The organism is Micromonospora sp. CNZ286, from assembly GCF_014207755.1.
On sequence record NZ_JACHIZ010000001.1, the window covers coordinates 6,603,847 to 6,661,517 of the forward strand.

At 70.7% G+C, this 57,671-nt stretch carries 51 protein-coding genes and 3 pseudogenes (2 of these 54 only partly in view); 14 read left to right on the forward strand and 40 right to left on the reverse strand.

Annotated features, from left to right (window positions below):
* From FHX31_RS29725 to FHX31_RS29760, 8 genes are all read right to left on the reverse strand, one after another.
* Positions 1-1,270, reverse strand: the 5' portion of a protein-coding gene (locus FHX31_RS29725) for an ATP-binding protein (protein WP_184977545.1). The gene continues 1,268 nt to the left of window position 1, outside the view; 1,270 of the gene's 2,538 nt are visible here — the first part of the coding sequence; the start codon lies at positions 1,268-1,270; its stop codon lies off the left edge, out of view.
* Between the two features lie 100 nt (positions 1,271-1,370).
* Entirely contained in the window at positions 1,371-2,519 is a 1,149-nt protein-coding gene (locus FHX31_RS29730) for an acyl-CoA dehydrogenase family protein (RefSeq protein WP_013283288.1), read from the reverse strand.
* A 118-nt stretch (positions 2,520-2,637) separates the two neighbouring features.
* On the reverse strand, positions 2,638-4,170 hold the full coding sequence (locus tag FHX31_RS29735; protein WP_047892903.1) for an acyl-CoA carboxylase subunit beta: 1,533 nt from the start codon (positions 4,168-4,170) through the stop codon (positions 2,638-2,640).
* A 219-nt stretch (positions 4,171-4,389) separates the two neighbouring features.
* Positions 4,390-5,310 carry a hydroxymethylglutaryl-CoA lyase gene (locus FHX31_RS29740; protein ID WP_030269624.1) on the reverse strand — a complete coding sequence of 307 codons (921 nt, stop codon included), beginning with the start codon at positions 5,308-5,310 and terminating at the stop codon, positions 4,390-4,392.
* A gap of 25 nt (positions 5,311-5,335) precedes the next feature.
* Positions 5,336-6,673 carry an acetyl-CoA carboxylase biotin carboxylase subunit gene (locus FHX31_RS29745; RefSeq protein WP_184977872.1) on the reverse strand — a complete coding sequence of 446 codons (1,338 nt, stop codon included), beginning with the start codon at positions 6,671-6,673 and terminating at the stop codon, positions 5,336-5,338.
* A gap of 77 nt (positions 6,674-6,750) precedes the next feature.
* A complete protein-coding gene (locus FHX31_RS29750; protein ID WP_013283284.1) occupies positions 6,751-7,365 on the reverse strand; it encodes a TetR/AcrR family transcriptional regulator in 615 nt (204 codons plus the stop codon).
* Positions 7,366-7,436: 71 nt separating this feature from the next.
* Positions 7,437-10,280 (reverse strand): hypothetical protein, encoded by a 2,844-nt coding sequence (locus tag FHX31_RS29755; protein ID WP_184977546.1) that lies wholly within the window; start codon positions 10,278-10,280, stop codon positions 7,437-7,439.
* Positions 10,273-12,066, reverse strand: coding sequence for an HSP90 family protein (locus tag FHX31_RS29760; protein WP_184977547.1), 1,794 nt, complete (start codon positions 12,064-12,066; stop codon positions 10,273-10,275). Before FHX31_RS29760 ends, FHX31_RS29755 begins: the two co-directional genes overlap by 8 nt.
* A gap of 118 nt (positions 12,067-12,184) precedes the next feature.
* Here FHX31_RS29760 and FHX31_RS29765 point away from each other — a divergent pair, with 118 nt between their 5' ends.
* Positions 12,185-13,456 carry an MFS transporter gene (locus tag FHX31_RS29765; RefSeq protein WP_184977548.1) on the forward strand — a complete coding sequence of 424 codons (1,272 nt, stop codon included), beginning with the start codon at positions 12,185-12,187 and terminating at the stop codon, positions 13,454-13,456.
* Between the two features lie 17 nt (positions 13,457-13,473).
* On the opposite strand, the gene FHX31_RS29770 is transcribed toward FHX31_RS29765, so the two are convergent.
* Entirely contained in the window at positions 13,474-14,619 is a 1,146-nt protein-coding gene (locus FHX31_RS29770) for an FAD-dependent monooxygenase (protein ID WP_184977549.1), read from the reverse strand.
* A 91-nt stretch (positions 14,620-14,710) separates the two neighbouring features.
* Between FHX31_RS29770 and FHX31_RS29775 the strand changes: the two genes are divergently transcribed.
* From FHX31_RS29775 to FHX31_RS29785, 3 genes are read left to right on the forward strand one after another with little or no spacing between them, the layout of a single operon-like run.
* Entirely contained in the window at positions 14,711-15,310 is a 600-nt protein-coding gene (locus FHX31_RS29775; protein WP_013473344.1) for a TetR/AcrR family transcriptional regulator, read from the forward strand.
* Positions 15,311-15,326: 16 nt separating this feature from the next.
* Positions 15,327-15,857, forward strand: coding sequence for a SigE family RNA polymerase sigma factor (locus FHX31_RS29780; RefSeq protein WP_184977550.1), 531 nt, complete (start codon positions 15,327-15,329; stop codon positions 15,855-15,857).
* Entirely contained in the window at positions 15,854-17,047 is a 1,194-nt protein-coding gene (locus FHX31_RS29785; protein WP_184977551.1) for a hypothetical protein, read from the forward strand. Before FHX31_RS29780 ends, FHX31_RS29785 begins: the two co-directional genes overlap by 4 nt.
* 82 nt (positions 17,048-17,129) lie before the next feature.
* Here FHX31_RS29785 and FHX31_RS29790 read toward each other — a convergent pair whose 3' ends face one another.
* From FHX31_RS29790 to FHX31_RS29800, 3 genes are read right to left on the reverse strand one after another with little or no spacing between them, the layout of a single operon-like run.
* Entirely contained in the window at positions 17,130-18,032 is a 903-nt protein-coding gene (locus FHX31_RS29790) for a sulfurtransferase (protein WP_184977552.1), read from the reverse strand.
* A gap of 40 nt (positions 18,033-18,072) precedes the next feature.
* A complete protein-coding gene (locus FHX31_RS29795) occupies positions 18,073-18,519 on the reverse strand; it encodes a hypothetical protein (RefSeq protein ID WP_013283275.1) in 447 nt (148 codons plus the stop codon).
* Positions 18,520-18,521: 2 nt separating this feature from the next.
* On the reverse strand, positions 18,522-19,292 hold the full coding sequence (locus FHX31_RS29800) for an SGNH/GDSL hydrolase family protein (protein ID WP_013473339.1): 771 nt from the start codon (positions 19,290-19,292) through the stop codon (positions 18,522-18,524).
* 255 nt (positions 19,293-19,547) lie between these two features.
* Here FHX31_RS29800 and FHX31_RS29805 point away from each other — a divergent pair, with 255 nt between their 5' ends.
* On the forward strand, positions 19,548-21,029 hold the full coding sequence (locus FHX31_RS29805) for a hypothetical protein (RefSeq protein ID WP_184977553.1): 1,482 nt from the start codon (positions 19,548-19,550) through the stop codon (positions 21,027-21,029).
* Positions 21,030-21,048: 19 nt separating this feature from the next.
* The gene (locus FHX31_RS29810) at positions 21,049-22,446 is read left to right on the forward strand and encodes a PQQ-like beta-propeller repeat protein (RefSeq protein ID WP_184977554.1); all 1,398 of its coding nucleotides are present in this window, start codon (positions 21,049-21,051) and stop codon (positions 22,444-22,446) included.
* 50 nt (positions 22,447-22,496) lie between these two features.
* On the opposite strand, the gene FHX31_RS29815 is transcribed toward FHX31_RS29810, so the two are convergent.
* From FHX31_RS29815 to FHX31_RS29825, 3 genes and pseudogenes are all read right to left on the reverse strand, one after another.
* Positions 22,497-23,579, reverse strand: a complete 1,083-nt coding sequence (locus FHX31_RS29815) for a hypothetical protein (RefSeq protein WP_184977555.1) — start codon at positions 23,577-23,579, stop codon at positions 22,497-22,499.
* Positions 23,580-23,681: 102 nt separating this feature from the next.
* Positions 23,682-24,788: a hypothetical protein gene (locus FHX31_RS29820; protein ID WP_184977556.1), complete on the reverse strand. Its 1,107-nt coding sequence runs from the start codon at positions 24,786-24,788 to the stop codon at positions 23,682-23,684.
* Positions 24,785-24,883 (reverse strand): annotated as a pseudogene (locus tag FHX31_RS29825) (SigE family RNA polymerase sigma factor); the annotation flags it as partial. The pseudogene FHX31_RS29825 and the gene FHX31_RS29820, both read right to left, overlap by 4 nt.
* Positions 24,884-25,230: 347 nt before the next feature.
* On the opposite strand from FHX31_RS29825, the gene FHX31_RS29830 reads away from it, so the two are divergent.
* Both FHX31_RS29830 and FHX31_RS29835 read left to right on the forward strand, forming a co-directional pair.
* Positions 25,231-26,943 (forward strand): hypothetical protein, encoded by a 1,713-nt coding sequence (locus FHX31_RS29830; protein WP_184977557.1) that lies wholly within the window; start codon positions 25,231-25,233, stop codon positions 26,941-26,943.
* A 40-nt stretch (positions 26,944-26,983) separates the two neighbouring features.
* On the forward strand, positions 26,984-27,808 hold the full coding sequence (locus FHX31_RS29835; protein ID WP_184977558.1) for a hypothetical protein: 825 nt from the start codon (positions 26,984-26,986) through the stop codon (positions 27,806-27,808).
* Between the two features lie 173 nt (positions 27,809-27,981).
* On the opposite strand, the gene FHX31_RS29840 is transcribed toward FHX31_RS29835, so the two are convergent.
* From FHX31_RS29840 to FHX31_RS29850, 3 genes are all read right to left on the reverse strand, one after another.
* Complete coding sequence (locus FHX31_RS29840; RefSeq protein ID WP_184977559.1) at positions 27,982-28,410, reverse strand: hypothetical protein; 429 nt, start codon at positions 28,408-28,410, stop codon at positions 27,982-27,984.
* 91 nt (positions 28,411-28,501) lie between these two features.
* Positions 28,502-29,182 (reverse strand): hypothetical protein, encoded by a 681-nt coding sequence (locus tag FHX31_RS29845; protein WP_184977560.1) that lies wholly within the window; start codon positions 29,180-29,182, stop codon positions 28,502-28,504.
* Positions 29,183-29,372: 190 nt separating this feature from the next.
* A complete protein-coding gene (locus tag FHX31_RS29850) occupies positions 29,373-30,407 on the reverse strand; it encodes a hypothetical protein (RefSeq protein ID WP_184977561.1) in 1,035 nt (344 codons plus the stop codon).
* A gap of 139 nt (positions 30,408-30,546) precedes the next feature.
* On the opposite strand from FHX31_RS29850, the gene FHX31_RS29855 reads away from it, so the two are divergent.
* Together FHX31_RS29855 and FHX31_RS29860 are read left to right on the forward strand one after the other, a co-directional pair.
* Positions 30,547-31,440, forward strand: a complete 894-nt coding sequence (locus FHX31_RS29855; protein ID WP_047894821.1) for an IS5 family transposase — start codon at positions 30,547-30,549, stop codon at positions 31,438-31,440.
* A gap of 87 nt (positions 31,441-31,527) precedes the next feature.
* Positions 31,528-32,241 (forward strand): DUF4145 domain-containing protein, encoded by a 714-nt coding sequence (locus FHX31_RS29860; protein WP_486481710.1) that lies wholly within the window; start codon positions 31,528-31,530, stop codon positions 32,239-32,241.
* 257 nt (positions 32,242-32,498) lie between these two features.
* Here FHX31_RS29860 and FHX31_RS29865 read toward each other — a convergent pair whose 3' ends face one another.
* From FHX31_RS29865 to FHX31_RS29880, 4 genes and pseudogenes are all read right to left on the reverse strand, one after another.
* Positions 32,499-33,161 carry a hypothetical protein gene (locus tag FHX31_RS29865; RefSeq protein ID WP_184977562.1) on the reverse strand — a complete coding sequence of 221 codons (663 nt, stop codon included), beginning with the start codon at positions 33,159-33,161 and terminating at the stop codon, positions 32,499-32,501.
* 84 nt (positions 33,162-33,245) lie between these two features.
* Positions 33,246-33,743, reverse strand: a complete 498-nt coding sequence (locus tag FHX31_RS29870) for a Pycsar system effector family protein (protein ID WP_184977563.1) — start codon at positions 33,741-33,743, stop codon at positions 33,246-33,248.
* Positions 33,740-34,468, reverse strand: coding sequence for an adenylate/guanylate cyclase domain-containing protein (locus FHX31_RS29875; RefSeq protein ID WP_184977564.1), 729 nt, complete (start codon positions 34,466-34,468; stop codon positions 33,740-33,742). The genes FHX31_RS29870 and FHX31_RS29875 overlap by 4 nt, the downstream gene beginning before the upstream one ends.
* A gap of 97 nt (positions 34,469-34,565) precedes the next feature.
* Positions 34,566-35,336, reverse strand: a pseudogene (locus FHX31_RS29880) (phosphotransferase family protein); the annotation flags it as partial.
* Here FHX31_RS29880 and FHX31_RS32905 point away from each other — a divergent pair.
* Positions 35,253-35,426, forward strand: a pseudogene (locus FHX31_RS32905) (hypothetical protein); the annotation flags it as partial. The pseudogenes FHX31_RS29880 and FHX31_RS32905 sit on opposite strands and share 84 nt — an antisense overlap.
* On the opposite strand, the gene FHX31_RS29885 reads toward FHX31_RS32905, so the two are convergent.
* The 11 genes from FHX31_RS29885 to FHX31_RS29935 form a co-directional block, all read right to left on the reverse strand.
* Positions 35,405-35,884, reverse strand: a complete 480-nt coding sequence (locus FHX31_RS29885) for an NUDIX domain-containing protein (RefSeq protein WP_184977566.1) — start codon at positions 35,882-35,884, stop codon at positions 35,405-35,407. The pseudogene FHX31_RS32905 and the gene FHX31_RS29885 sit on opposite strands and share 22 nt — an antisense overlap.
* A 40-nt stretch (positions 35,885-35,924) precedes the next feature.
* Complete coding sequence (locus FHX31_RS29890) at positions 35,925-37,502, reverse strand: hypothetical protein (RefSeq protein ID WP_184977567.1); 1,578 nt, start codon at positions 37,500-37,502, stop codon at positions 35,925-35,927.
* Entirely contained in the window at positions 37,499-38,515 is a 1,017-nt protein-coding gene (locus tag FHX31_RS29895; protein WP_184977568.1) for a glycosyltransferase, read from the reverse strand. Before FHX31_RS29895 ends, FHX31_RS29890 begins: the two co-directional genes overlap by 4 nt.
* A 3-nt stretch (positions 38,516-38,518) precedes the next feature.
* On the reverse strand, positions 38,519-39,037 hold the full coding sequence (locus FHX31_RS29900; RefSeq protein WP_221488169.1) for a P-loop NTPase family protein: 519 nt from the start codon (positions 39,035-39,037) through the stop codon (positions 38,519-38,521).
* Between the two features lie 29 nt (positions 39,038-39,066).
* Positions 39,067-40,155: a hypothetical protein gene (locus FHX31_RS29905; RefSeq protein ID WP_184977570.1), complete on the reverse strand. Its 1,089-nt coding sequence runs from the start codon at positions 40,153-40,155 to the stop codon at positions 39,067-39,069.
* Positions 40,152-41,627, reverse strand: a complete 1,476-nt coding sequence (locus FHX31_RS29910) for a protoporphyrinogen/coproporphyrinogen oxidase (RefSeq protein ID WP_486481711.1) — start codon at positions 41,625-41,627, stop codon at positions 40,152-40,154. The genes FHX31_RS29905 and FHX31_RS29910 overlap by 4 nt, the downstream gene beginning before the upstream one ends.
* Before the next feature lie 163 nt (positions 41,628-41,790).
* The gene (locus tag FHX31_RS29915) at positions 41,791-42,879 is read right to left on the reverse strand and encodes a hypothetical protein (protein WP_184977571.1); all 1,089 of its coding nucleotides are present in this window, start codon (positions 42,877-42,879) and stop codon (positions 41,791-41,793) included.
* A gap of 59 nt (positions 42,880-42,938) precedes the next feature.
* Positions 42,939-43,592 (reverse strand): GNAT family N-acetyltransferase, encoded by a 654-nt coding sequence (locus FHX31_RS29920; RefSeq protein WP_184977572.1) that lies wholly within the window; start codon positions 43,590-43,592, stop codon positions 42,939-42,941.
* A gap of 24 nt (positions 43,593-43,616) precedes the next feature.
* Positions 43,617-44,297, reverse strand: coding sequence for a GOLPH3/VPS74 family protein (locus FHX31_RS29925; RefSeq protein ID WP_184977573.1), 681 nt, complete (start codon positions 44,295-44,297; stop codon positions 43,617-43,619).
* A gap of 11 nt (positions 44,298-44,308) precedes the next feature.
* Entirely contained in the window at positions 44,309-45,319 is a 1,011-nt protein-coding gene (locus FHX31_RS29930) for an acetamidase/formamidase family protein (protein WP_184977574.1), read from the reverse strand.
* Complete coding sequence (locus tag FHX31_RS29935) at positions 45,316-46,722, reverse strand: APC family permease (RefSeq protein ID WP_184977575.1); 1,407 nt, start codon at positions 46,720-46,722, stop codon at positions 45,316-45,318. The genes FHX31_RS29930 and FHX31_RS29935 overlap by 4 nt, the downstream gene beginning before the upstream one ends.
* 375 nt (positions 46,723-47,097) lie before the next feature.
* Between FHX31_RS29935 and FHX31_RS29940 the strand changes: the two genes are divergently transcribed.
* Both FHX31_RS29940 and FHX31_RS29945 read left to right on the forward strand, forming a co-directional pair.
* Positions 47,098-48,567 carry a helix-turn-helix domain-containing protein gene (locus FHX31_RS29940; RefSeq protein ID WP_184977576.1) on the forward strand — a complete coding sequence of 490 codons (1,470 nt, stop codon included), beginning with the start codon at positions 47,098-47,100 and terminating at the stop codon, positions 48,565-48,567.
* A 14-nt stretch (positions 48,568-48,581) separates the two neighbouring features.
* A complete protein-coding gene (locus FHX31_RS29945) occupies positions 48,582-49,214 on the forward strand; it encodes a 2'-5' RNA ligase family protein (protein WP_184977577.1) in 633 nt (210 codons plus the stop codon).
* A 179-nt stretch (positions 49,215-49,393) separates the two neighbouring features.
* Here the strand turns inward: FHX31_RS29945 and FHX31_RS29950 are convergent, their stop codons facing one another.
* From FHX31_RS29950 to FHX31_RS29975, 7 genes are all read right to left on the reverse strand, one after another.
* On the reverse strand, positions 49,394-49,975 hold the full coding sequence (locus FHX31_RS29950; protein ID WP_184977578.1) for a hypothetical protein: 582 nt from the start codon (positions 49,973-49,975) through the stop codon (positions 49,394-49,396).
* Positions 49,972-50,457 (reverse strand): GNAT family N-acetyltransferase, encoded by a 486-nt coding sequence (locus FHX31_RS29955; protein WP_184977579.1) that lies wholly within the window; start codon positions 50,455-50,457, stop codon positions 49,972-49,974. The genes FHX31_RS29950 and FHX31_RS29955 overlap by 4 nt, the downstream gene beginning before the upstream one ends.
* A 6-nt stretch (positions 50,458-50,463) precedes the next feature.
* Positions 50,464-51,393 carry a hypothetical protein gene (locus tag FHX31_RS29960; RefSeq protein WP_184977580.1) on the reverse strand — a complete coding sequence of 310 codons (930 nt, stop codon included), beginning with the start codon at positions 51,391-51,393 and terminating at the stop codon, positions 50,464-50,466.
* 89 nt (positions 51,394-51,482) lie between these two features.
* Positions 51,483-53,669, reverse strand: coding sequence for a cyclophane-forming radical SAM/SPASM peptide maturase YhhB (gene yhhB / locus FHX31_RS29965; RefSeq protein WP_184977581.1), 2,187 nt, complete (start codon positions 53,667-53,669; stop codon positions 51,483-51,485).
* Between the two features lie 22 nt (positions 53,670-53,691).
* Positions 53,692-53,982 (reverse strand): YhhA family cyclophane-containing RiPP, encoded by a 291-nt coding sequence (gene yhhA, locus FHX31_RS32910; protein ID WP_486481725.1) that lies wholly within the window; start codon positions 53,980-53,982, stop codon positions 53,692-53,694.
* 85 nt (positions 53,983-54,067) lie between these two features.
* Entirely contained in the window at positions 54,068-54,415 is a 348-nt protein-coding gene (locus FHX31_RS29970) for an STAS domain-containing protein (RefSeq protein ID WP_184977582.1), read from the reverse strand.
* The gene (locus FHX31_RS29975) at positions 54,412-54,936 is read right to left on the reverse strand and encodes an ATP-binding protein (RefSeq protein WP_486481712.1); all 525 of its coding nucleotides are present in this window, start codon (positions 54,934-54,936) and stop codon (positions 54,412-54,414) included. Before FHX31_RS29975 ends, FHX31_RS29970 begins: the two co-directional genes overlap by 4 nt.
* A gap of 750 nt (positions 54,937-55,686) precedes the next feature.
* Between FHX31_RS29975 and FHX31_RS29980 the strand changes: the two genes are divergently transcribed.
* Positions 55,687-57,671: the 5' end (the start) of a sacsin N-terminal ATP-binding-like domain-containing protein gene (locus tag FHX31_RS29980; protein ID WP_184977583.1), read on the forward strand. Its footprint extends 3,280 nt past the window's final position; only the first 1,985 of its 5,265 coding nucleotides appear in the window; the start codon lies at positions 55,687-55,689; its stop codon lies beyond the right edge, outside the window.

Below are 57,671 nucleotides of genomic sequence, written 5' to 3' on the forward strand. Positions count from 1 at the left end.
GACGGAACCGGAACGGGCCGGTGCCCCTGACACTCAGCAGGCCCAGCTCGCGCAGCCGGTCCAGCATCGGCGCGGCGTCCCACCGCCGGCCGCCGTCGGCGAGCAGATCCTCGGCCAGCTCGACCGACCAGCGGTTACGGAACGCGGACAGCCGCCGCAGCGCCGCCCGGTCGGCGTTGGCGAGCAGGTGATAGCTGGTCGCCACGGCGTCGCGCAGCGTCACAGTGCCGGCGGACGGGTCGGCGGGCTCCCAGCCGGGGCGTACGCCGGTCAGGTCCAGGACGCGGTCGCCGTAGCGGTCGAGCAGCTCGGTGACGTCGAGGATGCGTCCCCGTGCCGCCATCAGCTCGATGGCGAGCGGCAGTCCGCCGAGCCGGCGCACGAGCGCGGCGAGCGCCGGCAACTCGGCCGGGGTCGGTGGTTCCCGGCGGGCCTGGGCGAAGCGGGCGGCGAACAGCGCCGCCGCCGGCCAGCGGTCCAGGTCGGCCCGGTCGGCGGTTTCGGTGCCGGCCGGCGGTACGTCAAGCGGCGCGACCGGCCGGACCATCTCGCCGGCCAGGCCGACCGGGCGGCGGCCGGTCACCAGCACCCGCAGCGTCGGCACGGCGGCGGTCAGGACGCGCAGCGCCTCGGCCACCGGCTCCGGCGCCCGGTCGACGGCGTCGACGAGCAGCAGCGCCCGCCGGTCGCCGATCCGGCAGGACAGGTCGGCCAGCCGGTTCACGCCGAACATCGACGCCGACGCGGCGAGTACGTCGGCGGCGTCCGAGCCCTCGCCCACGAGCACCCCGGCCACGCCCGCCGGGTGGCGGGCCGCCACCGCGTGCGCGACGGTGACGGCCAGCGCCGTCTTGCCCACCCCGGCGAGCCCCACGAGGCTCACCACCGGGTACACGTCGAGCAGCCCGGACACCTCCGCCACGTCCCGTTCCCGGCCGAGCAGCGGTACGGGCTGGGGCAGCGCCACCGGCGGATCGTTGGCGGCGGCACCGGCTGCGGGGAGGCGGGATGCCGCGGGCCGGGCGGTGTCGACGAACTCCCGCCGCTCGTCACCGCTCAGGCCGAGCGCGTCGGCCAGCAGGTCGACTGTGGTGCGCTGGGGCCGGGTGGCCCGCCCCCGTTCCAGATCGCGGACCGTCCGTACGCCCACGCCGGCCCGGCCCGCCAGCTCGGCCTGGGTCAGGCCGACGGCGAGCCGGTGCCCGCGCAGCAGGTCGGCCAGACCGGTACGACCGCCTGGGCCCCGCGCACGGTCATGATCCGGAGTCATGGGCACGAAGATTACGGATGGACTCCGACGCTCCACAGCCCATCGTCAACCACCCGACCGTCCACTGCCGATATCCGACAGGGCGCGGTTCCGGGCGTCCTCACATGCCGAGATCGCGCGCGATGATCATGCGCTGCACCTCGCTGGTGCCCTCGCCGATCTCCAGGATCTTGGAGTCGCGCCAGAAGCGGGCCACCGGGTACTCGTTCATGAAGCCGTACCCGCCGTGGATCTGCGTCGCCTCGCGGGCGTTGTCCACAGCGACTGTGGAGGCGTGCAGCTTGGCGATGGCCGCCTGACGCTTGAACGGCTCACCGGCGAGCATCCGGGCGGCCGCGTCGTAGTAGGCCAGCCGGGCCGTGTGCGCCTTCATCTCCATGTCCGCGATCTTGAACTGGATGGCCTGGTAGTTGCCGATCGGCTGGCCGAACGCCTGGCGCTCCTTCGCGTACTTGATCGACTCGTCCACGCAGCCCTGGGCCAGGCCGACGGCGAGCGCCGCGATGGCGATCCGGCCCTCGTCCAGGATGCGCAGGAACTGGGCGAAGCCCCGGCCGCGCTCCCCGAGCAGGTTGGCCGCCGGCACCCGGCAGTCGTCGAACGTCAGCTCGTGGGTGTCCGAGGCATTCCAGCCGACCTTCGAGTAGCCGGGCGCGACGGTGAAGCCGGGCGTACCGGACGGCACGATGATCGTGGACAGCTCCTTGCCGCCGTCCGGCCGCGTACCGGTGACGGCGGTGACCGTGACCAGCGCGGTGATGTCGGTGCCGGAGTTGGTGATGAACGCCTTCGAGCCGTTGATGACCCACTCGTCGCCGTCCAGGACCGCGCGCGTCCGGGTGCCGCCCGCGTCCGAGCCGGTGCCCGGCTCGGTGAGCCCGAACCCGGCCAGCGCCTCACCGCTGAGCAGCTTCGGCAGCCACTGCGCCTTCTGCTCCTCGGTGCCGAAGCGGTAGATCGGCATCGCGCCGAGCGACACCGCCGCCTCCAGCGTGATGGCCACGCTGGAGTCGACCCGGGCCAGCTCCTCCAGCGCCAGACAGAGCGCGAAGTAGTCGCCGCCCATCCCGCCGTGCTCCTCCGCGAAGGGCAGCCCGAACAGGCCCATCTTGCCCATCTGACGGACGATCTCGTACGGGAAGGTGTGCTGCTCGTAGTGCTCGGCGATGGTGGGCGCGACCACCTCGCGGGCGAATTCCCGGACGCTCTCCCGCAGCGCCTGCTGCTCCTCGTCGAGCCGGAAGTCCATGTCGATCCTCCTGGAAAGGGCGGGCCGCCGGGCGCTCGTGACGCCGGGAGCGGCTGAAGCGTTAGGAGGGGCCCCTTTACATGCACCAGGCGTTAAGAGGGGGCCCTTCCTTACCGGGTCAGACGGGGGTGACGCCGTGCCGGCGCCGGGAGAAGTGCCGCTCCTTGCCGCGCGCGGCGGTGAACCGGCGTACCAGCTCGGCGCGCAGCTCGTGCGGCTCGACGATCGCGTCCACCACCAGCTCGCTGGCGAGGCGGACGACGTCGATGTCGCGCTCGTACTCCTCGCGCTTCGCGGCCACGAACGCGGCGCGCTCGGCCTCGTCGGAGATGGCGGCGATCTTGTTGGCGTAGACCGCGTTGACGGCGGCCTCCGCGCCCATCACCGCGATCTTCGCGGTGGGCAGCGCGATCGTGGCGTCCGGCTCGAAGCCGGGACCGGCCATCGCGTAGAGACCCGCGCCGTACGCCTTGCGGACCACCACACAGATCTTGGGTACGGTCGCCTCGGAGATCGCCGTGATCATCTTGGCGCCGTGCCTAATGATCCCCTGCCTTTCCACCGCGCTGCCGACCATGAACCCCGGCACGTCGCTGAGGAACAGCAGCGGCACGTTGAACGCGTCGCAGAGCTGCACGAACCGGGTCGCCTTGTCGGCCGAGTCGACGAAGAGCACGCCGCCCTTGAACATCGAGTTGTTGCCGACCACGCCGACGACCTCGCCGTTGAGCCGGCCGAACCCGATGGTCAGCTCCTTGGCCCACAGCGCCTGGATCTCGAAGAAGCTGCCGGAGTCGAGCAGGCCCTTGACGTACCGGCGCATGTCGAACGCCTGCCGCTCGCTGGCCGGGACCAGCGCGGCCAGGTCGGCCTTCTCCGGCGCGGCCACCGCCTCGGCCGCCGGCGGGTCCTGCTTCCAGTTCGACGGCAGGTAGGACAGGTACGTCCGCACCACGTCGAGCGCGTCGTTCTCGGTCTTGCAGAGGAAGTGCCCCACGCCGGACTCGGCGCAGTGCACCTTCGCGCCGCCCATCGCCTCCAGCGTGGTCTTCTCGCCGGTGACCATCTCGACCATCCGGTCGGAGCCGAGGTACATGCTGGCGTTGCCGTCCACCATGGCGACCACGTCGCAGAACGCCGGGATGTACGCCCCGCCCGCCGCGCTCGGCCCGAACAGCGCGCAGACCTGCGGGATCGAGCCGGAGGCGCGGACCTGGTTCCAGAAGATCTTGCCGGCGCCGCGCCGGCCCGGGAACAGGTCGACCTGGTCGGTGATCCGGGCGCCGGCCGAGTCGACCAGGTAGACCATCGGGACGCCGGTCGCGTAGGCCCGCTCGATGATCCGGATGATCTTCTCGACGGTACGCGCACCCCAGCTGCCGGCCTTGACCGTGGAGTCGTTGGCCATCAGGCAGACCTGACGGCCGTCGATCGTCGCGGTGCCGGTGACCACGCCGTCGGCGGGCAGCCCGTCGGCCATCGCGTTGGCGTAGAGCCCGTCCTCGACGAAGGAGCCCTCGTCGACCAGGTACGCCACACGCTCGCGGGCGAACAGCTTCCCCTTCGCGGCGTTGGCCGCGTGGTACTTGTCCGCACCGCCGGCGCGGGCGCGCTTGCGTAGCTGCTCCAGAGCTTCACCGTCGAGCGTCACGCCGACTCCCGTTGCCACGGCCCCCGCACAGGGCGCCCACCGACCTGAACGATCGTTAGGCTACCCCACCCGCACCATCCCCGGCACCCCACCACGCCCCCGCACCCCACCCACCCCCGCTCATTTCGTTGATCAAGGAGTTCGCGTCCTCGTTCGGGCCCCCGGAGGACACGAACTCCTTGATCAACAGAGCGGGGAGACGGGGTGGGAGGGGGCCGGTCAGGCGGGGCGGGGGGTCAGGCGGGTTCGGGGGCCGGCCCGGAGGACTCCGGACGGGAGCTTCTTGCCCACCAGGGTCTCGGCCAGCTCGGCGGCCTCGATCAGGGCGTCCAGGTCGATGCCGGTGTCGATGCCCATGTCGTGCAGCATGTGCACCGCCTCCTCGGTGGCCAGGTTGCCGCTGGCACCAGGGGCGTACGGGCAGCCACCGAGGCCGCCGACGCTGGCGTCGAACTCGGTGATCCCCAGTTCCATCGCGGTGAGCATGTTCGCCAGCGCGGTGCCACGGGTGTTGTGGAAGTGCAGCAGCACCGGCAGGTGGGCGTTGCGGTCCCGGACCGCCGTGACCAGTTCGCGGACGCGCCGGGGCGTACCCATGCCGGTGGTGTCGCCGAAGGCGACGCGGTCCGCGCCGTCGCGGGCGACGCGGTCGACGATCGCGGCGACCCGGCGGGGGTCCACGTCGCCCTCGTAGGGGCAGCCGAAGCTGGTCGCCACGATCACCTCGGCGGTGGCGCCCGCGCCGTGCAGCAGGTCGATCAGCTCGGCGATGTCGTCCAGCGACTCGTCGGTGGACCGGTTGACGTTGCGGCGGTTGTGCGTGTCGCTGGCCGAGACCACCACCTCGATCTCGGTGAAGCCCGCCGCCAGCGCCCGCTGTGCGCCACGGGTGTTCGGCACCAGGGCGGAGTAGCGCACGCCGTCGACCTTCTCGGCCCGCTGCCACACCTCGTCGGCGTCGGCCATCTGCGGGATCGCCTTCGGGTGGACGAAGGAGACGGCCTCGATGCGCCGTACCCCGGTGCGGGACAGCGCGTCGAGAAGCCGCACCTTCGCGTCGGTGGGAATCGGCTCCTCGTTCTGGAGGCCGTCGCGGGGACCGACCTCACGGATGCTCACGGAGTCTGGAAGTTCCGCCATCAGATTCACCTCACTGGGTCGAAGGTCAGCGCATCCGGGAGACGATGCCGGTGTCGTAGTCGCCGGAGAGGAACTCCGGGTTCTCCAGCAGCTCGGCGAAGAACGGCAGGTTGCACTTCGGGCCGGCGATCTCGAACTGGGCGACAGCCGCCCGCGCCCGCTCGACCGCCTCCTCGCGGGTCGCCCCGGTGAGGATCAGCTTGGCCATCAGGCTGTCGTAGAACGGCGTGACGGTGTTGCCGGCGACGTAGCCGGAGTCGACCCGGACGCCGGTGCCGGACGGCTCGTTCCAGGTGGTGATCGCGCCCGGGCCGGGCAGGAAGCGCTTCGGGTCCTCGGCGTTGATCCGCAGCTCGATGGCGTGACCGCGCGGGGCGAGCGCGTCCGGGTCGAACGTCGGCGCCAGGCCGGCCGCCACCCGCAACTGCTCCTCGACCAGGTCGACGCCGTAGACGTACTCGGTGACCGGGTGCTCGACCTGCAGCCGCGTGTTCATCTCCAGGAAGAAGAACTCCTGCGTCGAGGGATCGAGCAGGCATTCCACAGTGCCCGCATTGCGGTAATTGACCGCCTCACCGGCGCGTACCGCCGCGGCCAGGAACCGCTCGCGCAGCTCGGGCGACACCGCCGGGGACGGGGACTCCTCGACCAGCTTCTGGTTGCGCCGCTGCACCGAGCACTCCCGCTCGCCGAGCGCCACCACCCGGCCGTCCGCCAGGCCGAGGATCTGCACCTCGACGTGGCGCACCCGGGGGAAGTACCGCTCGATCAGCACCGACCCGTCGCCGAACATCCGCTCGGCGAACGCGCGGACCTTGTCGTACTCGGTGCGCAGCGCCGCCTCGTCGGCGGCCACGCCCATGCCCATGCCGCCGCCACCGGCGGCGGCCTTGACCATCACCGGGTAACCGATCTCCGCGGCTGCCGCCACCGCCGCGTCCAGGTCGCTCGCCGGTTCGGTGGTGCCGGGCGCGACCGGCACGCCCGCGGCCGCCATCAGGTTCCGGGCGTTGATCTTGTCGCCCATCGCGCTGATCGCGTCGGCGCCGGGCCCGACCCAGATCAGGCCGGCCCCTTCGACGGTACGGGCGAAGTCCGCGTTCTCGGACAGGAAGCCGTAGCCGGGGTGGATCGCCTGCGCGCCGGTGCTCCGGGCGGCGTCGAGGATCGCCTCGACGTTCCGGTAGCTCTGGGCCGGGTTCGCCGGGCCGACGCAGACCGCCTCGTCGGCCTCGGTCACGAACGGCAGCGCGCCGTCGGCCTCCGAGTGCACCGCGATCGTCCGGATCCCGAGCCGCCTACCGGTGCGGATGATCCGCCGCGCGATCTCCCCCCGATTCGCGACCAACAACGATTCGATCATCTTCTGCACGGACGTGACCCCTTCTCGACGCAAAGCCGGGGTCTCTTCTTAACACGCGTTAAGGTACGCGCGGCGTGTCAGGTCGGGTCGGTGGGCGCGAGCAGGGCCGCGAGGGTCGCGCCGCGCAGCAGTTCGGCCCGGCGCCGGCGGTCCACCTCGCCGCCGAGGAACGGCGTCGAGTTCATCAGGCCGAACGCCGCGTGGGCGAGCACCCGGGCCGCGCCGTCGGGCAGGCCGGGGTGCAGCGCGGTCAGCACGGTGACCCATTCCTCGACGTACATCCGCTGGAGCCGGCGGATCCGGCGGCGCGGCTCGTCCGGGAGGCGGTCCAGCTCGTGCAGGTGCAACGCGATCACCGCCGGGTTGGCGAGCGCGAAGTCGACGTGGAAGTCGATCAGCGACTCCAGCGCCGCACGCGGGTCGCCCGGGTGACCGGCGGCCCGTTCCCGCCCGCCCGCGAGCAACCCCTCACTCACCGGGATCAGGGCGGCGACGAGCATCGCCTCCTTGCCGGCGAAGTGGTGGTAGAGCGCGGGACCGGTGACCCCGGCCGCCGCGCCGATGTCGTCCATCGACACACCGTGGTAGCCGCGCGCCGCGAAGAGGCCGACCGCGATCTCCAGGATCTCGTCCCGCCGGGACCGGCGCCGGGCCGCACCCGCCGCACCCCGTGCCTGCTGTTCCACCGCCACCGGACCAGCCTAGACCTCGCGTTCGAACTGGGGCAGCCGCGGTTACCCAACGGTTGCCCCAGCCCGTCGCGTCAGTCCTCCTCGATGCCGTGGTCGGCGCGGACCTTCGACGCCTCGGCCTCCCGGCCCTGCTCGTCGAGCGCGCGGGCGAGCAGCCAGGCGGCCTGCGTGGCGGGACGGGAACCGCTGGGCAGCCCGCCCAGGACCGGGCGCAGCAGCCCTTCGGCCTGCTCCGGCCGCCCGTCGCGCAGCAGCAGCTCGCCGGTCAGCACCTCGACCTGCGCCGCCTCACCGAACGCCTCGATCGACCGGAGGCGCTCCGGCACCCCGTCCACCCGGTCCAGCGCGGCGGTGAGACGGTCCTCGCCGATCAGCACCCGGGCCACCGCGTCGGCGGCCATCGCCCGCTCGTACGTGACCACCGGCGCCTCGTCGGCCTCGGCCGGGAGCGCGGCCGCCGCCTCGTCCACCCGCTCGATCGCTGCGACCGCGGCCGGCAGGTCGCCGGACCAGTGCAGGGCGAGCAGTTCCCGCCGCCGGGCCCGCATCTCGTCCACCTGGAAGCCGGCCAGCCGCCAGGCGGTCGCCGCCGCCGCGAACCGCTGCGCGGCCAGGGCGTCCCGGTCGGCGTCGTAGAGCAGGCCACCGGACTCCTCCAGCACCTGCGCCCGGTGGGGGAGATTGTCCGGCCCGTCCAGGTTCTCGGCCAGCGTGTCGAGCACCGTGAGCGCCAGATCCGTCTCGCCGAGGCCGGCGTAGATGCCCGCCAGCATGTGCCGGCACCGGTCCGCCTCGGCCTGCGCGCCGGCCCGGTCGAGCCCGAGCACCGCCTCCTCGGCCACCTCGGCGGCCTCGGCCAGCCGACCGGCCACCCGGTACGCCCCGGCCAGCTCCCAGCGCAGCAGCGCGTCGCCCTCCAGCCCCTGCTCGACGCAGAGAGTGACCGCCTCGGCCAGATCCTCCACCGCCTCGCCGGCCCGGTCGGCGGCCATCAGCGCCCGTCCCCGGGTGACCCGCAGCGGCAGCTGGGCGCCGGCCGGGGCGACCGACAGCGCCTCCTCGCACGCGGCCACCGCGTCGGCCGGGTCGTCGGTGGCGCGGGCGTACGCCAGGCAGGCGCCGGTGAGCATCTCGGCGTCGCCCAGCTCGCCCGCCAGCCGGCGGGACCGCGCCGCCGCGTCCCGGAACTCCTCGGCCCGCTCCAACTGCTCCAGCACGTGCGTGCGGTGCAGCGCGACCCGACCGGCCAGCCACGGATCGGCGTCCGCCTCCGCCTCGGCCCGGTCGAGCGCGTCGAGCGCCTCCGCCCACTGCTCGCGGTGCACGTGGGCCAGGGCCAGCCGGTCCCAGCCGGCGGCCCGGTCACGCGGCTCGCCGTGCTCGGTCAGGTAGCCGGCCGACTCCCGGGCCAGGGTTATCCCCTCGTCCGCGCTCTCCTCGACCATGCTGAGCAGCACACCGAGCCGCCCGGCCACCACCTGGGCGCGCAGCGGGTCCGGCACCTCCCGCCACGCGGCGAGCGCCTCGCGGTTGACCTCGATCGCCACCGGCACGCCGTCGTCGTCCTGGGACAGCTCACCGGCCCGCAGCTCCAGCCGCCAGGCGCGGGTGGTCGCGGGCACGTCGGCGTCACCGAACCGCTCGTCGTACGCGTGCAACGCGGCGACCAGGCCGTCCCGGCGGTTGGTGCGCCAGCACTCCTCGGCCAGCGCGAGCAGTTCGTCCGCCCCGGCGTCGGCGGGCACCGTCACCGGCTGCGGAGAGGCCACCGGCGCGTCCGAGCCGGTACGCGGGGCGGGCACCGCCGGGCGGCGCAGGCTCGCGGAGAGCGGCAGGTGCTCGCCGACCGGCCCGGCCGCCAGCTTGCGGGCGATCAGGCCGGACTGGTGCGTGGTGCCGTTGCGCGCGTCGAACCGCTCGGCCAACGCGGTCGCCGTACCGGCCAGCTCGTCGGCGAGCGCACCCGCCGGCACGTCGGCGGCGGCCCGCTCGCCGGAGGCGCGGCGGTGCACAGTCAGCTCGGCCGGCACCTGACGCAGCGCGGCCGAGGCGGCGGCCGCGAAGTGCATCGCGGCCGCAGGGGTGGGCGCGCGGTCCAGCCAGTCCAGGTGGCGCTCGACCAGTTCCAGGGCGCGGGCCTCGTTGCCGGTCACGGTGCAGAACTCGACGTGGTCGGCGATGTCCCACAGGTCGGCGAGGTGCCCGCGCACCCGCCGGTACGCCTCCCGGTGCGCGTCCCGCGCCGCGTCGGTGCGGCCGGTCTCGCGGTAGGGCGTGAGCAGCGCGGTGAGGATCCCCTGCGGCTGCTCGCTACAGGTGAGCCGCCCGGCGAGCACCGGCTCGGCCAGCGCCACCGCCTCCTCGTGGCGGCCGTGCCGCACCAGGTGCGCGACCTGCGTGGTCGGGTCGCAGCCGGCGCAGTCGGAGAGCGTGTCGCGCGGGGTGGTCATCCACTTGCGGTACCACTGCTCCGCCGCCTCGTCGTCGCCCAGGTGCGCGGCCACCAGGTAGCGGTGCTTGTAGACGGCCTGGAGCGAGTGCCCGGAGTCGCGGTAGCGCCGTTCCATGTCGTCGAGCACCGCGTACGTCCGGTCCAGCGGCAGCTCCGGGAACTTCACCATGGCGTTGACCATGTACTTGAAGAACCAGAGCAGCTGGTGCGTGTAGCGCTGGTGGTAGGGCTGCGGATCCTTGTCGTACTCGGCCAGGCACCAGGAGAACGTGACGAAGGACTTCGCCGGTTCGCCGCCGTAGACGTACGCGGTGGTGCCGGTGACCCGGGCGGCGAAGGCGAGGTGCCTGTCGTCGCCCGCGTCGGCGCGGCGCAGCAACTGCTCCAGCGCGGCGATCTGCCCCGGCCCGTACGGCATGGATTCGATCTCGTGGTGCATCCGCCAGAGGTCGTCGTCAGTCACGGGTCTCTCCCGGTACGGCCCGGCCGAGCAGGCCGAGGAAGGAACTGTTCAGCAGTGCGGCGTCGGCCGCCCGGATCGGGTGGTGCCCGAGCAGCAGGGCCTGCCCGTAGAGCGCCTCGACGGCCAGCCCGACCAGCTCCGGGTCGGCGAGCGTGGTGACCCGGCGGACCAGCGGGTTGCGGTGGTTGAGCACCAGTTGCGGGCGGTCCGGCGGCGCTGAGGCGGCGAGCGCGTCGAGCACGCCGCCCCACAGCTCATCGGCCTTGTCCCGGCTGGCGGCGAGCTGGTCGTGGAACGCGGCCGACCGGGACACCAGGTAGAGCGCCGGCAGCGAGACCGGGTCGTACGCCCGGATCACGACCTCACAGCCGAGCCGTTCCAGGGCCCGCTGCGCGGCGGTGAGGAACGGCCGCAGGGCCAGTTCGGTCGCCGGGTCGAGAATCTCGAACCGGGTGGTCAGGTCGCTCGGCTCCAGCCGCTCGATCAGCACCGAGCGGTCCACTGTGGGCAGCCGCCCGATCAGCTCGGTGTCGTACGTGTAGCCGCCGTTGACCACTGCCACGTCCTGCGCGGCGGCCACGGCGGCGAGCTGGCGGAACTCGTCCAGGCTGGCGGCGTACCGGAGCACGCCGTGCCGCTGCCGGAACTCGGCGAGCGTCATCGTGCCGACGTTGGTGTCCATCGGCCACCACTGGTCGACCAGCCGCAGCATCTCGTCGTCGTGCATCGCGAGCGCCTTGACGCCGAGGTGGTGCACCTGGAGGAACTCGCCGAGCCGGCGCGGGTCGTGCTTGGCGAGGCGGACCAGCCAGCCGCGGATCTGGTCGCCGAGCGCCTCCCGGACGGAGGTGAGAAGCGCGTCCTCGTAGAGCGCCTCGCGGCTGGCGGTGGGCCGCAGCTCGCTGGCGTCGACCACGCAGTGGGCGAAGAAGGCCCACTCGGGCAGCAGCCCGTCGGCGTGCTCGCTGAGCAGCATCCGCTTGAGGTAGACCCGGTGCCCGGCCCGGGCGGCCGGGTTCACCGCGGCGGGCAGGATGAACGCCACGCCGGTCAGGCCGGCCTCGGGCACCGACAGCGGCACCACGTCGAACGGGACGAACCCGAGCAGCTCCTGCGCGTACCGCTGGAGGGCGGCCCGGTCCACCGGCGCACCGGGCGTGGTCGGCCACGGCGGCGGGCCGGCGGTGGTCGGCGTGTCACCGACCCGCACGTCGACCGGCAGCAGGCCGCCGTAGAGGCGGGCCAGCTCGGTGACAGTGGGTACGCCGAGCCACTGGTCGGCGTCGCGCCGGGGCACCAGCGTGACTGTGGTGCCGGGCTCGTCGCGGGCCTGGTCCGGCTCGGCGAGCCGGACCGCGTACCGCCCGTCGGACCAGCCCGTCCAGAGCACTGTGGGCTCGTCGGCGTGCCGGGTGACCACCCGGATCTCGTCCGCCACCAGGAAGCAGGAGAGCAGGCCGATGCCGAACTGGCCGAGGAACTCGTGCCGGGAGAAGCCCAGCTCGTCGCGCTTGGAGCTGCGGCCGATGGTGGCGAGCAGTTCGTGCACCTGCGCCTCGGTCAGGCCGATGCCGGTGTCGTGCACGCGCAGCGTCCCGTCGCCGGTCAGCTCCGGTGGCTCGATGCGGACCCGGGCCGGGGCTTTCGGCTCGGTGGACCGGCGCGCGGTGATCGCGTCGACGGCGTTCTGGAGCAGCTCGCGCACGTAGACCCGCGGACTGCCGTAGAGGTGATGACTGAGCAGGTCGACCACGCCACGGAGGTCCACCTGGAAGGTGCGGTCCAATCGCGCTCCCGGTTCGGATTTTCGGCGCTCACCGTACCGGTCAGCGCCGACAGTGTCCGTCCCGTTTCACCCCGGCGGCTTGACCCTCCACCGGGTGCAGGGCACACCGTCTCCCGGCATGACGATCACCGCCGTCCCGGGCCGCGACTACCGGCTGCTCTGGTCCGCCGCCGTCTGCTCGCAGGTGGGGGACTCCCTGCGTACGCCGGCTCTGGCCCTGCTGGCCGCCACGCTCACCCGCGACCCTCGCGCGGTAGCCGCGGTGACAGTGGCCGGGCTCCTTCCGCCGCTGCTGTTCGGCCTGCTCAGCGGCGTGTACGCGGACCGGTGGGACCGGCGGCGGACGATGGCGGTGGTGGACGGAGGGCGGGCCGTGGTGGTGGCGGCGCTGGCCTGGTCAGTGGCGACCGGGCACGCCGGGATCGCCACGCTGGTCGTCGTCGCGTCGCTGCTCGCCCTGCTGGGCACGCTCTTCGACGCGTCCGCGTACGCGCTGCTGCCCACTGTGGTGCCGCCCGAAGGGCTGGCGGGCGCCAACGCCCGCCTCCAGGCCGGAACCGCGGTCGCGGGGGGATTCGTCGGCGCCCCCTTGGCCGGTGTCCTCTTCGCCGTCTCCCCCGCACTCCCGTTCACCGCCGACGCCCTGACCTTCGCCCTGGCCGCCGTCCTCATCCTCGCCATCCCCGCCCCGGCTCCCCGCCGATCTTGCACTTTCCGCCCTGGCAAGGACGCACAAAAAGGACAGTCGAGGGGCCACAACCGCAAGATCAACGAGAACAAGGGTGGGGTTTGGGAGGGGATTCGGTTTCTTCGACGCGATCGGGTTCTCTGGGCGCTGACAGTCGGGACGGCCGGGTCGAATCTGGCCATCGGAGGGCTGGCCTCGGTGCTCGTGCTCTATGCGCTGGCCGTGCTTCGGGTGCCGGAGGCGGCGTACGGGCTGTTCGCGGCCGGCGCGATCGCGGGCGGGCTGGGCGGCGCGCTGTTCGCCGGACGGCTGGCCGCCCGCTTCGGCACGCTGCCCACGCTGCGTGTCGTGCTGCTCGGTCAGACGCTGGCGCTGGCCGGATTCGCGCTGGCCCGGCACCCGCTGACCGGCGGCCTCGCGATGGCCGGGTTCACCGCCGGCTCCACGATCTGGAACAGCCTGCGGGCGGCGTACGGGCAGCGGCACGTACCCCCGGATCTGCTCGGCCGGGTGGGCGCGGCACAGCGGGTGGCCGGGCTGGCCGCCGCACCGGCCGGCGCGGTGCTGGCCGGTCTCGCCGCCCAGGCGTTCGGCCTGACGCCTGTCCCCTGGGCGGCCGCCGCGGTCTTCGCCCTGGTCACGGCCGCCGTCTGGGTGACCTTCCGAGCGCGCACCGGACCGCCCGCCGCGCCACCGCACTGATCACCCGCCCCCGCGGGTCAGCTATCGGGCCGCGCGGGCTCGAAGCCGGCCAGGCGAACGGCGATCCGGTGGCGGACCGGCGGGAGCGTGGAGACCGCCCGGAGCAGCAGATTCCGCAGCGGTCGCACGGCCGGCGGTGCGGCGGCGAGCCGGGTCAGCCCGGCGGCGAAACCGAGCACCTCCTCGGCGAGGGGGCGGCGGTCGGTGGCGTACCCGTCGAGGGCCTGCGGCCCGGCGGCGAGCGCGTCGCCGAGGGCGACCGCGTCCCGCAGGCCGAGGTTCATCCCCTGCCCACCGGCGGGGCTGTGCACGTGCGCCGCGTCCCCGGCGAGCAGCACCGGGCCGGAGCGGTACGTGCTCGCGATCCGGTGGTGGATCCGGAACCGGGACGACCACGCCATGCCGGTGACCCGGTCCGGCCGGCGCGCCGGACCGCGCTCGTCGAGCAGCGCCTGGAAGTGGTGCGCCTGCGGGTCGCGCGGCGCGTCGTCCACAGTGGCGACCAGCCGGACCGTGCCGTCGGGCAGCGGCGCCCAGACCAGTGGGCCCTGCCGGGACAGGAAGAGGCTCACCTGGTCGCGCGGCAGCGTGCTGTCCACGTGGACGTCGGCGAGCAGGAACGACTCCCCGGGGTCGGCCGGGCCGCCGAAGCCGATGCCGGCGAGTTCGCGGACCCGGCTGTGCATCCCGTCCGCACCGACGACCCAGCGCGCCCGGACCGCGCGGCCGCCGCCGAAGCGCGCGACGGCGCCGTCGCCGTCGAGGTCCAGCCCGGTCATCTCGTACGGCCGCAGCACGCGCCCGCCGAGCGCGGTGAGCCGGTCGGTGAGCACCGCCTCGGTCTCGGCCTGCGAGATCAGCAGCGCGTACGGGTAGCGCGACGGCAACCTGTCGAAGGGGACGGTGACCAGCACCCGGTCCCGGTCGCGGACGCTGAACCGGGCCGAGCGCAGCCCTCGGGCGGCGAGCGGCGCGGCGATCCCGATCCGGTCCAGCACCTCCAGGGTGCCGGCGTGCACGACCGCGGCGCGCGAGGTGACCGGCGGTTCGGCGAGCCGGTCGACGACTGTCGCGGTCACGCCGTGCCCGGCCAGCGTCACCGCCACGGCCAGGCCGGTCGGCCCGGCTCCCACCACGAGGACGTCAGTGCGTTCGGGCAGCATCGTTCCACCTCCGGGCTCGGGTCAACAACTGTTTGCCAACGCTTGTTGACTTCACTGTAGAGCCGATGTCAACACGTGTTGGCATACAGTCGTGGACGTGACCGAACCCGCCACCCGCGCCCGCCGCTCGGACGCCACCCGGGCGGCCATCCTGCGCGCCGCCCGGGAACGCTTCGCCACCGACGGCTACGACCGGGCCACCATCCGGGCCATCGCCGCCGACGCCCGCATCGACCCCTCGATGGTGATGCGCTACTACGGCAGCAAGGAGGGACTCTTCGCCGCGGCGGCCGAGTTCGACCTGCGCCTGCCCGACCTGGCCGAGGTGCCGCCGGACCGGCTCGGCGAGACACTGACCCGGCACTTCGTGCGCCGCTGGGAGGCGGACGGGACACTCGTCGCCCTGCTCCGGGCCGCCGCCACCAACCCCGGCGCGGCCGAACGGATGCGCGGCGTCTTCGCCGGCCAGCTCGCCACCGCGGTGGCCCGTCGCGTTGCCGACCCGGCCACCGCCGCCCGCCGGGCCGGCCTGGTGGCCAGCCAGATCCTCGGTCTCGCGCTCACCCGGTACGTGGTCCGGCTGCCACCGGTGGTGGACCTCGACCCGGAGGAACTGGCCGCCTGGGTCGGCCCGACGATTCAGCGCTACCTGACCCAACCTTTGCCCCCGTCCCGCGCGTCTGGCGGGTGACGGAGGGAGGAGCCGGATGGGGCGCGACGCGGACGACGGGCGGGCGGACTACCTCGCCTTCGTCGAGGCGCACCAGCACCGGCTGCTGCGCGCCGCGTACCTGATCTGCGGGAACCGCCACCAGGCCGAGGACCTGCTCCAGGACGCGCTGCTCAAGCTGGCGCTGCGCTGGTCGTCGGTGCGCGACGGCGACCCGGCCGCGTACGTTCGCGCCATCCTCTACCGCGACGCCGTCTCCTGGTGGCGACGCCGGCGACGGGAGTGGCTCAGTGCGTACCCGCCGGACCGGCCGGGCGCCGACGCCGACGCCGCGCTGCGGCTCACCGTGCGCGCGGCGCTGGACCGGCTGCCGCCACGCCAGCGGGCCGTCGTGGTGCTGCGCTACTTCGAGGACCTGACCGAGGTCGCCACCGCCGAGGCGCTCGGCGTCACAGTCGGCACGGTCAAGAGCCAGTGCCACGACGCGTTGCGCCGGCTGCGCGACGTCGTACCCGCCCCCGGCACGTCCGGAGACGACCTGGTGACCGGGATGGAGGCGAGCCCGTGAACGAGCCCGAGCTGACCCGGCTGCTGACCCGGGCCGCCGAGGAGATCCGGCCGACCCGGCCGGCCGAGACCGGATGGGACCGGGCCGGGCGGGTCCGCCGCGCCCGCCGGGCCGCCGGCGCCGCGGCCGTCGCCGTGGTCCTGCTCGGCGGCGGTACGACGGCACTGCTGCACCGCGCCGGCCCGCCCCCCGCCGCACCGGCCCGCCCGACTGTGACCTCGGCACCGAGCGCGCCGGTGGTGCAGCGGCCCCCGGACCGGCTCGGACAGGCGGGCGACCCGCTGGGCCGGCTCGGCGACCGGGTCGCCTACGGCCTGTCCGACCGCCCGGTGCGCCGGGCGCTGGCGCTGTACCAGCCGGTCGACCCGGAGACCGGCGAGGCCGGCCCGGTCCGGGTGCTGGGTGACGACGGCATGGTCCGGGAACTCGACGTGGTGACGCTCGCGCCCACCCGCGACGCCGGGGGCAACGAGGCCGCTCCGCTCAAGCCGGGCAGCCTGTCGCCGGACGGCCGGACCGCCGCGTTCGCGCAGACCGGCGAGGTCGTCGTGGTCGGCCTCACCGACGGCGCGGTGCGCCGCTACCCGCTCACCGGCTACCTGGAGCACGTGGTCTGGGCCGGGGACCGGCTGGTGGTCGGCGACAACGACACCGCGTACGAGCTGGACCGGCGCACCGGATCGGCGCGGAAGCTCCCGGTCGACCCGTGGACGCTCGTCGTGCCCGAGCCGGCCCGGTCCGGCGACCTGTTCACAGTGGGCGGCTGGGCCGGGGACGGTGGCCTGGCCGTACGCCGGTTCCCCGCCTCCGGTGGCGCGCCGGAGCGGCGGCCGGTGACCACCGGGGAGCTTCCCCCCGGTTACCAGGTGAACGAGGTCTACGGGCGGGGCTGGCAGCGCGGCGACCGGATCGGCCAGGCCGGGTGGACCACCACCGCGGGCGCCGCCGGCACGATGATCGGAGCCGAGGGCGTGGCGGTGCTCGACGCCCGCACCGGCGCGGTGACCCGCCTGCTCGACCTCGGGCGCGAGGGCCGGACCAAGGGGTGCTGCGAGGTGTACGGCTGGACCGCCGACGGCGCGGTGCTGCTCCGCTACGACGCCGGGCTGGCACGGTGGCGGCCGGAGACCGGCGCCGTCGACTGGGTGGCGAGCAACGTCCCCGGCCGGCTGTCGATAGCCGCCCGCTGACCGGTCCGGAACGCGGCCGGACCGGCGTAACAGCGGAACCGGCCGGTCCCGCCGCGGTGACGACGGGACCGGCCGGGACGCCTCAGCGGGTCAGGCCGCCGGGCTGGTCGCCCTTCACGACGGGGGCCCGGACCAGGTTGCCCCACTCGGTCCACGAGCCGTCGTAGTTGCGCACCTGCGGGTACCCGAGCAGGTGGTGCAGCACGAACCAGGTGTGGCTGGACCGCTCGCCGATCCGGCAGTACGCGACCACGTCGTCGGACGGGCTCAGCCCGAGCTGGTCGGCGTAGATGGCGCGCAGCTCGTCGGCGGACTTGAACGTGCCGTCGTCGTTCGCGGCGGACTTCCACGGCTTGCTCACCGCGCCCGGGATGTGCCCGCCGCGCAGCGCGCCCTCCTGCGGGTAGTCCGGCATGTGCAGCATCTCGCCGGTGTACTCGCCGGGCGACCGCACGTCCACGAGCGGCCGGCCGGCCGCCACGTGCGCCATGACCTGTTCCCGGTACGCGCGGATCGGCGCGTCGTTGCGCTCCGGCACCGGGTACGAGGCGCGGGGCCGGCTCACCTTGTCCCGGGTCAGCTCCCGCCCCTCGGCGATCCACTTCTGCCGGCCGCCGTCGAGCAGCCGCACGTCCGCGTGACCGAAGAGGGAGAAGACCCAGAGGGCGTACGCGGCCCACCAGTTGAAGTTGTCGCCGTAGAAGACGACTGTGTCGTCCCGCCCGATGCCCTTGGCCGCGCACAGCTCGGCGAAGCTCGCGGCGTCCAGGTAGTCGCGGGTGACCTGGTCGTTGAGTTCGGTGTGCCAGTCGACCTTGACGGCGCCGGGGATGTGGCCGGTGTCGTAGAGGAGCACGTCCTCGTCGGACTCGACCACCACGAGCCCTTCGTCGCCCAGGTGCTCGGCCAGCCACTCGGTGGTGACGAGGCGCTGCGGGTCGGCGTACGACTGGAGGTGGGGATGCGGATCGCTCGGCACAGGCATGATCCCCAAGGTACGCCGGATCAGCGCGGTGCGGTGCCGGTCAGGCGCGGCGGTGCACCAGGCGGCCGGCGACCACTGTCGCCAGGCAGGAGCCGTCCGCGTCGAACACGGCGAGGTCGGCGCGCCCGCCGGTCACCAGCGCGGGCGGCCGGGCGGCGGGCAGCACCGCCACCTCGTTGCGGGCCGCGGCGGAACGCAGCGCCGGGTCGGTGACGTGTTCGTCGAGCACGGCGGCCACGCCGAGCCGGAACAGCGCGTGCACCCGCTCGCGGGGCGTGGGCGCCGGCGGCAGCGGGCCGTCGTGCACGAGCGCCGGCCCGAGCGTGCCGGCCCACCGCCGCACCCGCACCCCGGGGTACGCGCCGGACAGCTCGGCCGTGGGCACTATCGCCTCGACCCGGTCACCGGCGACCACGACGGCGAGCCCGGTGCGGGGTGGGTCGTCGGGTGTCAGCCGCAGCAGGTCGGCGGCGTGGACGGTACGCACGCTCAGTCGCGCTCGACCGGCCCGAGCACCGGCCGCTTGGCGGTGACGAAGTCGCCGGAGGACCGCCCGGTCAGCCGGCGCTTGATCCACGGCGCCAGGTGCCGGCCGGCCCAGCGCAGGTCGGCGGCGCGCGCGGCGAGCCACGGGCTGGGCGCCGGATGCGGCGGCACCATCAACCACTCCTCCTCGCAGCCGATGCCGAGCGCGGTGAGCACCTGGGCGGCGACCCGGCGGTGGCCGGCGGCCGACAGGTGCAGCCGGTCGGTGCTCCAGAGCAGCGGGTTGAGGTAGGTGTCGTCGGCGTACAGGTCGACCAGGATCGCGCCGTGCCGCTCGGCCACCTCGCCGACCGCACGGTTGAGCAGCGCGACCCGGGGGGCCACCAGCCGCTGGCCGGGCAGCCGGGCCATCACGTCGGCGAACCGGAACAGCACCACGTCGCTGCCGCCGGACCGCAGCCGCTGCACGACCGAGTCGAAGCGGGGGACGAACGAGTCCGGGTCGAAGCTGCGGCGCAGCACGTCGTTGCCGCCGGCCGCGAAGCTGATCAGGTCGGGCTTCATGGCCAGCGCGGACGGCACCTGCTCGGCCACCACGTTGGGGAACAGCCGGCCGCGGATGGCCAGGTTGGCGTACCCGAAGTCGGGCCCGGCCTCGGCGGCGAGGCGGGTGGCGACCAGATCGGCCCAGCCCCGGTAGCTGCCGTCCGGATACGCGTCGTCCATGCCCTCGGTGAAGCTGTCGCCCACCGCCACGTAGCTGCGCCAGCGCACGGCGCCTCCCTCAGACGTCCCGGCAGAAGTGCGTCGCACAGTCTGTCACCGCGCGGACCGGTCCCGCTGACCCTGGACGCCGGACGTGGCGGATGTCTCGACGTCCTGTTCACGACAGCCACCCGAGGGGACAAATCCGTCCGACACGTCCTGCGGGGCAGAATCCGTCGTCCGGACCGGGGATGATGTCTGCCGTCATCCGGCCGGGCGAAACCGTCCGGCCGGTCCCGCACACGGGCACGAGCGAGGAACCACATGACGCAGGGGCACCCACCGGCGGGCTGGCCACCGCCCGGCAACGCCGACCCCCGGTACGCCGCAGCACCGCCGCCCGCGCAGCCGGGACCGTGGGGGCCGCCGCCTGCGGCGCCGAAGTCCCGCCGAGGGCTCTGGATCGGGCTCGCGGCGGGTGCGCTCGCGCTTGCGCTCTGTGCCGGCACGGCGGTCGGCGTCGGGCTGGGCCTGCGCGGCGACGACGAGGAGGGCCCGGCGCCGAAGGCGGCAGCCGGCGCGAACGGCGTAACCGTCACGAACGCCGAGCTGACCGCCCTGCTCGACCGGCACAGCAAGGCGCTGGCGGCGAAGGATCTGGACGGCTACCTGGCCGCCTTCGACCCGGCCCGTAAGGAGCTGATCGCCGGGCAGACCCAGCTGTTCCGCAACCTGGGGAAGCTGCCGCTGTCGGTGGCCCGCTACGAGACCATCGAGCGGCAGGGCCGCGCCGGCGACGCCTTCGGGCAGGGCGTCACGTTCCAGCTCGACGTCTCGTTCGTGCACCAGCTCGACGGCTTCGACCTGGCCCCGGTCACCGAGTGGTACCGCTGGACGATCATCCGCACCGGCAAGGACGCGCCGATCCGGGTCACCGCTGTGACCGGCGCTCCGGCCGCCGGGATCGGTGGCTCGAAGACCGTCCACTACCCCGGTCCGTGGGACAAGTGGCGGGAGATCCACGTCGAGCGGACCCCGCACGCCCTGCTCATCGCCGACGCCGCCCGGGCCGGCGTGGCGAAGCGGTACGCCCCGGCCGCCGATGTGGCGGTGACGAACGGCTTGGCCGTGTGGCGGGCCAGCGGGCCGCCCGGCCCGGTGCCGAGCGGCTTCGTCATCACGCTCGCCGACGGCAAGGACGAGATGACCTCGCTCTACCGGATCGGCACCGAGAAGGCCACCGAGGCGGGCTTCTCGCTGGGCCTGGTCGCGGCCGAGCGCAAGGACGGCAAGGACACGATCGGCGGCACCCGCATCGTGGTGGACACCCGCGACCGTTACTTCACCCGTACCGGCGGCGACAACGACGCCCGCATGGTGTTGCGGCACGAGGTGGCGCACTCCCTGATGACGCCCCGCACCGACCTGACCGCTGTGGACGCGTTCAGCAAGCTCGACGAGTGGGTGGTCGAGGGCTTCGCCGAGTACATCGCGTTCCACGGCCGCCCGCTCGGTGCCAGCGAGCGCACCGCGCAGGCCCGGCAGCTGGTCCGCGGCGGGTGGAACGGCACGCTGCCCGGCAACGGCGAGTGGGACGACCCCGACCGGCTGAGCTTCCACTACTGGCTCGGGCACGCCGCGATGAACCACCTCGCCGAGAAGCACGGCGAGGTGAAGCTGTTCCGCTTCGTCGAGGCGGTCTACGGCGGCACCCCGACCGACCGCGCCGCCCGGGACGTGCTGGGCGTGTCGCTCGACGAGTTCCAGGCCGGCTGGGCCGCCTACGTCCGCGCGCAGGCGCGCTGACCGGGAACGGAGACGACGAATGACGTACCAGCACCAGCAGCCGCCGCCCGCGTACCCGCCGGCGGGATGGCCGGGTCCGGCCGGTGCACCGCCGGCGGCGCCGAAGCGGCGCGGACGCGTGGCGTTGCTCGTCGCCGGTGGCCTGGTGGCCGTGCTCGCGGTCGCGGCCGGCACCGCCTACGGCGTGTCCCGGCTGGTAGGCGGCGATGACGACGGGAGGAAGCTGCGTACCGCCTGGGTGCTCGACTTCCCGGAGCGGCAGCGCAACGGGCTGAAGACGTACGACGGGCAGGACATGTTCGGCGCCTGGCTGGTCGGCGACGCGGTGGTCCGGGCCCAGCCGGACGGCATCATCGCCTACCGGCTCGACGACGGCGCCCAGGCGTGGGGCGTGCCCGCGCCCCAGGCGACCTCGCTGTGCGCGGCCGCGCAGACGCTCGCCGAGGGGCGGGGTGTGGTGGCGCTCGGTTCCGCCGACTCGTGCGACACGATCGTCGGCTTCGACGCTGCCGCCGGCGCGCAGACGTGGCGGGCCACGTTCCCGGTGGAACGCCGGACGGGCCGGTCCGAGATCGTCGCCCCGGACCTGTCCGTGGCCGCCGGGCAGGTGGTCGTGCGCAGCGGCGAGAGCGTTCTCGGCTACTCGCTGGCCGACGGCAAGCGGCTGTGGCAGACCGACGCCGACCGGCTGCTGCCCGGTCGCGACTGCCGTCTGACCCAGACGCAGGCCGCCGGGACGCAGGCGGTGGTCACCGCGCGCTGTGACGGCGACCAGGGCGCGCTGCTCGGCCTGGACCCGGCCACCGGCAAGCCGCGCTGGCAGCAGAAACTGCCCGCAGCGCAGCAGAGCGACGGGGTGCTGAGCGTCGACCCGCTGGTCAGCCTGCCCGGTCTGAGCACCGAGACGTTCGTCGCGCGCGACGCCGCCGGCAAGGCGCGCGCCACGTTCGGCAACCTCGTCGACGGTACGCGGTTCAGCGACCTGCCGGTCAACCGTTCCAACACGGTGAGCGGGCCGGGGATCCGGCCGTACCTGGCCGACGCGGACACGCTCTACCTGCCCACCGAAGCCTCTCCGGTGGGCGGCAAGATGCGCCAGGCCAACCAGGTGGTGGCGATCGACCTGGCCACCGGGAAGCGGCGCTGGGTGTCGGCCGGGCACACCGACAGCGAGGTGGAACTCGTCCGCCTCGACGAGCAGGGCGTGCTGGCGTGGGAGGTGGGCGACCGGCGTGACCTCGCGCCACGGCTGGTCCGGATCGACCCGGCCACCGGCGAGGTCACAGTCGTGGCCGAGGCGCCGCTGTCGGCCGGCACCGAGGGCAGCGACGCGAAGGTGCTGGAGCGCGACGGCACAGTGGTGCTGGTGCCGTGGAAGCACGTCACAGCGGATGCGGCGATCACCGTGCTGCGCTGAACGACGCGGAGCGGGCCACCCGTCGGTGACCCGCCCCGCGTCGCCTTTCGTCAGGCAGGCACGTAAGCCAGCAGCGGCGCCCCGCTCAGCCCGGCCGGCTCGGTCACCGTCCCGACCGGCTGGAAACGCTTGTCCAGAACGCTGATGCCGTTGTCGCGCCGGACCAGCACCGTGCCGTCGGCGCTGAACAGGATGCTCCGCACCTCGCCCGTGCCGGGCAGGTCGACCACCTTGCTGGTCCTGGTGTCGACCACCGCGAAGCTCCCGTCGTTGCGGGTCTCGTCCTTGTTGATCCAGCCGACGGCCACGTACCGGCCGTCCGCCGAGACGCTGCGGACCCGCCAGCCGTCGTAGCGGGCCGCCTGGGCCGCCGGCGGCGTGTAGCGGTAGAACGTCACCTTCGGGTCGGTCGTCGCGTACGGCCGCCCCTCGGAGACGGCGGCCCAGTTGCGGCCGTCCGGCGTCCACCACTTCAGAGTCTCGTTGCCGGCGTCGCCGTCGGCGGGCTTGCGGCTGCTCAGGTCGATGAGCGCCATGTGGCCGTCCTGCTGCACCAGCACCCGGTCGTTGGTGTTCCACACGAGCGGGTCGCCGCCGTCGCAGGGCGCCTTGCCGGAGAAGGGCGGCTCCGCCGCGATGGTGGCCCGGTCGCTGCCGTCGATCCGGGTGGTCACGAGCTTGCCGGCCTCCGCTCCGGCCGCTCCCTCCACCCAGGCCAGCCGCTCGCCGTACGGCGAGATGGTGATGGTGTTCCGGACGCAGTCGCCGCCGCCGTACGGGACGCTGGCGCTCACCCGGTCGGTGCCGCCCTTGACGACGTGCACCTCCGCGGCCTGCTCGCCGAACGACAGGTAGTACCGGGTGCCGGGCAGTGCGGCGGAGGAGGCGTCCGACGGGCTCGGGGCGGCGGACGACGGTGCGGCGGCGGACGACTGCCCAGCTGCGGGGGCGGACGGCGTGGACCCGCCGTCGCCGCAGGCGCTCACGCCCACGGCGACGAACGCGGCGGCGGCGAGGGCGGCGACGGTACGTAGTCCGCGGGCGCTGGTGACGATGACGTTCACGATTCGATCCTCGGGGGTTGGTTGGTGCGCGTCTCTGATGCACTCCCAGACGTCGGTTTCGATCTGCATGGTTGCCGCCTGATCGAAAGAACTTCGGCCCCGGGTCGGCGGACGCGGACAGGCCCCCGGCGCACGAAGCGTCAGGGGCCTGTAGGGGTTGTCTGAGGCGGCTCAGGGCACGTACGCCAGCAGTGCCCGGTTCCGGGTCGGTGCCGGCTCGGTCACCGTGCCGAGTGGCTTGAACTCACGGTCGAGGACCGTGATGCCGGTGCCGCGCCGCAGCAGCACCGTGCCGTCGGCGCTGAACAGGATGCTCCGCACCTCGCCCGTGCCGGGCAGGTCGACCACCTTGCTGGTCCTGGTGTCGACGACCGCGAAGCTGCCGTCCCGGCGGGACGGGTCGGTGCCGATCCAGCCCACTGCCACGTAGCGGCCGTCGGTGGACACGCTGCGGGCCTCCCAGCCGTCCCACTTCGCGGCCTCCTGCTGGGGAGGGGTGTAGGTGTACTGCCGCAGGTCGGTGGTGTCCGAGACGTAGGGTTTGCCGTCCGACTCGGCGGCCAGCCAGGTGCCGTCGGCGGACCAGCACCGTTTGGTCTCCTGGCCCGGGTCGCCGATGACCTGCTTGTTGGCCACCACGTCGTAGAGCACGGACTGGCCGTTCTTCCGCTGCACCATCAGCTGGTCGTCGCCCTTCCACCGCATCGGCCGGGCGCCGAAACAACTGATCCCCTCCGCGAGGGTCGTCGCCCCCTCGTCTCCGACGGTGGCGATCAGCAGCACCCCGCTCGCGTTGTCGGTGCTGTCCTGCACCCACACCACCCGCTTGCCGTCCGGCGAGACGCTGACGGTGTTGGACTCGCAGCGAGAGGCGGCTTCGTGGACGACCTCGTGGACCACCCGGTCCCGCGTGCCGCGGACCTCATGGATCCGCGATCGGGTGGACGTCTGCTCCAGGTAGTAGCGGGTACCGGCGAGCGCCGACTGCGACTGGCCGGTGGCGGTACTCGCGTCGGGGGAGGGCGTACGGGACGGCTCGACCGGCGGGGCGGTGACTGTGACCGACGGGCCGGCCGGTGCGGGCGCCTGGCTGTTCGGCCGGATCGCCAGCGCGGTCCCGGTCGCGGCGGCCAGCACCACGAGCGCGGCGGCGGAGGTGGCGACGGCCCGCTGGATGCCGAGCCGCCGCGAGGTACGCAGCGCCCGGTCCCGCAGGTCGACCGGGGTGACCTCCTCGGCCAGGTCGGACAGGTCGAGACGCAGTCGGTCCTGGTTCATCGGGCGGTTCCTTCCGTGACGTACAGCTCGGCGAGCTCCGGGGCCACGCTGCGCAGCTTCGCCAGCGCCTTGGAGGTCTGGCTCTTGACGGTAGTCAAGCGTCCATAGAAGCCAGACATTGGATATCCCTTCGAGCGCCGTCTCGAGCAGCGGTCAGCCGTCGCCCGTCGCCAACTCACCGCAGGTGCAGCGCTTGCTGGCCGCATGGACTGCCCGGCCACCGCTTCGCGGGGCGGGCAGGTCCCTGGTCGCGGCGATACCGGGCAACTGGGCGGACCAGCCGAACACGACTCTCCGAGACGCTGAGGGTGATCTGATCCGCGCGTTCCGATGCCGTCCTCGCTCGCTCACATGCTCGCGTACGTCGAGGCGCGAGTGTCGTTGCGGGTGCGCGTGCGCGCCGGGCTACGGTGAGTGGCCGACTGAAGTGTGAGGGGCTGTCATGATCCATTGGCCGTCTGCTGCTCGGGACCCGGCGCGGTTTGAGCGCGCGGTGAAGATTCTCATCAAGAAGATCGATCCACACGCGCAAGGCGTCGACGGCGCCGGGGGCGACGGTGGCCGCGACAGCTACGTCCCCAGCCGCTACGTCTCCGGTGATGGCGTGCGGGTCTACGAGGTGAAGTCCTTTACAGGCCGGATGACCGGATCGCGGCGGTCGCAGACTAAGAAGTCGCTGGCGAAGGCCGTCGAGGAGCACTCGCCGTCGGAGTGGGTCCTGATCGTCCCACTTGAGTTCTCGCCGGCGGAGATCGTCTGGTGGGAGAGCCTGGAAGCGCAGTACCCGGACGTCAGGCTGGACCGGTGGTGCATCGACTGGCTCGACGGTCAGTTCAACCAAGACGAGGGTCTGCGTCGCTTCCTCGAAGGCGACGAGTACCAAGTCAGTCGACGTCTCGCCGAGCTCAACATGGAGCAGGCGGGGATGGTCAACGGCGTGCCTGACTTGTTCCGCCGACAGCGAACCCTTCACGCGCGGGCCGCAGAGATGGCGCCTCGGCGGTGGGATTGGACGATCTCAGCTGGTGAGCACTACCAGAAGGTCGAGATCAGGCCTCGACCCGGCAATGACGCAACTTTCAGCGTGCACGGCAAGTTCGCGTTTCCAGCCGACGACGCCGCAGCCGCCGCCGTTCAGCGAAGCTGGCTGGAGGCGCTTGCTTTTGGAGGCTCGGTGACTGTCGAGGAGCGCTTCGTCGAAGACGTGACGATGGTGTTACCCGATGACCTGCAGGACCTATTTGGTCCCAGCTTTGGGCCCGGGACGGTTCAGTTCAGCTCCCCGCAGGCCGAGCTGGCGGCCCCGGTGCTGCTTCACCTGGTTGCCGAGGACTGCGACGGCAAGCAGGTGTGCAGCCTTCCGATCAGCTTCACCACTCGCCTCGCCGGCTCCACCGGGGCGACGACCGTCGGCGCCGACGTGTCGGGTACGGTGACAGCTCATCTGCAGCTGAGCCATCGGATGCCCCCGGGCGAGAAGGTGGAAGACGGCTGGCAGGCTCTGGTGGGGCAGTTGAAGCTCGGCTGGGCGGGTCCGGCCGGACACTTGCCGTCGACGCTGCGCCCGATGGCCGAGCTGGTCAAGGCATGCCTCGGCGACGGGGCATCACTGTATGTCTGCCTCGGCAGGCAGCGGCTGGCTAGCCTGCCGACTCCGATCATGGCCGACTTAGCCGATGTGGCCGACCTTGTCCTGCTTCTCGACGACTTGCAGGAGCACCTTGGGCTGTCGGAGCCGGTACCGGATGATCTGACCGAGCCGGACGTTCAAACGCTCGCGATGGCCTGGTCGGTCCTGTCGACCGGTCACGGTAGCTGGCCGAATGCGGTCCTCAACCACCCTGTGGCCGCCGACGGTGTCAGCGCCTTCATGGAACACCCGCTCTGGTCCAGCGAGCCCGGCGAGCTCGTGCTCAGACACCCCAACCTCGTTGTCAGCCCCGCCGGCATGCAGCTAGAGCTCGGCCCTGTGGAGATCCGCTTCCCCCGCGTCATAGTGAAGAATCGGGCTGAAGTCGAGGCCGCAGGCAGGGCCGGATCCGAGGTTGTCGCACGGTTTGGGTCTTCCGGCGGCTCGACGCCCGTGGTCAGCTCGCTGCCTGCGGAACCAGACAAAGAACCGTCGATGGGACCGGGCAGTGCGGCGGGCGCATAACCAGTAGGCGGATCGGCCAGTCACGCCTACCCTGTGCGACGTGCGGGAACCTTTTCTGACCGGCGAGTCGATGGATCTCGGCAACCTTCACATTTACTGGCAGGCGATCGACCAGGAGTTCAAGGCGCTTGACGCCTTGCCTTCGCTGGAGGGGCGCCGCCTGCTATCCGCGCGGGCATTCGACCAGGCGCAGGTAGCCGGTCCTCGCACCTATATGGAGGTGACCAGGTACCTCGGCGTCGCCAGAGACAACCACCTCGCGCTGCTCGCGCTGCTGAAGCATCACGGGGCCACGCTGTGGGCACCGTGGAGTCTGCTGCGGCCCACTTTCGAGACATCCTTCTACGCCGCATGGCTGCTAGACCCCGACGACGGCCGTGAACGCCGAACCCGGGGGCTCCGATGCGAAGTCAACGACTGCTATCAGCAGCGCAGCCACCGCGCGGCCTTCAAGGTCCTCCCCGAGGTGCGCCACCTCATCGAGAAGGCCGAGCAGGATCTCGACCGAGGCTCGCTGAAGACATACCGCGAGGAGGCGGCCCAACTTGGGCGCCCGTGGGACAAGATGCACCAGAAAATCAACGTCGCGGATGAGTTGCCCAAGCTGAGCTTCGTCAAGCAGCAGCGCGAGTTCGCTCCGTTTCTGGTAGCAACCTGGCGTCTACTCTCCGGCTTCGAACATGGCCTCGGCTGGGCGCTGCTGAACGGAACCCACCGGAAAGTCGAGGCCGAGGTTCCCGGTGGCTTCACCGTGGAGCTCGTCATCGACGACGAAGCCTTCCTGCTCGCGGCCAAGTCGACGTACTTCCTGCTCCTGTCCGCTTGCCACCTGCTGAAGCGCCGTCACCTGGAACCGATTCGATAGCGACCGCGCCAGGGCCTACACATTTCAGCCGGGCTGCCGGGCCGCCCCGCTTGACGCCGCTTCGCCGCCGGCTTCGGACGAGCAGGGCAGGCAGAGATGGCTGGACCATACAGGTCTGCAGTCACCCGCAGCACAGAACACAGTGACGACCTTGTCGGGTGTCGTGGAGTCAGTCAGGTGCGGATTGTGTAGGACGACTGGTACTTCAAGGCGGCGGTCTTCCTGCTCTGGACATGTTCCCACCGATACCGGTAGACCCAGAGCTCTAGACCCGGCAGGCGATCCCGCACGAACAGATAGATGCGCAGGTAATCCGCCGGGCCGAAAAGCGCGATGGCCGGGATCAGGCCGGTCTGCCCTGCGTAGCCGAGGACTTGGCGGACGGCAGTCCGCCACTGGCTGGCAGGCTCGACCTCGAAGACGGTCGTGGGGGTGGCCACGTCAGCCCGGCCCACCGGTAAAACCACCTCGCAGACGCCGCCGGTCTGGCGAGCCAAGGCAGCGATGTAGGGACCCTCACCGGTCGCGCGCATACCCTGCGGCCACCGGCCGTACATCACGCGGCCGTCGGGCAGGCGCAGGGGATTACGAGGAACACCCATACTGCCTCCGCTCGCTGCCTCAAGTTGCCGTCAGGTGACGTGGTTTCGGTACGCGCCAACGAGCGGTCGGCCTGTGGCCCTCGGCCATGGATCAATCGGGTTCGCTGGCAACGAGCAACTCTCGTCTCGCCCGCCGCAGCACCTCGCGGTACCGGAATTCCGTCGGGCCGCCGTAGCACCATCGGTCGCGGAAGTCGCTTTGCAGGGCCGGCTGGAGATGGCGGCACATTAAGCACGCGATCAATTCGGGCGCGATCTGCTTTCCGGCCTGCAGGAAAGCCTGGATGCGAGGTTCGAGCTCGGCCAGCACGTCCCCGGGAAGGCTTCGAGACAGGGTGTGCAGCATGTGCAACAGCGCAAGCTGTGCGCACTGCTGCGGCGTCGGCCGCGGCGGTGCAAGCACATTGTGATGATGTAGGCGCGGCAGCGGCTGCTCCCGGATGCGCAGCACGTGTGCCGGCAGCAGCTTCGAACGTCCTCGCAACGCGTCCGCTTTGATCCTGTCTGTGCGCGCTCGGTGCTGATGAAAGTAGGCGCCGTCGTACTCCACGACGATGTTGCCCGAGCCAAGGCGGAAGAGCATGTCGACGTTGACACGGCCAATCGCCGTAGCGACCGGCGCGTCGCTGATGCCCGGCCCGAGGGCCAGGTCTAGGAGCGTGAAGATTTGCCCCTGCAACTTGGAGCGGCCCGCGCCGCCCTGCAACGCGCAGTGCCCATCACCGCAGGCTGCCTGGTAACGGCCAGTCGGACTTCCCGTCGACCTACGCATGCGTGCCACGCTAGGACGCCCGTACGACAGTGCAGTCCCTGTCGTGGTCGAGGTGCCTAGCGACAAGAGCCACCGCCAGCCGTGGGCGGCACGGAGAGGCCGCCTCGGCGATCCGTATGTCCAATCAGGTCATGAACACCCACGGATCTGCGCGGCTACAGGAGCGAAGCTGCCGCCGGGCGCGCCGAGATTAGTCGACGCCGTGCGGCTGCCGGATCATGCTGCTCGGTTGCGGGCCGCTAGGGTTGCCGGGCAGGTCGCCCAACGCTAGAAGCTCTCCTGCGACGAGGTAGGTGCTGATGGCGCACAGCTCAGCCTCGTGGACGCCCAACTCCGCGTGGACACCCTTGCTGGCCAGCTTGTCAACAGCGGTGAAGCGGTCATAGAGACCGCCGAGGGCGGCCTTAACCGTCTCCGCGGTCGCCTCGCTTGCGACGTTGTCCTTGATGTACTGGTAGATCCGGTTCCGGTAGGCGGAATCGTTGAGCGAAGCGCCCGTGCCGGTCGTGGCGCCAGGGATGCCGGGTAGGAGGTGGTCGGCGACGGCTTTCAGGATTCGCCGGCACGTCGTGACCGCCTGTGCCAGGTCCTCGGTCAGGGGTGCTGCTGGATCCTTCGTCGCCTCCCGCAGCCGCCGGTAGACGGCGCTGAACTGGTCCAGCACCGCCGGGGCGCCCTGAGCCAGCAGCCTGTCAACTCTGGACCGGAAACGCTCGAAGATCCGCTCGTTGACGTTGGCGTAGGTCAGTTGCCGTTCCCACTCGCAGAGGGCGGCGAAGATGGTGTGGCGGACACGCTCACGGACCTCCAGCATGTGGCTGTTGAGCTGCCACTTCTGCTGCGGGTCCAGTTCTGGGTCGGTGCCCACGCTGGCCAGGAAGGCCTCGATCTCAGCGAGGCCGTGGGCGTCGATCTTGCCCTTGTTGGGCCCGTTGCGGATCTTACGTCCCTCGGTGTAGCGGGTGAGTGCGTGCTCGGCAGGGCCGTTCGGGTCACCCCAGAGGGATGGGTCGGCCATCAGCCGTCGGGTGTCTGCCGCGTTGGCTGGGGGATGACCGCCGAGCGGCTTTAGTTCCAGCCCGAGATATACGGCGAAGACGGTGTCGCCTAGCAGAGAGGCGATGCGGGCAGCGCGGCGCGCGCTGACGTCGATCGGCCGGTCGTCGAGCTCGATCAGAGCCTGTTGAACGAGCGACAGCACCTGCTCACTCGCGAGATTTGCCACTGAGGCACCATACTCTCCTAAGGCGTGTTTCAGAAGTCGTGGTGGCCGGTGAAGGTCGCGGCGTGGCGGTGATCGACAACTGAAGAGGTCTCCGGTATCTGGTTCTGCGACCAAGCAAGAACTTCATACCGGAGACCTCGTGGCCACCTTAGCGGTGACGAGGCGGCACGACCTCACCGACGCTCAGTGGCAGCGGCTCGCTGCGCTACTGCCGGCCGCGTCGGCGAAGGGCCGGCCGCCGAAGTGGCAGAAACGGCAGCTCATCGATGGGATCAGGTGGCGGATCCGGATCGGGTCGCCCTGGCGTGACGTCCCGGCCGAGTACGGACCCTGGCAGACGCTCTACGGCCTGTTCCGTCGCTGGCAGCGCGACGGCACCTGGGACAAGATCCTGGCCGCGTCACAGGCCGCCGGCGATGCGCAAGGCCGGATCACCTGGACGGTCAGCGTGGACTCGATGACCAGCCGCGCCCACCAACACGCCGCCGGCGCCCGCAGAGACGGCCACCTGCAGAAAGAGCCACCCGGTGGCGTGCACGACGAACCCGCCGATCACGCTCTCGGACGATCTCGCGGCGGTCTGACCACCAAGACGCATCTGGCCTGTGAGCAGGGACAGAAGGTCCTATCGATGGTCGTGACCGCCGGGCACCGTGGTGACAGCCCGCAATTCATCCCGGTCCTGCGTCGTATCAAGGTGACCCGCCTCGGGGTGGGCCGGCCCCGCACCTGCCCCGACCTGGTCCTGGCCGACAAGGCGTACACCAGCCGCGGAAACCGCGCCTACCTGCGCAAGCGCGGGATCAAGGCGTGCATCCCGAGTAAGACCGATCAAGACGCCCACCGCAAGGCCAAGGGCAGCCGCGGCGGGCGCCCGCCGAAGTTCGACCGAGACCTCTACCGGATGCGACATGCCGTCGAGAACGGCATCGCCCGGCTCAAGCGCCACCGCGGCCTGGCCACCCGCTACGACAAGTTGGCCGTCCGGTTCCAGGCCGTCCTGACCATCACCATCATCTGTGAATGGCTCTGACCGGGCTTATGAAACACGCCTTAGTGAGGCGGGCAACTCGTAGCCGCCTGGGCGGCTGCGCCTCCGGACCCGGTACGCTCGTTCGCCGTGACGTCACGACCCGTTGAGCGGCTATCGGTGGCCGCCCCCAACCTCGACACGCCGCCCACCTCGGAAGATCCGGCCGGGCCCTGTCCGAACTGTGGTCGCGTTTCCAGCTTCGGTTTCGAGAGCGAAGTGTCGGTGGGAGACGACCAGATAGCTGCATACTTGGTATGCCAGGGCTGCGGCAAGGGTTGCATCGTGGTCGAGGCGCGGTACACCGACGGCAGCCGTGTCTACCGCCAAGGGCTGCACTGGTGGCCCGTGCCGGGGGCAGCACACCTCGACCCGGCCGTCCCGACAGGTGTGGCCAATGCGTATGACGAAGGTGTGCGCTGTCTCGCCGTCCAGGCGCCTCGCGCGGCAGCAGTCATGTTCCGCTCGATGCTGGCGTTCATCGTGGCCGACAAGGGCAGCGAGCAGGCAAAGCAGAAGCGCGGGTTGAAGGCCCGCTTGGATCAGATGGCCATGGAGGGCACTCTTCATCCGAGCCTGGCGAGCTGGGCCGCCACGATCAAGGATCTCGGGAACGGCGGAGCGCATCCCGATGAGCTGCCCGAGCCGACTCAGGCCGAAGCGGAAGAGCTGGGACGGCTGTGCCGTCGGGTGATCGAGCTGGTCTACGAGATCGACGCGCGTATCGCGAGAGCGCGTAATCCAGAACCGGTGCCGCCGGGGAAGCTGTTCGTTCCCCCCACACGTTCCGGAGGCGACTTCTAGCGTCGGTCCCGCAGACACGATAGATCCCACGCCAGCGATCCCCGAGTGCGCCCGACAGGCCGTATGCCTGACGAAGACCGCGCCACCAGCTGGCCGAGTTACTCGAAAGCGACGTGCGGATCACGGACCCGGAGGCCCTGGTGTGATGCTGCGTGCCACCCCGATCGGTCTGGGGAGGTGCATCTAGGAGATCCCAGCAGCGGCGGAAGACGTTGGTGGCCAATCCCTGGGCCTGCTCTGGCTGGTGGGATCGCCGGTTAGCGAGGCCATACCACAACGCCGATTACGAAGGCCAATGAGCACAGAGCGAACAGCTGCGCGACTTGAGCCCCCATGAGGAGCGTGGCCTTCACGTCGTTCCCGTGGCGGAGCGTCCGGATCGTGTCGATGTTGAGGTAGGCGATGACGTTGCGAGCGTCGATCTCGTCATCGCCCCAGCGGTCGGTCCGCATCTGTTGAAGGTCGGCGACATCTGCGACGGTGTGCCGGTACGGCCAGCTCGCGAGGAGCCCGAACCCGGCCGCTGCTGCGAAGCTGAGGAGAGCGGCGAGGAGCGGCACGACGGCTGGTTTCGGGGCTGTGAACCTTGCTTCGCCGGCTACTACCGCGCCGATCGCTACGAGAAGCGTCACCAAGCTTCCCGACGTCTTCACGAAGGCCACGCCACGGGCATCGAATGTGCTGCGCCTTTCGCGCTCGACCTTCAGCTCAGATTCGATGAAGCTGAAGTACGTCTGCCCCTGGTTCTCGAAGCCGTCTATCTGCTCTTGTTCTCCGGCGGCTGCTTGCTCCCGCGTACCTGCACCGATGTGATCCACCCGGTGCTGGCCGGAGGCTTCGGCTTGGGCTTCGGCGTGCTTGCCGCGGGGGCGGCGGGCTTGCTTTCCCTCGGCTTGTCTGCCATTGACGCCTCTCCTCAACCCCGTTGATCCTTCCGCCTGAGCGCTCCAATGCTACCGGGCGGTCTGCTCGCGCAGCAGTTGGCGCGGTGGGACAGTGACGCCTCACGACACCATCGCTGCGATCGCTACGAGGAACGCACCGCCCACGGCGAGAGCCAACGACTCCTGGACTCGCCGGTGTTTCACGCAGGCGATCCTGCTCATCACCACCAACTGGCGGCTGAGCATGGGCAACGGGTCCAGGGTCCGCAGGGCTTGCTCAAGCGGCTCGGGCGACCAGTGCTGAAGGTGGCCGAAGTAGATGAAGTTGCTGGGCCACTCCACCGGGATGTTCTTGTTTCGGGTGCGCGGCATCACCACGAGGACCGAGAGGACCACGGACGCGGCCAGCAGACCAACTCCAGCCCAGAAGATCACGAGAGGCGCCGGGCCGCTGAGTTTCCCGAACCTCGTCCCGGAGTTCCAGAGCGCGACGGCGCCCGCCAGCACAGCTGACTCGATGGTCAGCGCGAAGCTTGCCTTGGCGTCGACCTTGCCCGTCCAATCAACCAGGGCAGCGTGAATCTTCCACGCAGTCTCGGTTGGATCAGAAGGCGTCACGGCTGCCACCACCAGGACGAGCGGTAGACCTTGATCGGGGAGCCACCTACTTCTTGGTTAAGGGGCCCCTTCCACCTGACCTCTTGATCCGGCTGTCCGTGGTTCTTGTACTTGACCTCGCTGCTGATCGAGTTGAAGACGTCGGACGTGATGTATGAGGCGTAAGGCCAGGCCCGGACGTCACTCAGCTTGGCGGCCACGTTCGGGGGCCGGCCGATCGAGACGAGGTCGTTGTCCTCGTTTCGGACACCGCCGCGCACGATCAGGGCGGGTCCGGACGCCACACCGACACAGTGCTGAAGTTGGAAGCCCTTCCTCTTGAGGGAGGGAAGTCGCTGCTCGAGAGCTGGCCAAACAACCTTCGTCACCGCCCAGTTGATGTTGAGAGCGCATCGGGCAGCGTTACTGTTCTTCGACCCGCCCATGAAGATCGCCATGACGCGATCCCCGTCGAAGCTGCGGATCTCGCCGCCGCGGAACTTGATGACCCGGCAGCTGGCGTCCAGGTATGCGCGGACGACCTTCGCGGCGGTCTTCGGGTCGAAGTCTCTCGCGAGACCCGTGGAGTTGGCCATGTCGGCATACAGGTAGACGGCGTCCACCTCAACCGCGCCGTTCTTCAAGGTAACCGTGTCCGTCGTTGGCACCACGGTGCCGGTGCGAACGTTCCAGTCTGCGTTCACCACCGCCGCCACCGCCGCGGTGATGTCTTGCGTGACGCCCATGCTGCCTCGCCTCGGTTCAACATGTTGTGCGATCCGCGACAGCGGGCAGGGGCACACGGCGGATCACGAGGGGTAGTAGCGATCAGACCAAGCAAGGTCAAAGACGATCGACACGATACATCGCCGTCTCGCGTTTCCGCTGTTCGGCCTGAACGAGAGGCCGTATGGGGTCTAGCGAAGCAGTAGCTGTGGCCCGGACCTGCGGGTCGGTGCTGAGGGCGGCGTCGGCGAGTTGGTGGATGCGGCAGTACAGGCGGAGGCGGCGTGCCGCGGTTGGGTGCGGCCGGTGGGTGAGGGAGAGCGTCTGGGTGGGGTCAGGCAGTTGGAGGCGGACTGCGAGGCGGGCCAGGTCGGATAGGGGATCGCCGTAGGCGGCGAGTTCCCAGTCGAGCAGCAGTCCTTTCGGGGTGTGGAGGAGGTGGCCGGCTTGTAGGTCGTGGTGCAGCAGTCTCGGCTCGATGTCGAGGTCGGTGGTGTCGAGTTCGCGGTGGATGGCGGCTGCGGCGAGGGCAAGGTCCGGCGCTGCGGCGGTGTAGGTGTGCAGCCGGTCGTGGAGGTAGGCGCGCCAGGTCCGGTAGCGGGGTGCGCCGGCGAGGCGGCCTGCGTGCGGGCCGGGGATGCGGTGGATGGCGGCGAGAGGTTCGGCGATCTGGTCGAGAAACTGGTCGGCGGGCACGGGTGGGGCATTGATTGCGGTTTGCGCGGTCCAGGCCGGTGTCGCGTTCGGGCCGGCGCCCAGGAGTCGGGGTGCGGGTGCGTGGTGGGCGGCGAGGAGGGTGAGGGCGGCGGCTTCGTTGGCGGCGCGGGCGCCATTGCCGTAGTGCTTGAGTACGTATGGCGTCGGCCCGTCGACGTGCCAGACTCGGTTGGCCTGGCCGGTGGTGAGGTCGTAGGCGTTTTCGGGGACTTGGCCGTCGAGTGCCGCCATGGTGGCTGTCAGGCGACGTCGCCGAGGTAGCCGGTGTGCGGGTTGCTTCCGGCGAGGGCGGCGATCGGTAGCCGCAGGGCGTGGGGCAGCAGATTGAGTTCGGGCACCTTCTCGGGCTCGACCCACTCCAGTCCGGTCTGCAGGTCATCCTTGGCGTGGCCGCTGAGCGGTCCGGGCGTTCCCTCTGGCGTGCAGTGGAAGATCGCCTCGATGCGATGCGTGTCGGCTTCGGTGTCGGCGTGTTCGTGGTTGACGCCGATGTATTCGCGTAGCCAGAGCAGGCGTGTCACCTGCACGGTCAGGCCGGTCTCTTCGTGGACCTCGCGGCGTGCGGCGGCGTCGAGGGGTTCTCCGGGGTGTTGGCCGCCGCCGGGCAGGAAGTAGCAGTCCATGCCTTCCCACGTGGCGCGTTGAAGCAGGACGCGCCCGTCGTGGATGACGACGGCTTTGGCGGAGGTGCGGATGGTCGGGGTCACGGGCTCGGCCACGAAGTGGTCTCCACTCTTGCTCGACATGGGCGGGTGGGCGTCAGCGTTCAGTCTTGCCGAAGCCGCGGTGGCGTCTTGTCAGCTTCTGAGAGATCATTTTCCAAGGGCCGGCCATCCGGACGAACGGTTGGAGCGGACTGGTGGCGATCACGGTGACCAGGTGGCTGGGGGATGCCAGCGGAAGCTGGTCGGTGGGGCGGGGCGGACGGACAGCGGCGTGCAGCGCGGGGGCGAGGGCGAGCAGCCGGGCGGTGAGCAACGGGCCGTGGACCAGGACGCCCAGGGCAGCGACGACGGCCCAAGGGGGCCCTGCCCACCAGGCGGAGGCAATGGCTGCGGCTGCCAGGGGTGCGCCGAGCAGCCAGGCGGCTTCGTCTGCCCACTCCCGTGCGATCAGGAGGGTCTTGGCCGGACGGGTGATCGCGGCGGGCAGGTGGGCGACCGCTCGAGCGTGCCGGTCGGGGCGGGCGGAGGCGGTGAAGGCGAGCGCGTGGAGGTTGGTTAGCCCGGTGGGTTCGGTGTAGGGCTCGTCCAGGACCGCGACGGTGGTAGCGGACAGGTCCGCGCCGAGCAGGGAGAGGCGGTGTCCCGTGCCCAGGTCTTCCATCGGTTCGGGGAAGCCGCCAAGCGCGCGGATGGCCGGTAGGTGGACGGCCATGCCGCAGCCCACGGCGTAGATCATGGGGCGTAGCAGCGTGCGCAGCCACCCCGGTAGCGGCGAGCAGGACAGGTGCGCGTGGAGGTGGAGACGGGCGAGTTCGATGCCGAGGGACCGTCGTAGCTGGTACACCCATTCGCCGGTGAGGAGCAGGCCGACCGGCCCGTTAGGGAAGGGGCGGCGGGCCAGCAGCGGCAGTCTCTGCTGCTGGATGAGGGCCGGAGTCTTGCCGGTCTGGGTGGCGGTTGCGGCGGCGAAGGCGTGCAGGGTGCGGGCGTCGGGGATCGCGTCGGCGTCGTAGACCACGACGAACGTGGACTCGGCGTCGCCCGTTTCGTGCCAGCCGAGCGGGCCTAGTGCTTGATGGAGGTGGTCGAGGGCGAAGTTCAGTTGGTCGGCCTTGCGCCCGCCGACGTCGGGTTGGTGCAGGTGCAGCAGCGGCAGCCGGTCGGCCGGCTGGATGGCGGCGAGGGCGGCGACGACCTCGGCGGTGGTGGGTTCGGCGTCGAACCGCTCGGTGAGAAGCGTCAGTCGTTCGGCGTGTGGGGTGGCGTTGACGTGCTCGGCGACGGCGCGGCACTGGGCGGTCGGGAAGATCCCGCGTAGGTGCTCGGGCCGCAGCGGCTGCTGGGCGGCCAGCGCTGGGAGTTGGCTGCGGTGCCGGGCGCGGGCGGTGGTTTCGCGTTCGGTGGTGATCACGACGACGGCGGCCCGACGGTGCGGGTACGTCAGGGCTGTGAAGGCGGCGATGGTTTCCGGGGCGACGCTCTGCTCGCGCAGCATCGGCAGCAGGACCACCAGCCACGGCGCCTGATCAGGCTCGATGGGCGGTGGGTCCGGCGCGGTGAGTAGCCAGCGGGCGCACGCCTCGACCGCCACGCTGACCCACAGCGCGCGGGCCACCAGGGCGACCAGCACCACGGGAACGGCTATGTGCAGCCAGATCTCGGCCGCGCTCACTGCTGTTCCAGTAGCCGGTAGATGGCTCGCATCTGGTCGGCGACGAGCGGCCAGGCGAACGTTTGCGCCTGCTTTCGGGCGGCGGTTCGCCGTGCGGCGTGATCAGAGGTGCCGGTCTCGGTGAGGATGGTCTCGACCGCGTCCGTGGCGGCGGTGGCGTCACCGGGCGGGGTGAGCACGACCGCCGGGCTGTTACCTGCGTAGTGTGAGATGCCGCCGACGTCGGTGGCGACTACGGGGGTGCCACAGGCCAGCGCCTCCAGCAGCGCATTGTTGGCGGTGGCGTCTTTCAGCGGCAGCAGCAGGACCGCCGCTTCACGGTAGAGGCTGATCAGCGTCGGCTCGCTGATGCCCTGCAGGACGCGGGCTGCCGGGTGCCAGGCGCGGCGGTGGGCCTGCCGGGTGACGACGGTCAAGTTGATGCCGTCGCCGTGCCGGCGGTGCAGGCGCTCGTGCACCGTGTCGAGGACGGTCCAGTCCCGCAACCACCAGCCGACCGTCAACACCAGCGGCCGATTGGTGGAGACGTCTTTGGCTGGGGTGAACGCGGTGGTGTCGATACCGTGCGGCACCACATGCACCCGCTCCGCAGGAACGAGGCCGGCGAAGAACTCCTGCTGGCGCGGGTCGACAGTGATGATCTGGTCGGCGTGCGCGGCAACGGCACGCCACCGGGCGGGCGGCATGAGAGCTTCCAGCCGTGCTGGGGGCCGGTGGTAGGTGACGGCGGTGGGCCCTTGACGGTGGCGGGAGAAGTAGAACTGCTCATCCCCGTACAGCACGTGCGCGGGACCGCGGGCGGCTAGAAGCGCGAGGTCGGTGGCGCAGTGCTCGACCGGGTAGAACGGCAGCGGGCAGCGGCGCCAGAGCATCTGGTGCGCGCGCCGGGCCGCTTGCTGGGCGAGGCGCCGGGTGGGCGGAGTGATCCGGCGGACCTCGGGCAGGTGGTCCAGCAGCCGGTCGTAGCCGCTGTGAGCGGCGTGCCAGGGCACACGAACAACTGAGGCGATCACGTGTCAGGCCTCCTGATGGGCGAGTAGGCCGTGGGCTCGCAGCCGGGGCGCTACGGCTGCCGGATCATCGAGGCGCAGGACCGGCAGACCGCCGGCCGTGAGCGGGTGAAGGTGTTGTTCCCAGCGGCGGCGGTGCCGGTGATGATGGGCCGGCCCCCACCACAGAATCGAGTCGCGCGAGACGAGGTGCCCGAAGGTTTCCCGGTTTCCCGCGAACAGCTCTTCCCCGGTGACGGCGCGCCGTATCGAGCGGCGGATCAACCGCGGCAGGCAGGTCCGCAGCGGCAGGTCGAGCCAGATGGTCAGCTCGGCGCGTTTCAGCAGGATCTCGGCGACGTTTCCGCCGTAGTTGCCGTCTGCTATCCACGCCGTGCCGGCGAGCGCCTGCCGCACGGCCGCGTGAAAGTCAGTTGCCGCGACAGGCGTCCATCCCGGTCCCCAGAACAGGTGATCGAGGTCGACGTGGTGCAGGCCGGTGTGCGCGGCGACAGCGGCGGCGAGGGTGGACTTGCCGGAGGCCACCGGCCCGACCACCGCGATCCGCTGAGGCATCACGCCAGGCCTTTCGTCACCGCGTCGGCGATCTCAAGCAGCAGGCGTGGGGTGCGCACGCCCACGGTCACCCTCATCACCGGCACCTTCGCGATCAGGGCCTCCAGGCAGCTCGTGCCCTGACGGCTCAACTCATCGAGGCTGCGGGTGCGCTCGGCGAACCACGGGTGGAGCCAGTCTTCGTCGTGGGGAGTGCAGCAGACAGCGGAGAGCGCCGCGCGGGCCAGCGGTAGGTCGCAGAGCGTCAGGCTCAACTTCCAGCTGTCGTCTGTGAGCTGTGGGAGGACAACGAGCCGAAGTGGGGCGCTGTCGCGCACCCGGGCGGCGAAGGCGTGGGCGAAGTCGCGCGGAGGGCACGCGGCCTTGCGGGCGTGGCCGAACTCCGGTGGTAGCCGCCGAGGCGATGGCAGGCCGTGGCGCGGGCCGAGCGCCGACAGGGTGCCGCCCGCGATGCGCACGGAGATCGGGACGCCGACCACCCGCTCGGCGTCTCCGGTGATCACGGCGCGGTCGGCGGCGATCACGTCCGCCTGGCGGTACGCGCCCAGCGCGGCCAGCACGGTGGTCTTGCCTGCCCCGGACGGGCCCGCGATCAGCACGCCGCGGCCGTCGACCGCCGCGGCGGCGGCGTGGAAGGCGGTCCAGCCGCGATCTTCGGCGCAGCGCAGGACGACCTCCCGGATGACCCGCATGGCGTACCGCTCGCCGTGTTCGGTCCCCGGGTGCAGCAGGACGTGCAGCCGGCCCTTCGCATCCCGGGCGTACAGGTGGTCCTCACGCAGGTGTGAGTCGGGGTCGGGCCGCCACCAGCGAACCCTCCCCACCTGGGAGGACCGGTACGGCTCGCCGCGGAACGGCAGCACCGACCGCGACCGGCTCGCCTGCAGGTAGGTCATCCGGGCGTAGAAGAGACCTTCATCGTGATGGACGCAGATCGACGTCAAATGTCCGCACGCCGGCGCCAGGTCTGCCCTCGGGACGAAGCTCCGGAGGTACGCGCCCTGCACGCCCCGGAACGCCTCATCCATGGCGACGCTGAAGCGATGCCCGGCAAACGAGATCAGCTCGCCGTCCGTCGTGGCGTTCACGAGCGGCTCCTGACCGCCGCCGTGACTGTGTTCCCGTCGAGCAGTTCTTCAGGTGTGCATTTCACCAGGCGGCGGGCGATGTCGATGCCCATCTTCACGGCGTGGTCCATGTTGCCGATCTCGTAGCGCCACGTGCCGAACCGCCCCCGCGGGTAGATTCCGCGCTGCTCCATCCAGGGCATCACCTCGGCCAAGGCCGCGTCGCGGCCGAGGGTGGGCACCGGGTAGGCGTACGGGATCACCTCCAGGTGGGCGCTGGCCAACGGGGCGTGAGCGGAAACGAGGCCGTGGTGGCGCAGCGCCTGGTCGCAGGCGTCGATCAACGCGGCCCTGTCGAGGTGCGTGCCTTCCGGTAGGGAGGTCTCGGTCATCCAGGAGCTGAAGATGCGGGTGTCCGAGCCGGGGACGTTCGCGGGCGCGTACTTGCTGAAGTTGGTGGCCCGGTAGAACGGCACATCTGGCTGCGGGAAGTACATCCACGACCGGACGTCGGTGGTAGGCGCCCGATAGCCGAGGCCGACCATGGCCACGGTGGTGTGGCGCAGGCGTGCGGCCTCCGCCCGCACCTGAGTCGGAGCCCCCGCCGTCATCGCCGCCAACTGGTCCAGCGGTCCGGTAGCCACCAGATGGTCGTAGGCGATGCGTTCGCCATCGGCCAAGATCACCTTCCGGGCGGCGGGGTCGACAGCGGCCACACGGGCACGGGTGCGTACACGTGAGCCGAGACGAGCGGCCAGGCGCCGGGGGATCTCCCCTGTGCCGCCGGAGATGGGGAACGCGAAGGTGGCGTTCGGCCCCCACCGGGACGGGCGTTGCACGGCGGTGGCGGTCGCGGTTTGGTCGAGGTCGACCGGTGCGACGCGTTCGGCCACCCAGGAGGAGGACATCAGCTCAGGCGGCGTGGCCCATACCTTGGTGTTGTACGGGCCGAAGAACCTCTCCACCAGCGGCGCTCCGTAGGTTGCTCGCAGCCAGGTCGCGAAGTCGGCACCTGCGACCACGCTGCCCTCCCGGGCGGCGAGGGCCAGCCCGTCGAGGCAGGCCGCCGCGTCCTGCGCGGGGAGGCGATGCACGTGCTGCTGGAAGGGGTAAGGGATCCACCGGTCGTGGAAGCGGATGAACGAGGACCGGTCGTGGCGCAGAAGCTCTCCGCTGTTGAACAGGTCGGTCAGCAGCCGGTCGAACTCCCCGAAGTGGGAGAAGACGACGTGCCCGCCCAGGTCCCAGGTGAAGCCGGCCGAGTCGGTGACGGACGAGGCGAGCCCGCCTGCGGTAGCCGCCGCCTCCAGGACGAGCCAGTCCGAGTGACCCAGCCGCGTCAGCTCGCCCGCGCAGGCCAGACCACACAGCCCTGCCCCGAGGATGACGATCCGACCAGGTGCTCGGGCCAGCGGGGGCTGCTGCGCCGGGTGGGCCGTCGCAGCGGGCTGGTCTTGTGCCAGCAGGGCGGGGCGAGCGGTGGTCAGCGACACGGCTACTCCTTCTCGAAGGGACCGGAGGCGGATCGAACGGACCAGCTGTCTGGACGTTCACGTCGATGCGGCTCAGCCGCAGGTGGCGGTTGTCGCCGACCGACGGCGCCAAGGTGCCTTCAGCCGCAGGGTGGGCCTCCCTCGCGCAGGGGCCGGTCAGCACTCACCCGTCCTCGTGGTGATGGCTCTTGGTGACGCAGTCCTGCCACATGCGGGCGAGGTGCTGGGTCATGCGGGCGGTGGCGGGGTGCCCGGGATGCTCGCGGCGGTGCGTGGCGATGGTGTCGGCGAGCAGGTTCCGGGCGGCCTGACAGTGGCCGAGGTCGTGCAGGACCAGAGCCGTAGCGGCGTGAACGGCGAGGGTTCGGTGGCCGTGCGAGCCGTCACTGCTGGCGAGGTGCTCGCCGAGCTGCCGGTAGAGGTGGTAGGCGCGTTGATGATGGCCGGCGCTGCGGTGAGCCGCGGCGAACAAGTGCAGGGCGTGCAGGCTGCGACGGTCCGTGGGTCCGTACAGGTGATCGGCGCTGTGGTGGGCGTACCCGGCCCAGGCGGTGGTGGCGTCGAGTTCGCCGAGCCGCAGGTGCAGTTCGGTCAGGAGGATGGCGGCTTCGGCATGCACCGGGTGGGGTGGGGCGGTGGCGGGGTCGATGCCGGTGAGGCTGTCGTGCAGGAGCTGCCAGGCGCGCAGCGGATCGCTGGAGGCCACGTCCCGGGCGGCGGCGACCCGCTGCGCGCGCTCGGTCTCCCACCGGTCTGCACTGCCCAGGGGGACCGCGCGCCAGGTGAGGGTGATATCGCGGGCGGTGGCGCCGACGGTGACGCGTGCCAGGACGCGGTGAGCATGCATGGCGGCCACGTATGGGGGCGTGGGTGTCCCCGCAGAGGAAGGAACGATCCGTGGCGCGTGTCGCAGAATCGCTCGACCGACATAATCGGCAATGACGACGACGTCGACTGGTTTCCGCCAGCAGTCCTTTCCGCACCGATACACCGGTGCCGCGTCGGCTGTCTCGTCCTGGGTCAGCGGTTGGCGGCACAATGTGCAGTGCAGCAGCCCAGGGAATAAAGAGATCTCCCACGGGCCGGCGCCGTCCGCCGCTCGGTCCGCCTGCTGCGCCTGTGGAGCGGTGGCTTTGGTGACCCATTTCTGCACGAGGCGGGGATCGAGGTCCAACTGGCGGGCGACGGTGGTGACGGCGCCGTACGCCTTGACGGTGCGGACGTCGGCGACGCGCTGGACGACGGCGTCCACGAGGTCGGGCGGGTATCTGCGAGGGAAGGCCATGATCTGTCCGTTGAGGGGTGGACGGGTTAGGCGTGCTGGTCTTGCCAGCGGTTGCCGACCGGCCGCGCGGGATTGATCGGCATTAGGCCGCTGGCGTGGTGGGGGTTGCGGCGCATGGGGCGCAGGCTCGGCCCGTCCGGAACGGTGAGGGGCGGGCGGGGCGTGTACCCGTAGCGCGCGAGCAGATGCTCCGTGCCTGCCGGAACAGCGGTCCAGGACGGCAGGTCGATGCGATCGAGGCGGGCGCGGTGATGGCTGAGCAGGGCGCTACCGCAGCCGATTTTCTGCCGGGTTGGGGATACGGCGAGGAACGCCAGGTGGTAGTGCGGTTCGGTGGGCTGCCGTTGCGCGATCAGGCCCTCAAGGGCGGTAATACGTTCAGCGTGTGCTCCGGCGGCCTGAACGAGGCGGGTCGGGTAGTTGGCTGGTGGCGGGATCGGTCGGTAGCGGTGAAAGCCGACGATAGCGGCGGTGCGGTCGTCGGTGAGGTGCACGTCGCCGAAGAACATCGCATGCTCCACCCACACCGCCAGGACGTCGGTTATCACCCGGCGCCGCTGCGCCGAATCCGGGACCAGCCAGGCGGCGAGCCGCCCAGCGTGCAGAGCGTCGGCGATCAACGCGGCGACGGCCTGCCTGTCTGCCCAGCGGGCAGCACGGATACGAGCACTCGAGTCCACGGTGTTGTCGTTCCCCTCGATGGTCTATCGGTAGGTGGCGGTGGCGAGGTCACCGACCGCGGCGTCGACGGCGGCGGTGATCTCCCGGATGGGGCGGTGGTGTTGGGCGGCGATGGTCTTGAGGTGGGCGGTGAGTGTGGTGGTGTCGTCGTCGAGGTAGAGGTGGTCGGCGAGGCCGAGGACGGCGACGAGTCCGGCGAGGGCGGCGGTGTGGTTGTCGGGGGGTTCGCGGCCGGCGGCGAGGTAGCGCAGGCGGGCGCGGGCGACGACGGCCCACTTGGTGTCGGTGGCGAGGTAGGCATCGGCGCGGAGCAAGCCGCCGAGGCGGCGGCGGGCGGTATGGCGCAGGATGCCGGCGGCGACGAGTCCGGCGCGGGTGCGCTCGTACAGGTCGTCGGCGAAGCTGCGCAGGAACGCCTTCACCGCCGGGGTGGTCCGGGAGTGGTGGATTGCGGCGAGGGCGGTGTCGGCGATCAGGTCACCGACCGACTGGTCGGAGTGCAGGCGTAGCCACCGGTCGGCGGCCGGGCGGTCGTCGTAGGAGTCGAGGGTGATCCGCCCGGCGAGGAACAGGTCGATCAGCACTGCGCCGGCCATGCCGAGGGCCAGGGCTTGGCGGTGCAGGTGCGGCTGGCCGGTGTCGTCGTGGTGCCCGAGCAGGAACAGCTCGTCGCGCAGCGGCAGCCGGGGTATCGAGTCACTCATGGCACCCACCCTTACCGTCGGCCGTCGAGGTGCCGCAGCCGTGCGTGCGCGTCACGGTAGGCGGGCAGTGGGTGCGGGAGCAGCGCCTTGTCGATGGCGGCGAGGACGGTGTAGTTGGGGTCGCAGACGTTGCCGATGGGCGCCCGCCCGGCCTGGGAGATGAGCTGATAGGCGTCCAGGGTCTGCAGCCCGCACAGGTCGACGGTCCAGGCGGTGAGGTCCTGGTGGGCCATCCGGTAGGCGTCCTCCAGAGGGCGGGCGCAGCCGACAGACATGATCGCCGTGTCGGTTTCCAGGCGCGGCCAGGCGGTGTCGGCGCCCTTGATGACCTCGACCGCGAGGGTGGTCACGGTGGCGATCTCCACGCCGACCCCGCACGCTTCCCCGTGGCCTTGGCGGGCGTGACCGTCGCCGAGGGCGAGCATCGCGCCGTGCACGTTCACCCCGAGATACAGGGTGGTCCCGGCGCGCAGTTCCGGTGTGTCGAGGTTCCCGCCGTAGTAGTCCGGGACGATCGTGGACCGGGACTCCATGCCGCCTGGGGCGACGCCGATGGTGCCGATCATCGGGTCCAGCGGCAGCTCGATCGTGTGGTCGCTGGCGGTGGCCCGGTAGCGGACGACGCCCTCCTGACGGTCGATGTCGTATACCCACACCCGCTCGTCCAGCGGCGGCTGCAGGGTGGCCGTGTGCGAGGTCGACGTGAGTGCCCCGAAGTAGGGGAAGGTCGCCGACACTCCCCAGTCCCGGGCCGGTTCGATCGACAGGAGGTGCACGGCGAGGGTGTCGCCGGGTTCGGCGTCCTCGACGAAGAACGGCCCCGACACCGGGTTCAGGTACGGCATCTGGCACACCTGCGACGGCCGGTCGGCAGGTCCTCGCACGAGGCCGCCGAAGCAGTCCTCGGTGTGCACGGTGATGACGTCGCCGGAGCGGACGTGGGCCACCGGCAGGCGTCCGCCGAAGGTGTAGGCCAACTCGTCACGGGCAGGCCGGTAGGTGAACTGGCTCATCCCGGTCACACCCGCTCCATGTCACGCCCGGCAGGCTGGGTGGGGGCCAGGCCGGACAGCACGGGCCGCCGGCCGGCCAAATACAGGCCGGCAAGCACGAGCACGCCAAGGGCGAGCCAGGCCAGGCCGAGGCGCTGGGCGGCGATGTTGGCGTTGACCACAACGTAGGCGAGGATCGCGAATCCGGCGGCGGGCATGAGCAGGTGCGCGAACCAGTTGCCGCTGCGGCGGCGGATGAGGTGGTGCACGACCACGGAGACGTGCAGGACGAGGAACGCGACCATCGCCCCGAAGTTGATCAGCGACGACAACAGCGTGATTCCATCCGCCCGCGTCGCCATGTACAGGCCCAAGACGAGGGACACGACGCCGGTCAGCAGAGTCGCGTTGATCGGCACGCTGCGGCGCACCGACACCTTCGCCAGGAACGCCGGGAGCTGTCGGTCGCGGGCCATCGCGTACAGCAGCCGCGACGTGGCGACCTGCGCGACCATCGAGTTCGGCAACCCCCACGCGATCGCCGTCGCAACGGCGCACAAGGTGGCCAGCCACCCTCCGCCGGCCGCCGCTGCGGCGTCGTAGAAGGCGGTGCCGTTCACGTCACCCTCGGCCAGCAGCACGTCGGGGGTGGGCACGAGCATCGCCGCCAGCCACGTCTGCGCGATGAACAACACTCCGGCCAGGACGAGCACGGCGGCCATGGCGCGGCCGATCTGCCGGGCGCCGTCCCGGGTCTCCTCGGCCAGCATGGAGATGCCGTCGAAGCCCAGGAACGACAGCACCGCGATCGATACCGCCCCCGCGACGAGGGACCAGGTGAAGGTGTCGGAGTTGTAGAACGCGTCCCAGCTGAACCGGCCCTTACCGGAGGCGAGGGCCCAGCCGGCGACGGCCAGGAACACCGCCAGGACGATCAGCTCACCGACGAGCATCACCCGGGTCACCACCGCCGTCATGCGGATGCCGACCGAGTTGACGATCGTGTTGACCGCGACGAACCCGAGCAGCCACAGCCACACCGGCACCGCCGGCACCGTGGAGTGCATCGCCACCGACGCCACCAGGTACAACAGACCCGGCACGAGGACGTAGTCGAGCAGGATCACCCAGCCGGCGAGGAAGCCGACCGGCGGGCTGATGCCCCGACCCGCGTAGTTGTAGACGCTGCCCGACATCGGGAACGCCTTCACCATCTGCGCGTACGAGAACGCGGTGAACACCAACGCCACCACACCGACCGCGTAGGCGAGGGCCACCATGCCGCCAGAGCTGGCGTACACGCTGCCGAAGATCGCCATCGGCGCGATCGGCACCATGTACACCAAGCCGTACGCCACCAGGTCCCGAAACCGCAGCTGGCGACTGAGCTCCTGCCGATAGCCGTAGCGGGCCAGGTCGTTCGAGGTTGTCATCGTCAATCCTCACGAGGATGAGAAGCGCGAGCAGGGCGCGGAGACACGCCTGCCGGGGGGTCGTCAACGACCCGACGGCGACGGGAATCCGCGGTTGACGTTGCTATGGCAGCCACTCCATTCATCACCGGCGGTGGCTACATCCGGACCGACGGTGATCCGGCTCGGCAAGCTTGCCAAGCGCATCCACGTGAATGGATCCCCAGGGGTGGTGAGATTTTCCCCCGCCCACGCACGCCTACGACCTGCACAAACTTTGATCAATTGGTGAGGATTTACCCACGCCAGGGCCCGCGGCCTCGCCGCGACGCGTACCGATTCTGATGAGAGGGGCGATACCGTGCGACGAGAGGCCGCACGTAGGAGGTGACCGCGATGGCAAGGACGACCGGCACCAAGGCGCAGCGCGATCACGTACGCCTGACGCTGGCCGGTTTCGGGGCGACGCCGACAGCCATCGCCGCCGAGCTGCAGCGCCGATTCGGACTGCGCCCCCGGGATGCCTTCCGACAGGCTCATGGTTGGACCCAGGACGCGGTGGCAGAAAGGCTAAACGCCAAAGGAAACGGTTCGGCGACGTTCACCGGGGCCCGGATCAGCGACTACGAGCGGTGGCCTTTCGGCGGTCGTCGGCCCACCCTGGCCGCCTTGAACGCGCTGGCGCAGGTCTTCGGGACCGATGCGAACAGTCTGGTCGACCTCGACGACTTGGCGGCTATGCCGGAAGCAGACCGGGAGGCGTTGAGCGGCGGGAACGCCGTCCCGATGCCTGCGCGATCGGTCGCATCCTCAGCACTGCCTGGCGCGATGGCTGAGCCTCTGCGGTGGGACCTCGGCGCTCTGCAGGACGAGACGGAACTGGTGATAGCGGTGGCAGAACGCACGGCGGGCTTCGGCGCATGGGCGCAAGCCTCGAACGTCGGGCCGTTCACTCTTGACGATGTCGCTGCCTCCACCCGGAGGATCGCCGTCGACTACCTGACCGAGCCGCCTGTCGTCGTCTACGCCCGGGCTGGCCTCCTGGCGGATCGCGTATTCCGCCTTCTGCAGACCGGGCGTCAGAACCCTGATCAGTCTCGGGAGCTCTACACCTGGGCGGGCTACCTCTGCACGCTGCTCGCCTGGATGGCCGGCGACCTCGGTCACCCGGCCGCAGCCGAGTCCCAGGCGCGCACCGCCTGGATGTGCGCCGAGACTGTCCGCGACAACACTCTTCGCGCCTGGGTCCTGTCGACGATCAGCAAGATTCACCTGTGGGAGCGGCGGTTCGAGGACGCGGCGAACGCCGCTGTGCGCGGCTACGGTCATGCCGCCGAGGGCAGCGCAGCGGTCATGCTAGCGTGCCAGGAAGCCGACGCGTGGGCGGAGATCGGCGCCGCCCAGCCGGCTCGGGCAGCACTGCAACGGGCCGAGGAGGCCCGCCAACATGCCAGCCGCGACCCGGTGGGTGGCCTTCTCGCCTGCGGCACGGTGCGCCAACACAACTACGCTGGTTCAGTGCTGCTCCGCATCGGCGAGGCCGCCAACGCCATCGAGCACGCCGAGCAGGCCCTCACGGAAGCCGCCGCGGATCCCTCGGTCGCCTACGGCACGCTCGCCCAGATCCGAATCTGGGCCGCCGCAGCGCATCTCAAGGCCGGCAGCCTCGATGGCGTGGTCTCGGTCTTGTCGCCGGTGCTCGCTCTACCACCCGAACAGCGGCTCGACCCGCTGGTGCACCGCCTGCGTGGCGTCGGCCGCAGCCTCGCCAGCGACCCGTCGCTGCGCACGAGCATCGAGGCCCGCGGTGTTCAAGCAGCCATCACCGAGTTTTGCGCCATCGGCGCCGCCCGGCAACTTCCTTGAGACCTGGAGAATCCATGGCAGTCCCGCACGCCACCGATATCCGTAACCACTGGTACTGGCGACCGGGGTGGGGCATCGGCTCCCGCTTCTACACCTGGCACATCACCTTCGACGGGCAACCCGAGGTCGAGAAGCTCGCTGACCAGTACCGGTCCCTGTTGTCCTCGCAGCCCAGCCTCGACGTCATTCCGAACCGATGGCTTCACCTCACCATGCAGGGCATCGGCTTCGTTCAGGACGTCGCTACCGACGACGTCGACGCCATCGTGGCCGCCGCCACAGACCGCTGCTCGCGTCTATCACCCTTCAAGCTCACCATCGGCACCCCCCACGTCGATCCCGAGTCCATCCAGATCGCCGTCGACCCGATCGAGCCCGTGCGGCAACTGCGCGCCGCCATCCGTACCGCCATCGCTGATGTCTGGGGGCAGGACCGAGTACCCGAGGCCGCCGAGCCCTACAACCCTCACCTCAGCCTGGCCTACACCAACGCCGACGGTCCCGCGGCGCCGCTCATCGAGGCCCTCTCCGCCGCTCCGAAGATCAGCGCGGACGCGCTGATCACCTCGTGCCAGCTCATCGTTCTCAATCGGGACGAGGGCATGTACGTGTGGGAACCGTACGCCACGGTAGAACTCGGTTCCTGAAGCCTGTTCCCTAACGGCTGCTTGGCCGCGGGCGCGACCACGAACAACCCCTGCGTCGCTGAAGTGCAGGGCTTGCGATCGCTGAGTTGGTAGTGGGGCTCCGCCGCGGGTTGGACCAGCGGCCCATCCATGCGAAGCTTCGCCTCGGCGATCCGGGTCAGCAGGCAAGCTGCGGTGGCCTAACCTTCTGATCCGTAGAGCGCGCTGACAGCTTGGCGCCAGGTCCGCCACGGCTCTGCCGACGTGTCCATGCCCGTGATCACTGCGTCGATATGGTCGATCGCGGCCTGCGCGTGCTGCAGGGCACTCGGGCATCGCGGTGAGCATGCGACGTACGACACCAACGCGGTGCCCGCAGGGTAATCGCGAGGGTCGAGTTGCGGGGCGCGCTCGCGGTCGCAGCTCATACCGAGACGTGTGGCGAGGCGGTCAATGTTTTCCTCGCCAGCGCTCGCTGCGGCTCGGGCGCAGCACAGCGGGTAGCCGAGGAGCAAGCCCAGTTCCAGGGTATGGGGCTCAGCCCTACGGTCGACGTCAAGGATGTGTAAGGCGACCTCCGGGACCGGAGCCGCGACCAGGTATTGCTCGTCGCTGGCGCACGACCAGCCGACCGTTGTGATCACGGCGGCGACGCGTTCGGCCACCGTGTGATCGCTAAATGGGATGCGGATGGCCGGTTTGCCGTAGGCCAAGATCCCGAGGACATCGACGCGGACGCTGGCCGGCAAGTCAGCCCAGGGCAGGTCGAGCCAGCCAGTCATTGCGGTCGAGTGGGTCGCTTCCAGATCATGATGAGCTGACGAACAGTCTCATCATGGATGGGCGTGTAGCCGGCGTGGGTCGCGGCGGCCCGGGATGCGAGGTTCGACTTGCGCATGTGGGCGTAAACGACGTCGTGGTCGCTGGCTTCGCTGGCGAGGCGATAGGCGACGCGGCCGACCCCTCGGCCTTGCCAGCTCTGGTTTACGCGGATCTGGATGCTGGCGTGGAGGCCGAGCGGCGGCTCGTCGATGACGTTGATGTAGATGCTGCCAGCTCGGGTATCGCCGACGTAGATATGCCAGAAGCCGCCGCCGGTTCCGCCGCCCCGCCCCACGCTGCCGGTGCCCCGTGCGAGGCGTACTTCGTCGGGGTCGACGGCGGGTCGGATGCCGCTGCGGATGCTGGCGGGCGGCTGTGGGGTGCGGCGCTGTGTGGTGGCTTTACGGCGTGGTCGGCTGGCGCCGGGCTTGCGCGTAGTCATCGCGAGCTATGCGCCATCAGCGGGGGTGCGGGCGAGTTGGTCGATGAGCGTGTCGCATACCGGTGCCCACAGCTCGGCGGGGAAGAACCCTGGGGAGATGCCGATTTCCACGTCCACGATTCTATGACGCAGTGGCGTCAGCGTGGCGACGAGCCGTTCGACGCGCCGCATCACTTGGTCGTCGGTTGGGTCGTGTCTGTGCTTGTGGTGAGCCCAGTCGGAGTCGCCGTTGAACCGATTATTGAAAAAGTCAAGGTCGATATGGAGCAGGATCGGTCCGTCATGGATGTCGGCGAGAAGCCTGGTCTCGTCGTCATTCACCTGGTAGGTCCCCGCTGTCTGCTCAGGAGCGGAGGACGAGTCGACGACCGGGATGATCCGTACGGACGGCCTCTGTGTGCCGAGGGCGAGTATTTCGTCTGCCTCGGTGCCTCGCACAAGCCAGAATCGGTCGGCTCTTGTGCGTGCGTAGGCGGTGTCGCACAAGTGGCGTATGTCGACTGACGGCAGGGTGTGCAGAAGCGGGGCGAGGAAGCTGCCCATTCCGATCGCGCTGCTGTTGATTGCGTCCGCGACCGAACTTGGGTCATGCACGCTCATCGTCCGTCCGGTGATGAGGTCGGTGAACTGCCCGTCGTGTATGCCAAGCCTGGGGCACATCAGGTCGTCGTGGTCGTCGACATGGATGACGGTGACGTGCCGCGGCAGCTCGTTCTGGCTCGCGAGCCATTGACTGATGGAGAGCAGGGTCCACGCGTCGGAGAGGCTGAGGAAGGCTCCTCTCGTCGTGCGGTAGGCAAACGGAATGTCGGCCACCGTGCAGCCCCACCAGCGCAGTCCCTCATCGAGCCGCGGGTCGATGTAGAACTCTGCCGTGGGCGCGGCACCGACGGTGACTCTCCAGTCGCCGTTTCCGTCTGGCACGGAGTACGGCACCCGATCAGCGAAGTACTGCGTCAGTACCTGATCTCGACGTGCAGGGTCGGCAGGAAGCCGCTGCGCGGGAATTGACACTGACAGTGTGTTCACGGTCGAGATCGCTGCTCGAGCAGCGCCGTGAGATGCCGGCCGGCCGGCGTGAGTTGACAGTCGGCCAAGGTCTCCCACGCCTGGGCCAGTCTGTCCTCCGTAGTGGCGATCTGGCTGGCCGCGCGGGCCCGGACGTCGGGACCCGCGTGCTGGTCGACGTAGCGCCAGAACCGCAGCAACTCGACGAAGACCCAGGCGGCGTGCAGGAGACCGCTGGGCGGGCGCGGTTCCTCCCGCCATGGCGAGGCGACCAACGGCCGGTCGGCGGCCACCAGCTCGGCCTCCCGGCTGAGCAGATAGAGCTTCTGGTGGCGGTGTTCGTGGATCAAGCTGTCGGCAAGATCATAAACATCAACGCCGCCGGCACGGCTGCCCAGCCCGAGGTAGAGCGCTCCGGGCACAACGTCGTCGCTGAAAGACACCACTTTGTCCGGGTGCGCAGAGATGTCGCGGACGAACTGAATCTCCGGGCTGATCAACCTGATCTCGGCGGCCAGCGCGGGATCGTATTCGGTAATCAACGCGATCGCTTCGGCGACGAGGTGACGGCCGCGGGCCGCTTCGGTTTCGTCTGCGAACGCGATGGGGTCGGTGAACGGCACTCGCAGCCACGGGTCGTCACGGTGAACGGGTACCGGTGCATCGGATGGCTCGTCCATCATCCGGGCCACAGTGATCGCGTAAGCCGGGTCGAACCGCACCGGCGTGCCATCCAATCGCCGCAACGCGGTGCCTGATCGTTCGCTGGCCCCGACCCGAGTCCACAGCACCACGCTGGGCCGGACCGCCACGCGGGCAAGTCGGTCGTCATCGGCATCGGCGAGCACCTGGAGAGCCGTGCGGGTTTCTGTGGTGGATGCATCCACCGCCAGATGATGTGCGACCAGCGCCCGAATATCCGCCGATGCGGCGCGACGCCAGTCGCTCATCAATCTGTCGACGACAGCCATCGCCGTGGTGGCTTGCTCGAAGGCGCCAATGTCGATGCGGTCAGCCGCTCCTCGAGCTACCCGGCCATCGCGCTGCTCGGAGACGGTGGATGCCATCCGGTGCTGGACGTGCTGGATAAGCGCGAGCATCTCGGCGCAGTAGACCGTGGGGTTGTCAAACCCATTGTCGGCGTACCGGTGCGGCACCGAGCCGCCCCCACAGACATCGGCCACGGGGCAGGCCCGGCACTCGCGGGAGAGGCCGTGTCGGGTAAGGAGCCGGCGGTGTGCGGTCAGCTTCGGCGAGTCTGCCACGTCGGCGATCGACATCGCGATGACGTCCGCGCCCAGCGCGGTCTGCCCTGCCTGCGTGATTTTGAGAACGTCGAGGTCGTGGTAGCTGCCGTCAGTCTCGATGGTCAGCAGGCTGACGTCGCCGAACCCGAACGCGTCGGTCCCACCGGGAAGGCCCGCCACCGCCGCGAGAAGCGCGTCGAACGTGCGGACCGCCAGGTGCGGATACCGGTCGTACCACAGGTCGAACGCCTCGATCAGCCAGTCGCGGTACCGGTCTGGCTCGGCGCCGCGACCCTCGGGCGGGCGTTGATGGTTGGCGTCCGGCAGGAGCAGGTCGAGGGCGGGCAGCGAACGCGTTGCGAAGTAGCCAAGTACATCCTCGGGCGCCACCGCTGGGTCGATGACGGCGATGACGCCAGCGAAGATGTCAGGCCGCTGCTCCAGCCGCTTCATTGCCTCGACGACCGCCGGAAAGGTCGAGTCCCCCGAGGCGGCGAGCCGATGACGGTCGTTGGCATGCTGCGGCCCGTCGAGCGACAAGGAGACCGCGATCTCCGCGGAACCCAACACCCGAACGGCGCGATCATCGAGAAGCACGCCGTTCGTCTGCACCGAGAAGTCAACCTTCGTTGAATCCGGCAGCCCCGACCGGATGTCCTCGGCGAACGCCGCCAGTGTCGACGCTCCCGCGAGCAGCGGCTCTCCGCCGTGGAAGATGACCAACATCCGGTCCAGCCCGGTCGCGATGGCGTACTCGCCGAGCCGTCCGGCGACCCTGCGGCGCGTCTCCGCGCTCATCACATGCGGCTGGTCCCGCCAACCCTGATCCTGATGCTCATACATGTAGCAGTAGTCGCACTTGATGTTGCACCGCGACGCGACCTTGACCAGGAACGACGTGAACCGGATCGGCTGACCGTTAGCCACCAGCGGCTCGGGCTCTGTCAGACTGTCCATGGTGGCTTGATCAGCCTATCTTTCAGGATCGGTTGTGCCGGTGATGCATCCGGTCATAGCTCGTGATCTGCTGATCCTCCGAGTCGACCATCCTCTGGTGGAGGCGGGCAAGGGCCGGGTGCTCAGGCCGGTGCTCACGCAACTCCTCGGCCAAATCTCCCTGTGTGGCAACGGATGTAGCGGTCTCAGGAGCCATCGCGTCCCTCGCAATCCTATTCTCGGCAGTGCGCGAAGGGTGGACGGCACCATGATGCCCGACCGAGGCGTTCGACCGGAAGGGCCAGGTCAACACGATCATGGAGGGTTGTCGCATCTTGAAGATCACCGACGGTGTGCCTTGGGCGTTAGCCGCATCCGGCACGGGCGTCGAGGTCACCGCCACTCGGGGCGAGACGGCCTTATCGACCAGCGCCGAGATCGCCCTGGTCGTCCTCGGCAGACAGGGTGTCCAGTACGCCGGTGATCTCGAGAGTGCGGCGGACGCGGCCGGTGGGGTTGACCAGAACGAGTCGGCGGCCGGCCGCCCTGGCCGTGTTCCGGGCGGTGATCAGAGCACTGATGACGGTCGAGTCGATGAACTCCACCGCCTGGACGTCGACCTCGACCAGGTCAGCGTTGTTGATCGTCTCCTCGAGGAGGCTCAGCAGTCCGGCGGCAGCGTTGAGGTCGATCTCCCCGGACAGCGTGACGACACGGTGGCCGTGCTCGACGCGCACCGTGTGCTGCCATGTGGGGGTGGGCATCATCGCTCGCCGTCCTTCGCTCGCTCCCTGAGGTAAGCCTCGCTCGCCTCGTCACCTGCCACCGGGGGCATCGTCCTGCCCGCAGCCGGCGAGAGGCGAGCGGTCACCGAGGCGGTCATGCCGTCGGGCCGACGGTGCAGCGTCAACCCCCCGGTCAACTCGTCGGCCAGCCACAGCCCTCGGCCCCCGGCCACATCTGCTGCCGGTAACCGCACCGGCATGCTGCCAACCGCAGGGCCGTGGTCACTGACCTCGCAGACCAACACGTCGTCCCGGCGGCGCAGCTCGACGTGCCCGTGGCCGCCGCCGTGGCGCACCGCGTTGGCGACCAACTCGTGCACGGCGAGAACGAAGTCGTAGCCGGCGTCCTGCGGCATCCCCACCGCCGACACCAGCGCCTCGAGCGCGTGCCGCACCTCGGTGACCGTGGCGGCGGTGAAATCCTGCGACATCAGCGCCAGCTCGACGGTGCCAGGCCCCCGCGCGCCGCCATCCCACCCAGGGGGCTGCCGGTCGTCGCTCATGCGAGGCAGGGTACCCAGCCACGACGATTCCGCGACCCTTGCTGAACAGCAAATACACGCCCCACCGACAGGCACCCCTCACCTCGATACCCGGCTCAACAGCGGCGGGCCGCGCCATGTAACGCCGGCACCCGGCGCAGCGCCAGATGGTGGGAGGCCGGGGTGCGCGGCCTGCCCGGCCCGGGCGGAACTCCCCGCGCCCCCTCGGATCCCGGAGTCCGCCCGGGCCCCCACGACCGCAACCCCCGGAGAAGGCCATGGCCCCGCCACCCGCGCGACCCACCCCACCCGAATGGCCGCCGCCCGCCGGCAACCACCCATCGACCCCACCGCCAGGCTGGCACCTGCCCTACCCCCCGCCCCAGGCCGCACCCCCGGAGTCCGGCCAGTGGTGGCCCTATGCCATGTTCGGCGGAATCACACTCCTCATCGGCTGCCTCGCCCTGATCGTCGTCGCCGCAAGCAGGTGAAACAAGGCCCGGCCTGCGTGATGCTGACGCGGCCCACGCCTGGCGGGTTGCGGCTGGGGTGGACCATAGGAGCTGCAGCTGAGAATGCCCGCCGCTGTCGTCTGTCTACGACGCGTTCCGTTCGAGGGCATCCCTCGGAGTTATAGAGGGACCTCACGCAGCGATGTGGCGGCGCACCTACGCATCGTTGAGGAGTTCGGTGCCCGTTTTGAAACACCAGGGATCGCCCCCGCCGTGCCGCACCGTCGCCTCTGTCGCACCTGGGTGACATGCTCAAGGTGTGACTCAGGTCCAGCCTGCCTCGACCGGATTCCGCCAGCGCCGAATCGAGGACACCACGCGTGGCCGCATCCGGTCGTACCTGCGTTCCAAGGACGATTGGAACCCGGCCCGGGGCTTGAAGAACCTGACCGAGCAGGCGGTCCGCGATTACGAGCACCGGGCCGTGGTCGAGCTGGTGCAGAACGCACACGACGCACAGGACGGCGGAGAGCGGACCGGACGGATCCTGGTCCGGCTCGATCCCGACGAGGGCGAGCACGGCGTGCTGTACGTGGCGAACACCGGCAACGGCTTCGGCGACAGCAACTTCGACGCGATCAGCGACGTTGCCCGGTCGGACAAGCGGCCTGACGAGGGCATCGGCAACAAGGGCATCGGGTTCAAATCGGTCCTGCAGCTGTCCCGCTCGCCCGAGGTCTATTCGACCGCGGCGGATTTTGACGAGGCCTACTCTTTCCGCTTCGCCACAGGACCGGAGCTGTGCGAGCAGCTGATCGGCATCGTCGGCCCCGACATCGCCGGCGACGTCGCCGATATCGAACGCGATGTCTTCCACCTGTGTCTGCCACTCCCTCAGCCGCACCGGCCGGCGGCGGTGACCGGGCTGCTTGCCGAGGGGTACGCCACAGTAGTGCGACTGCCACTCAAGAGCGACGACGCCTGCGCGGACGCGATGGCGCAGATGCGCCTGCTTGGCGGGACACCGCCGACGCTGCTGTTCTTGCGCCGGATCGCCGAGCTGACCGTCGAGATCGGCGGCCTTCAGCCGGTCCGCGAGACCCTGCGTCGACGCGAGACGCCGCTGGCCGGCTTCGACGGCGGGGTCTCGGCATCGATCGTGGATCTGGGCCCGGCAGGTCGGTACTTCGTGGCCGACAAGCTGGTCCCCGAGGCGACGCTGGCCGAGGCGATCCGGCGGAGCATCGAGGGCGACCACATTAGCGAGGGCTGGCGGGACTGGCGCGGCGACGCCCACGTGTCGATCGCCGCGACCCTCGGCGACGAGCCCGACGACCACCGCCTCTACACCCACTTGCCGATGGGGCGGGACGCTCGGGCGCCGCTGGCCGCGCACGTCAACGCGCCGTTCTTCGCCAAGCTTGCCAGGGTCGGTCTCGAGCAGTCAGTGCCGCTGAACGACACCTTGCTCAAGGAGGTCGCGATGTTGTGCGCCCGGCTGCTGCTCGCGGCGCGCAGTGGCGACGTGCCGATCGATGTGGACACCCTGGCCGACCTGCTCTCCTGGACGGCCGAGGACGCCGGGCGGCTGCGGGACGCGTTCGGCGCCCTCGGCCACGACGCCGCTACCGTGCCTGTGGTGCCGATCGAGGGTGACTCGGGCGCACGATCCTCGCTGTCGCAGGTTTTCGCCTGGGATGGCGGCGGGCGCAAGGTGCTGACAACCGAAGGGCTGGCCCGACGCGCGCGCGTCCCGTTGCTCCCGGCCTCACTGTCGAAGAGACGCCGGGCCAGCATCGGCGCGACCGCCCGGACGCTCGCCGGCCGGACTCTGACCGCGCCGGATGAGGAGATCGCCGCCTGGGCGGAGCGCATCGCCGAGGGCCTGGCCTCGGCGCCGTTCGACGCAGACGCCTGGATGGCCTTCTACGACGACCTGGCCGGCGCGGTGCGGCAGCGTACGGTCCTGCGCGGCCGTACGATCCTGATCGATGACGACGGCCGGCTGCGCGCCTGCAACAGCGACCGCGGCGGCCCGACCGCGTTCTTCTCCCCGCGCTCGGACGCCGACGCGCCGGATGCCGCCGGCGATGACCTCAAGCCGCCGGAGTCGCTGCGCCACCGGCTGTTCTACGTCTCGTCGGCGCTGCCCTGGAACACCCGCACCGGAAGCGTCATCACCAAGCGACCCGGCCGCACGCTGCTGGAAGCCGGTCTGGTCCGGGAGTACCGGGCCGCCACGCTGCTCCGGACCATCGGGGAAGAGCTGAAGCGCAGGCCGGAGCTGGCCGCCGATGTGCTGCT

Coding starts and splice junctions, on each gene's coding strand:
- FHX31_RS29845 (WP_184977560.1), bottom strand. CDS start 29,182: ATGCGTAGGTCGACGGGAAGTCCGACTGGCCGTTACCAGGCAGCCTGC.
- yhhB (WP_184977581.1), bottom strand. CDS start 53,669: ATGGACAGTCTGACAGAGCCCGAGCCGCTGGTGGCTAACGGTCAGCCG.
- FHX31_RS29925 (WP_184977573.1), bottom strand. CDS start 44,297: ATGAGTGACTCGATACCCCGGCTGCCGCTGCGCGACGAGCTGTTCCTG.
- FHX31_RS29975 (WP_486481712.1), bottom strand. CDS start 54,936: ATGAGCGACGACCGGCAGCCCCCTGGGTGGGATGGCGGCGCGCGGGGG.
- yhhA (WP_486481725.1), bottom strand. CDS start 53,982: ATGCGACAACCCTCCATGATCGTGTTGACCTGGCCCTTCCGGTCGAAC.
- FHX31_RS29875 (WP_184977564.1), bottom strand. CDS start 34,468: ATGGGCGTCACGCAAGACATCACCGCGGCGGTGGCGGCGGTGGTGAAC.
- FHX31_RS29765 (WP_184977548.1), top strand. CDS start 12,185: ATGACGATCACCGCCGTCCCGGGCCGCGACTACCGGCTGCTCTGGTCC.
- FHX31_RS29815 (WP_184977555.1), bottom strand. CDS start 23,579: ATGCAGATCGAAACCGACGTCTGGGAGTGCATCAGAGACGCGCACCAA.
- FHX31_RS29955 (WP_184977579.1), bottom strand. CDS start 50,457: ATGACTACGCGCAAGCCCGGCGCCAGCCGACCACGCCGTAAAGCCACC.
- FHX31_RS29730 (WP_013283288.1), bottom strand. CDS start 2,519: ATGGACTTCCGGCTCGACGAGGAGCAGCAGGCGCTGCGGGAGAGCGTC.
- FHX31_RS29780 (WP_184977550.1), top strand. CDS start 15,327: ATGGGGCGCGACGCGGACGACGGGCGGGCGGACTACCTCGCCTTCGTC.
- FHX31_RS29940 (WP_184977576.1), top strand. CDS start 47,098: ATGGCAAGGACGACCGGCACCAAGGCGCAGCGCGATCACGTACGCCTG.
- FHX31_RS29805 (WP_184977553.1), top strand. CDS start 19,548: ATGACGCAGGGGCACCCACCGGCGGGCTGGCCACCGCCCGGCAACGCC.
- FHX31_RS29770 (WP_184977549.1), bottom strand. CDS start 14,619: ATGCTGCCCGAACGCACTGACGTCCTCGTGGTGGGAGCCGGGCCGACC.
- FHX31_RS29830 (WP_184977557.1), top strand. CDS start 25,231: ATGATCCATTGGCCGTCTGCTGCTCGGGACCCGGCGCGGTTTGAGCGC.
- FHX31_RS29740 (WP_030269624.1), bottom strand. CDS start 5,310: ATGGCGGAACTTCCAGACTCCGTGAGCATCCGTGAGGTCGGTCCCCGC.
- FHX31_RS29935 (WP_184977575.1), bottom strand. CDS start 46,722: ATGACAACCTCGAACGACCTGGCCCGCTACGGCTATCGGCAGGAGCTC.
- FHX31_RS29810 (WP_184977554.1), top strand. CDS start 21,049: ATGACGTACCAGCACCAGCAGCCGCCGCCCGCGTACCCGCCGGCGGGA.
- FHX31_RS29970 (WP_184977582.1), bottom strand. CDS start 54,415: ATGATGCCCACCCCCACATGGCAGCACACGGTGCGCGTCGAGCACGGC.
- FHX31_RS29820 (WP_184977556.1), bottom strand. CDS start 24,788: ATGAACCAGGACCGACTGCGTCTCGACCTGTCCGACCTGGCCGAGGAG.
- FHX31_RS29950 (WP_184977578.1), bottom strand. CDS start 49,975: ATGACTGGCTGGCTCGACCTGCCCTGGGCTGACTTGCCGGCCAGCGTC.
- FHX31_RS29840 (WP_184977559.1), bottom strand. CDS start 28,410: ATGGGTGTTCCTCGTAATCCCCTGCGCCTGCCCGACGGCCGCGTGATG.
- FHX31_RS29745 (WP_184977872.1), bottom strand. CDS start 6,673: ATGATCGAATCGTTGTTGGTCGCGAATCGGGGGGAGATCGCGCGGCGG.
- FHX31_RS29945 (WP_184977577.1), top strand. CDS start 48,582: ATGGCAGTCCCGCACGCCACCGATATCCGTAACCACTGGTACTGGCGA.
- FHX31_RS29790 (WP_184977552.1), bottom strand. CDS start 18,032: ATGCCTGTGCCGAGCGATCCGCATCCCCACCTCCAGTCGTACGCCGAC.